The 57,080-nt window shown below is 63.3% G+C and carries 46 protein-coding genes, 1 tRNA gene and 1 pseudogene; 22 read left to right on the top strand and 26 right to left on the bottom strand.

The features are described 5' to 3' along the window. The first annotated feature begins 4 nt into the window (after nucleotides 1–4). Nucleotides 5–478, top strand: a complete 474-nt coding sequence (locus tag ACFFP0_RS19840; protein ID WP_377263929.1) for a BA14K family protein — start codon at nucleotides 5–7, stop codon at nucleotides 476–478. Between the two features lie 113 nt (nucleotides 479–591). Here the strand turns inward: ACFFP0_RS19840 and ACFFP0_RS19835 are convergent. The 7 genes from ACFFP0_RS19835 to ACFFP0_RS19805 form a co-directional block, all read right to left on the bottom strand. Next, a tRNA-Pro gene (locus ACFFP0_RS19835) sits at nucleotides 592–668 on the bottom strand. A 385-nt stretch (nucleotides 669–1,053) separates the two neighbouring features. Continuing rightward, nucleotides 1,054–1,242, bottom strand: a complete 189-nt coding sequence (locus ACFFP0_RS19830; protein ID WP_377263928.1) for a hypothetical protein — start codon at nucleotides 1,240–1,242, stop codon at nucleotides 1,054–1,056. Nucleotides 1,243–1,564: 322 nt separating this feature from the next. Next, complete coding sequence (locus ACFFP0_RS19825) at nucleotides 1,565–1,861, bottom strand: helix-turn-helix domain-containing protein (protein WP_377263927.1); 297 nt, start codon at nucleotides 1,859–1,861, stop codon at nucleotides 1,565–1,567. Between the two features lie 31 nt (nucleotides 1,862–1,892). Further along, nucleotides 1,893–3,158: an O-antigen ligase family protein gene (locus ACFFP0_RS19820; protein ID WP_377263926.1), complete on the bottom strand. Its 1,266-nt coding sequence runs from the start codon at nucleotides 3,156–3,158 to the stop codon at nucleotides 1,893–1,895. After that, nucleotides 3,155–4,708: an undecaprenyl-phosphate glucose phosphotransferase gene (locus ACFFP0_RS19815; RefSeq protein ID WP_377263925.1), complete on the bottom strand. Its 1,554-nt coding sequence runs from the start codon at nucleotides 4,706–4,708 to the stop codon at nucleotides 3,155–3,157. The genes ACFFP0_RS19820 and ACFFP0_RS19815 overlap by 4 nt, the downstream gene beginning before the upstream one ends. Nucleotides 4,709–4,788: 80 nt before the next feature. After that, nucleotides 4,789–5,949, bottom strand: coding sequence for a glycosyltransferase family 4 protein (locus tag ACFFP0_RS19810; RefSeq protein WP_377263924.1), 1,161 nt, complete (start codon nucleotides 5,947–5,949; stop codon nucleotides 4,789–4,791). Between the two features lie 7 nt (nucleotides 5,950–5,956). Next, nucleotides 5,957–6,532 (bottom strand): polysaccharide biosynthesis/export family protein, encoded by a 576-nt coding sequence (locus tag ACFFP0_RS19805; protein WP_377264337.1) that lies wholly within the window; start codon nucleotides 6,530–6,532, stop codon nucleotides 5,957–5,959. 185 nt (nucleotides 6,533–6,717) lie between these two features. On the opposite strand from ACFFP0_RS19805, the gene ACFFP0_RS19800 reads away from it, so the two are divergent. Next, nucleotides 6,718–8,958 carry a GumC family protein gene (locus tag ACFFP0_RS19800; RefSeq protein WP_377263923.1) on the top strand — a complete coding sequence of 747 codons (2,241 nt, stop codon included), beginning with the start codon at nucleotides 6,718–6,720 and terminating at the stop codon, nucleotides 8,956–8,958. Nucleotides 8,959–8,963: 5 nt separating this feature from the next. Here the strand turns inward: ACFFP0_RS19800 and ACFFP0_RS19795 are convergent, their stop codons facing one another. Together ACFFP0_RS19795 and ACFFP0_RS19790 are read right to left on the bottom strand one after the other, a co-directional pair. Then, entirely contained in the window at nucleotides 8,964–10,211 is a 1,248-nt protein-coding gene (locus ACFFP0_RS19795; RefSeq protein ID WP_377263922.1) for a GNAT family N-acetyltransferase, read from the bottom strand. Between the two features lie 124 nt (nucleotides 10,212–10,335). Further along, nucleotides 10,336–10,611: a DUF2842 domain-containing protein gene (locus ACFFP0_RS19790; RefSeq protein ID WP_377263921.1), complete on the bottom strand. Its 276-nt coding sequence runs from the start codon at nucleotides 10,609–10,611 to the stop codon at nucleotides 10,336–10,338. Nucleotides 10,612–10,718: 107 nt separating this feature from the next. On the opposite strand from ACFFP0_RS19790, the gene ACFFP0_RS19785 reads away from it, so the two are divergent. Beyond that, complete coding sequence (locus tag ACFFP0_RS19785; RefSeq protein WP_377263920.1) at nucleotides 10,719–11,822, top strand: COX15/CtaA family protein; 1,104 nt, start codon at nucleotides 10,719–10,721, stop codon at nucleotides 11,820–11,822. A gap of 10 nt (nucleotides 11,823–11,832) precedes the next feature. Here ACFFP0_RS19785 and ACFFP0_RS19780 read toward each other — a convergent pair whose 3' ends face one another. The 6 genes from ACFFP0_RS19780 to rplM all read right to left on the bottom strand — a co-directional run bounded on the left by ACFFP0_RS19780 (nucleotide 11,833) and on the right by rplM (nucleotide 16,654). Next, entirely contained in the window at nucleotides 11,833–12,660 is an 828-nt protein-coding gene (locus ACFFP0_RS19780) for a DODA-type extradiol aromatic ring-opening family dioxygenase (RefSeq protein WP_377263919.1), read from the bottom strand. 133 nt (nucleotides 12,661–12,793) lie between these two features. After that, the gene (locus tag ACFFP0_RS19775; protein ID WP_377263918.1) at nucleotides 12,794–13,633 is read right to left on the bottom strand and encodes an aminoglycoside phosphotransferase family protein; all 840 of its coding nucleotides are present in this window, start codon (nucleotides 13,631–13,633) and stop codon (nucleotides 12,794–12,796) included. After that, nucleotides 13,633–14,565 (bottom strand): N-acetyl-gamma-glutamyl-phosphate reductase, encoded by a 933-nt coding sequence (gene argC, locus ACFFP0_RS19770; RefSeq protein WP_377263917.1) that lies wholly within the window; start codon nucleotides 14,563–14,565, stop codon nucleotides 13,633–13,635. The genes ACFFP0_RS19775 and argC overlap by 1 nt, the downstream gene beginning before the upstream one ends. 73 nt (nucleotides 14,566–14,638) lie before the next feature. Next, nucleotides 14,639–15,589: an agmatinase gene (gene speB, locus ACFFP0_RS19765; protein WP_377263916.1), complete on the bottom strand. Its 951-nt coding sequence runs from the start codon at nucleotides 15,587–15,589 to the stop codon at nucleotides 14,639–14,641. Nucleotides 15,590–15,719: 130 nt separating this feature from the next. Next, complete coding sequence (gene rpsI, locus ACFFP0_RS19760; RefSeq protein ID WP_377263915.1) at nucleotides 15,720–16,187, bottom strand: 30S ribosomal protein S9; 468 nt, start codon at nucleotides 16,185–16,187, stop codon at nucleotides 15,720–15,722. A gap of 2 nt (nucleotides 16,188–16,189) precedes the next feature. After that, nucleotides 16,190–16,654, bottom strand: a complete 465-nt coding sequence (rplM, locus tag ACFFP0_RS19755; protein WP_377263914.1) for a 50S ribosomal protein L13 — start codon at nucleotides 16,652–16,654, stop codon at nucleotides 16,190–16,192. On the opposite strand from rplM, the gene ACFFP0_RS19750 reads away from it, so the two are divergent. Continuing rightward, complete coding sequence (locus ACFFP0_RS19750; RefSeq protein WP_377263913.1) at nucleotides 16,653–16,859, top strand: hypothetical protein; 207 nt, start codon at nucleotides 16,653–16,655, stop codon at nucleotides 16,857–16,859. The genes rplM and ACFFP0_RS19750 overlap by 2 nt on opposite strands. 25 nt (nucleotides 16,860–16,884) lie before the next feature. Here the strand turns inward: ACFFP0_RS19750 and ACFFP0_RS19745 are convergent, their stop codons facing one another. Beyond that, entirely contained in the window at nucleotides 16,885–17,310 is a 426-nt protein-coding gene (locus ACFFP0_RS19745) for a PaaI family thioesterase (RefSeq protein ID WP_377263912.1), read from the bottom strand. 422 nt (nucleotides 17,311–17,732) lie between these two features. Next, nucleotides 17,733–18,086 (bottom strand): hypothetical protein, encoded by a 354-nt coding sequence (locus ACFFP0_RS19740; protein ID WP_377263911.1) that lies wholly within the window; start codon nucleotides 18,084–18,086, stop codon nucleotides 17,733–17,735. Nucleotides 18,087–18,175: 89 nt separating this feature from the next. Here ACFFP0_RS19740 and ACFFP0_RS19735 point away from each other — a divergent pair, with 89 nt between their 5' ends. Continuing rightward, nucleotides 18,176–18,604 (top strand): CoA-binding protein, encoded by a 429-nt coding sequence (locus tag ACFFP0_RS19735; RefSeq protein ID WP_377263910.1) that lies wholly within the window; start codon nucleotides 18,176–18,178, stop codon nucleotides 18,602–18,604. A 6-nt stretch (nucleotides 18,605–18,610) separates the two neighbouring features. Here the strand turns inward: ACFFP0_RS19735 and ACFFP0_RS19730 are convergent, their stop codons facing one another. Next, a complete protein-coding gene (locus ACFFP0_RS19730) occupies nucleotides 18,611–19,039 on the bottom strand; it encodes a DUF6455 family protein (protein WP_377263909.1) in 429 nt (142 codons plus the stop codon). Nucleotides 19,040–19,161: 122 nt separating this feature from the next. On the opposite strand from ACFFP0_RS19730, the pseudogene ACFFP0_RS19725 reads away from it, so the two are divergent. Continuing rightward, a pseudogene (locus tag ACFFP0_RS19725) lies at nucleotides 19,162–20,445 on the top strand (O-acetylhomoserine aminocarboxypropyltransferase). A gap of 7 nt (nucleotides 20,446–20,452) precedes the next feature. After that, nucleotides 20,453–20,797 (top strand): cupin domain-containing protein, encoded by a 345-nt coding sequence (locus tag ACFFP0_RS19720; RefSeq protein WP_377263908.1) that lies wholly within the window; start codon nucleotides 20,453–20,455, stop codon nucleotides 20,795–20,797. Between the two features lie 3 nt (nucleotides 20,798–20,800). On the opposite strand, the gene ACFFP0_RS19715 is transcribed toward ACFFP0_RS19720, so the two are convergent. Next, a complete protein-coding gene (locus tag ACFFP0_RS19715; protein ID WP_377263907.1) occupies nucleotides 20,801–21,511 on the bottom strand; it encodes an LrgB family protein in 711 nt (236 codons plus the stop codon). After that, a complete protein-coding gene (locus ACFFP0_RS19710; protein WP_377263906.1) occupies nucleotides 21,498–21,911 on the bottom strand; it encodes a CidA/LrgA family protein in 414 nt (137 codons plus the stop codon). The genes ACFFP0_RS19715 and ACFFP0_RS19710 overlap by 14 nt, the downstream gene beginning before the upstream one ends. A 97-nt stretch (nucleotides 21,912–22,008) precedes the next feature. On the opposite strand from ACFFP0_RS19710, the gene ACFFP0_RS19705 reads away from it, so the two are divergent. Further along, nucleotides 22,009–22,878 carry a LysR family transcriptional regulator gene (locus tag ACFFP0_RS19705; protein ID WP_377263905.1) on the top strand — a complete coding sequence of 290 codons (870 nt, stop codon included), beginning with the start codon at nucleotides 22,009–22,011 and terminating at the stop codon, nucleotides 22,876–22,878. A gap of 7 nt (nucleotides 22,879–22,885) precedes the next feature. Here ACFFP0_RS19705 and ACFFP0_RS19700 read toward each other — a convergent pair whose 3' ends face one another. Then, nucleotides 22,886–23,371 (bottom strand): MarR family winged helix-turn-helix transcriptional regulator, encoded by a 486-nt coding sequence (locus ACFFP0_RS19700; RefSeq protein WP_377263904.1) that lies wholly within the window; start codon nucleotides 23,369–23,371, stop codon nucleotides 22,886–22,888. A 152-nt stretch (nucleotides 23,372–23,523) separates the two neighbouring features. On the opposite strand from ACFFP0_RS19700, the gene ACFFP0_RS19695 reads away from it, so the two are divergent. Further along, nucleotides 23,524–24,348, top strand: coding sequence for an SDR family NAD(P)-dependent oxidoreductase (locus tag ACFFP0_RS19695; RefSeq protein ID WP_377263903.1), 825 nt, complete (start codon nucleotides 23,524–23,526; stop codon nucleotides 24,346–24,348). A gap of 7 nt (nucleotides 24,349–24,355) precedes the next feature. On the opposite strand, the gene ACFFP0_RS19690 is transcribed toward ACFFP0_RS19695, so the two are convergent. After that, complete coding sequence (locus ACFFP0_RS19690) at nucleotides 24,356–25,600, bottom strand: cytochrome P450 (RefSeq protein ID WP_377264336.1); 1,245 nt, start codon at nucleotides 25,598–25,600, stop codon at nucleotides 24,356–24,358. 114 nt (nucleotides 25,601–25,714) lie between these two features. On the opposite strand from ACFFP0_RS19690, the gene ACFFP0_RS19685 reads away from it, so the two are divergent. After that, nucleotides 25,715–26,536 carry a hypothetical protein gene (locus ACFFP0_RS19685; RefSeq protein WP_377263902.1) on the top strand — a complete coding sequence of 274 codons (822 nt, stop codon included), beginning with the start codon at nucleotides 25,715–25,717 and terminating at the stop codon, nucleotides 26,534–26,536. Here the strand turns inward: ACFFP0_RS19685 and ggt are convergent, their stop codons facing one another. Both ggt and ACFFP0_RS19675 read right to left on the bottom strand, forming a co-directional pair. After that, a complete protein-coding gene (gene ggt / locus ACFFP0_RS19680; RefSeq protein ID WP_377263901.1) occupies nucleotides 26,537–28,294 on the bottom strand; it encodes a gamma-glutamyltransferase in 1,758 nt (585 codons plus the stop codon). A 66-nt stretch (nucleotides 28,295–28,360) separates the two neighbouring features. After that, nucleotides 28,361–29,611, bottom strand: coding sequence for a GGDEF domain-containing protein (locus tag ACFFP0_RS19675; protein WP_377263900.1), 1,251 nt, complete (start codon nucleotides 29,609–29,611; stop codon nucleotides 28,361–28,363). Between the two features lie 345 nt (nucleotides 29,612–29,956). Here ACFFP0_RS19675 and clpP point away from each other — a divergent pair, with 345 nt between their 5' ends. The 7 genes from clpP (at nucleotide 29,957) to ACFFP0_RS19640 (ending at nucleotide 42,736) form a co-directional block, all read left to right on the top strand. Then, the gene (clpP, locus tag ACFFP0_RS19670) at nucleotides 29,957–30,589 is read left to right on the top strand and encodes an ATP-dependent Clp endopeptidase proteolytic subunit ClpP (RefSeq protein WP_377263899.1); all 633 of its coding nucleotides are present in this window, start codon (nucleotides 29,957–29,959) and stop codon (nucleotides 30,587–30,589) included. Nucleotides 30,590–30,863: 274 nt separating this feature from the next. Further along, nucleotides 30,864–32,141 carry an ATP-dependent Clp protease ATP-binding subunit ClpX gene (clpX, locus tag ACFFP0_RS19665; RefSeq protein ID WP_377263898.1) on the top strand — a complete coding sequence of 426 codons (1,278 nt, stop codon included), beginning with the start codon at nucleotides 30,864–30,866 and terminating at the stop codon, nucleotides 32,139–32,141. Nucleotides 32,142–32,559: 418 nt separating this feature from the next. Beyond that, complete coding sequence (gene lon, locus ACFFP0_RS19660; protein WP_377263897.1) at nucleotides 32,560–34,980, top strand: endopeptidase La; 2,421 nt, start codon at nucleotides 32,560–32,562, stop codon at nucleotides 34,978–34,980. Nucleotides 34,981–35,191: 211 nt separating this feature from the next. Beyond that, a complete protein-coding gene (gene hupB / locus ACFFP0_RS19655) occupies nucleotides 35,192–35,467 on the top strand; it encodes a DNA-binding protein HupB (protein ID WP_377263896.1) in 276 nt (91 codons plus the stop codon). A 193-nt stretch (nucleotides 35,468–35,660) separates the two neighbouring features. Next, on the top strand, nucleotides 35,661–37,856 hold the full coding sequence (locus ACFFP0_RS19650; protein WP_377263895.1) for an esterase-like activity of phytase family protein: 2,196 nt from the start codon (nucleotides 35,661–35,663) through the stop codon (nucleotides 37,854–37,856). Between the two features lie 195 nt (nucleotides 37,857–38,051). Next, nucleotides 38,052–39,284 (top strand): metallophosphoesterase family protein, encoded by a 1,233-nt coding sequence (locus ACFFP0_RS19645; RefSeq protein WP_377263894.1) that lies wholly within the window; start codon nucleotides 38,052–38,054, stop codon nucleotides 39,282–39,284. After that, entirely contained in the window at nucleotides 39,284–42,736 is a 3,453-nt protein-coding gene (locus ACFFP0_RS19640) for an ATP-binding protein (RefSeq protein ID WP_377263893.1), read from the top strand. Before ACFFP0_RS19645 ends, ACFFP0_RS19640 begins: the two co-directional genes overlap by 1 nt. Here ACFFP0_RS19640 and ACFFP0_RS19635 read toward each other — a convergent pair. After that, nucleotides 42,714–43,574, bottom strand: coding sequence for a DUF6030 family protein (locus tag ACFFP0_RS19635; protein WP_377263892.1), 861 nt, complete (start codon nucleotides 43,572–43,574; stop codon nucleotides 42,714–42,716). The genes ACFFP0_RS19640 and ACFFP0_RS19635 overlap by 23 nt on opposite strands. A gap of 476 nt (nucleotides 43,575–44,050) precedes the next feature. Here ACFFP0_RS19635 and ACFFP0_RS19630 point away from each other — a divergent pair, with 476 nt between their 5' ends. From ACFFP0_RS19630 to ACFFP0_RS19615, 4 genes are all read left to right on the top strand, one after another. Then, a complete protein-coding gene (locus ACFFP0_RS19630) occupies nucleotides 44,051–45,217 on the top strand; it encodes a polysaccharide biosynthesis/export family protein (RefSeq protein WP_377264335.1) in 1,167 nt (388 codons plus the stop codon). 241 nt (nucleotides 45,218–45,458) lie between these two features. Next, a complete protein-coding gene (locus ACFFP0_RS19625) occupies nucleotides 45,459–52,910 on the top strand; it encodes a type I polyketide synthase (protein WP_377263891.1) in 7,452 nt (2,483 codons plus the stop codon). Beyond that, entirely contained in the window at nucleotides 52,910–54,340 is a 1,431-nt protein-coding gene (locus ACFFP0_RS19620) for an aminotransferase class I/II-fold pyridoxal phosphate-dependent enzyme (protein ID WP_377263890.1), read from the top strand. Before ACFFP0_RS19625 ends, ACFFP0_RS19620 begins: the two co-directional genes overlap by 1 nt. 32 nt (nucleotides 54,341–54,372) lie before the next feature. Further along, a complete protein-coding gene (locus ACFFP0_RS19615) occupies nucleotides 54,373–55,158 on the top strand; it encodes an SDR family oxidoreductase (RefSeq protein ID WP_377263889.1) in 786 nt (261 codons plus the stop codon). Nucleotides 55,159–55,176: 18 nt separating this feature from the next. On the opposite strand, the gene ACFFP0_RS19610 is transcribed toward ACFFP0_RS19615, so the two are convergent. After that, nucleotides 55,177–55,962 carry a metallophosphoesterase family protein gene (locus ACFFP0_RS19610; protein WP_377263888.1) on the bottom strand — a complete coding sequence of 262 codons (786 nt, stop codon included), beginning with the start codon at nucleotides 55,960–55,962 and terminating at the stop codon, nucleotides 55,177–55,179. Nucleotides 55,963–56,284: 322 nt separating this feature from the next. On the opposite strand from ACFFP0_RS19610, the gene ACFFP0_RS19605 reads away from it, so the two are divergent. Then, entirely contained in the window at nucleotides 56,285–56,590 is a 306-nt protein-coding gene (locus tag ACFFP0_RS19605; protein WP_377263887.1) for a hypothetical protein, read from the top strand. Nucleotides 56,591–57,080 lie beyond the last annotated feature (490 nt).

Below are 57,080 nucleotides of genomic sequence, written 5' to 3'. Positions count from 1 at the left end.
AATCATGAAAAAGCTCGCCGTCGTCGCCTTGTCCTTGGTCACGGCTTTCAGCGGCATCGCGCCGGCCCAGGCATTCCCGTCGGTCAGCGCGCCGAAGATCGAAGCGCCGCAGCAGGTTCAGCAGGTGCAGTACTGGCGTTATGGTGAACGGGGCGGGCGCTGGGATCGCCGCGATCGCTGGGATCGTTACGACCGCTGGGAGCGCCGCCGTTATGATCGTGATCGTTATTATCGCCGTCACCGCCATGGGCCGAATGTGGGTGCGATCATCGGGGGCTTTGCCGCCGGCGCCATCATCGGCGGTGCGCTGGCGCAGCCGCGTTATGTCAGGCCCCGCTACTATGCGCCGCAGCGGCGCTACGTGGGCGGCAACACCCATGTGAACTGGTGCTATTCCCGCTATCGGTCCTACAGGGCTTACGACAACACGTTCCAGCCCTATTACGGCCCGCGCCGCCAGTGCATTTCGCCCTATTGATCGAGGCTGCCCGATCCGATCGCTGTTCGTCCCGCCCCGGCGGGGCGGACAGGCCGTGTTCGCCGTGCCGTGATTGCGCGATTGGAACTGACTGAGATTTCAAGGGGATTAAATGGTCGGGGCGACTGGACTCGAACCAGCGACCCCTTGACCCCCAGTCAAGTGCGCTACCGGGCTGCGCTACGCCCCGACCAGCTTCATGCGAAGCAAGCTCTCCATACTGAGATGACACTCCCCGTGCAAGGAAAAAATCCCGAACCCGCCCCAGCTTTGTGAGGACAAGCGGTAAAAGGCTTCCGATCCGGCCAAGGGGCCGGAAGTATCCCGGACCCGCGGTATCGGACATCCCGGATCAGCGCGTGGCATTCGAAGGGAAAAGAAGCGCCCGGTCGTCCTTCGACCGATGGCAGCGGAAAGGCGGATTTTCCGGAGGGGTTCGTACGCGTGGCTCCCGCAGGGATCGGGTTCGGGAGAAATCAGCGTGGGAAGGGGAAGCGGGGAAGTCGAATTCGTCCACATTCGGGCTTCAGGCGGTGAGCCGGGTGGACCTGTTCTCCGTAATTGAGACGCGACGCCTAGCGGAAACGCGGAGCCCGGCTGGCGTTCATCAGAAGCTCCTGCTGCGAGGCAAACGGTCCGAGTAGCTTCAGGAGACGGGCTTCCTCCTCGCGATCCAGACGGTAACGCTTGGCGAATTCCACCACGCTCCAGACCTTCTTGGGATTCTTGTTCTCGATTTCGCCGATCTTGAGATGTGTCGTCATAAATTTCCCCTTTTCATTATTCGAACCCTAACGCGGATAGTGAATTTTCGTTCCTGTAACTCTGCGCTTTTATTATTAAAAAAATATATCCACAGTAACCGGCAGGTCTATTGGACTTTTATACCATTCTCGGACGATCCTGATCTGGACACCATCCGGCTTCGTTTCTTCCCGATAGATTCAGAAGCCGGCGGCTGCAATGATCAGGATCAAAGAGCCTGTAATAAAGTGGAGATTGTCGGCGTGCGTCACACGTAACTCCCTGCACGATTTCAAGCGGCGGGGAAAGCATGTCAGTCAAGGAGTTCCCGCAAAGACCCCATCAGTCGTCATTCGCTGCATTGAGGTTTTGCGGGCGTATGCCTTCGTCATGGAACTGCCGGCGCAGACGTACGCCCGGTCCCGCTCCGGGGTCGTCGCCTTCGCCGGCTCCGAGAAAGAGGATGCCTCTCGATTCGAAGATGGTGCGTAGCCGTTCCGTGACGTCGGCATTGGCAAAGACCTGCGCGGCTTCGGCTTCCTTGATCGCGGATCGGGAAAGGCCGGATGCGGCGGCAACTTCGTCCACCGTCATTCCCGCCATGGCGCGCGCGGCGCGCAGTTGAGACACCGTCAGCATGCCAGATAATCTGACGCGCCCCGGCCGGAAGTCAAGCCCGGACGGGGGCGGATGCGGGAGATGGAGAGCGGGCCCGGCCATGGCGATGTTCCAGCGCGGCGCAGCCCCAGACGATGCCGAGCAGCAGGTAGAAATGCCGCCAGTGGTCGGTGTCGATGACGTTCCCGATGATCGCATGGCCGAGGATCATCACCCACGCGATCATCAGATAGGGCTGCCATGGCCGCTCGCGCAGCATGTAGCGGAAACCGAGCCAGAGCGTCGACCAGATCATGATCTGATAGGTGACCGCGCCGAGCCATCCATAGGTGGTGAGCGTCTTCAGCCAGATATTGTGCTCGTCCTCGCCGAATATCTTGCCGAACGCCATGGGGCCGAGGCCGAGCGGCCGTTCCATGGCCATCAGGAAGCCGATCTTGTGGCGCTCGAACCGGCCGAGGCGGGCGCCGTCATATTCCTGCACCAGCCTCGCCCGGTTGGTGAAGAGGTCCGAGACCTGAGGGAACTGCAGGGCGATCGCCAGCGCCAGGACGAGGAAGACCGCGGCGCCAACGGCGATCGCCAGGATCTTGAACCGGAAGGCGGTCGTCCGCTCCTTGAGCAGCATGACGACGACCAGAGCGGCGCCTGCAAAGACGAGGAGGCCCCATGCGGCGCGCGAGAAGGACAGGAAGATGCCGAGCGCCAGGACCAGAATGCCGAGAATGAGGAGAGGCGCCCTTGTGAGCGGTCCCGTCAGCAGTCGGTAGAGAAGGTAGAGCAGCGGCGCGACGAGATAGGGACCGAAGACGTTCGGGTCCTGGAAGGCGCCCATCGCGCGATTGTAGCGGGTGAAGACATGCGCGCCGGGAAAGGCGTTGAAATATCCGAGAATGCCGAGCAGTGCGGTGATGATCGCCGCCGTCACCCAGGCCTTGAAGATCAGGTTCAGCCGCCGGTGGTCATTCTCGATGATCGCCGCGTAGAAGACCGAACTCAGCGCCAGAAAGGTCGAGACCGCAAAATATATCGGCGCCCCGCTCATGTCCTTCATGACGAACATGGAGGTGAGGCCGCTCAGGTTGAAGACCATGAGCAGGACGAGGAGGGGGGCCACGGTGCGCGATATCTTCAGGCCCAGGAGGAACCAGATGGCGATCTGGATGACCATCATCAGTTCATAGGGCGCGGGTTCCGAGATCACGAAGCCGGAGAGAAAGACGCTGAAGGCGATCATCCCGGAGCCGGCAAGCCTGAAGGCGGCCAGCCGGCCGTCGAAGTTTCCGGGATGATGGGGACCGTAGGCGACCGTGCTCAATAGGCGTTGTCCGTGTTGAGCAGCCGGACCGGCGTCAGGAACAGGATCTTCAGATCGAAGAGCAGCGACCAGTTCTCGATGTAGTCGAGGTCGTAGGCCGTGCGGGCGCGGATCTTCTCGTCGCTGTCGAGTTCACCGCGCAAGCCGTTGATCTGCGCCCAGCCGGTGACGCCGGGCTTGACGCGATGGCGCGCGAAATAGCTCTCCACCACGTCCACGTATTTGCGCGTCCCGGTCTGGGCGCTCACCGCGTGCGGGCGCGGACCGACCAGGGAGAGTTCGCCGCGCAGCACGTTGAAGAGCTGCGGCAGTTCGTCGATCGAGGACTTGCGCAGGAAGCGCCCGACGGGGGTTACGCGCGGATCGCTCTTGGTGACGGCCTTGATGGCGCTCTGGTCGCTCATGTTCGTGTACATGGAGCGGAACTTCAGGACCTCGATCACCTCGTTGTTGAAACCGTGGCGTTTCTGCCGGAAAAGGACCGGCCCCTTGGAATTGGCCTTCACGGCGATCGCGGCGGCGAGCATGACCGGCCAGAGAAGGGTGATCGCGACCAGCGAAAAGGCGATGTCGAAGATGCGTTTGGCAACCGAGTCCCAGTCGCGGATCGGTTTGTCGAAGATGTCGAACATCGGCACCGCGCCCACATGCGAATAGGAGCGGGGGCGGAAGCGCAGGCGGTTCGCATGGGCGGCCAGCCGGATGTCGACCGGCAGCACCCACAGCTTGCGCAGGAGCTGGAGGATGCGTTGCTCCGCGGATGCGGGCAGCGCGATGATCAGCATGTCGATGCGGGCGAGCCTTGCAAATTCCACCAGCTCCGCGAAGGTGCCGAGTTTCGGGTAGCCGGCGACCACGGTCGGCGAGCGTTCGCTGCCGCGGTCGTCGAAGATGCCGCAGATGCGGATGTCGTTGTCCGGCTGCTGTTCGAGCTCGCGCACGAGACGCTTGGCGGGCTCGCCGCCGCCGACGATGACCGCGCGGCGTTCCATCACGCCGTTGCGGGCCCAGTTGCGGATGGCAAAGGCGGTAAGTCGCCGTTCGAGGAACAGGAAGACGGCCCCGGTGAAGAACCAGACGGTAAGGGCGGAGAGGGAATAAGGGCGCGGTTCTGCAAGATAGAGGACGGCCGCCGTCGCCGCGAAACCGATCGTCCATGCGATGAGAACGCGCCGGGCCGTGCGGCTCGCACTGCGCAGCGAAGGGATCTGGTAGGTGTCGGCGAGCTGCAGCAGAAGAACGGTGAAAGTGACGCCGGATGCGATGAGGGCGAAACGGGCAAGGAAGTCGCCGGCTTCGATCGGAGCCATCAGGGCGCCGACGAGAAGGCTGATCGCGAGCAGTGCCGCCAGTTCGAACAGGCGGAACTGGCCGATCAGCATGGTCGGAGACGTGCTGTCGTTTCTGAACTGCTCGGCGATCTGGCGGGCGAGCGGATTGAGCTCGGGAGCGTTTGCCTCGACCTGCTTCCCGTCGCCGGTCCGGATTTCCGAAACCTTCCTGCGAAGGCTTTCCACGTCGAACTGTTCGGACTTGTTTGGCTGGTTCATCGCCTATCCCTTTGCCTTCCCCGTCCTGATGGAGCTGGAAGCAATGGGAACCCAGTAGCAGGAAGAGGTGAAGGAAGCCTTTAGCCGCGTCCCGCAACAGGCCCGGAGCCTAGCAGATTTTGATACAGCCCGAGCATCTCGCGGGCCATGACCGAGGCGGAAAAGACCGCCTTGAAAGCCTCCGGCCTGGGCATGATCTCCTCTCTCCAGCCGGGCGTGGTGATGGCCTGGCCCATGACGCGGGCAAGATCCTCTGCGTCGCCGGGGCTGGCAAGCGCCGCACTCGTTTCACCGAGAACCTCGGGAATGCCGCCGACCCGCGTGGCGATCACCGCCTTGCCGGCCGCCAGCGCTTCCAGCACGATATACGGCATGGCCTCGGCGCGGGAGGGGACGACGACGATCTTGGCCATGGCGAAGGCCTCGCGCGTCGGCATGGCGGGGCGCATCTGGATGCGGCGGCCGAGGCCGCGTTCGGCCATCATCGCCTCGTAGCGGTCGCGGTCCGGCCCGTCGCCGATCATGAGTGCGGAAAGCGGATGGCCGACGGCCCGTTCGGTGCGGGCGAAGGCGTCGATGAAGACGTCCGGTCCCTTGAGGTCGCGCAGCATGCCGATATAGAGGAAATGCGGCGCCGCATCGTCCGTGGTGATCCTTTCGAACTCGCTGTCCTTGATGCCGTTGTAGATCACCCGGGTGATCGTGCGCGGCTTTCCGACCTTGGCTTCGTAGGTGCGCCGTTCGTACTCGCAGACATAGACGATCGCGTCGCCGAGGCGCTCCTGGAAGCGTTCCAGCCGCAATACGGCCTGTCCGGAGAGAGTGGACGGGTCGAAATGCAGGCTGCCGCCATGCGGAGAATAGAGGCGGGCTACGCGATACCTGTTGACCCGCAGGGCTGAGCCGATCAGCCGGGCAAGGACGCCACCCTTGGCGCCGTGCCCGTGCAATATGTCCGGCCGCAAACTTTTGATGTGCTTGTAACTTTTGTAGATCGCGACGAGATCGGACGGTGCGATCGCGCGGCGCATGGGAATACGGTTGAGACCGAGCGAAAGCTGCGGCCTGATGCTGTCGAAAAGCCTGTCCTCGTGCGCTCCGCCGGTCGAGCTGTCGCACAGGATGCCGACCTCGTGGCCGGCCGCCCGATGCTCCTCGACGAGGTCGCGCACATGGCGGAAAATCCCGCCGACGGGCGATCTGAAGCAGTGGAGTATCCGCAGGGGAGCGCTCTCGGCCATGATCTGGTCAGAACAGCCTCTCGCGGACATAGATCGTATCGCCCGCCAGGACCGGCGCGGAGATCGTGGTGCGGCCGGTGATCACCTGGCCGTTGATCTTGCGGGTCACGTCGATGTCGCGCTGGTTGCCGCGGGACGTGAAGCCTCCGGCGATCGCGACCGCGTTCTGCGCGGTCATGCCCGGAACATAGGAATATTGTCCCGGCCGTCCCACTTCGCCCATCACGAAGACCGGCCTATAACGGTCGATCTCGATGGTGACGTCCGGATCGCGGAGATAGCCTTGCCGCAGTCGCGCGGCGATGGCGCCTTCCAGCGCCGGCAGCGTCTGGCCGCGGGCCGCCATCTGGCCGATCAGTGGAAACGCGATGTAGCCGGCCTGGTCGACCGTATAGGTGTTGGTGAGGCCCGGCTGCTCGAAGACGCTGACGCGTAACCGGTCGCCGCTGTCGAGGCGGTAGGGCTGGACCGTCGCTTCCTGAAAGCTTTTCGGCGCCGGCGCGTAGCTCGTGCAGCCGGCAAGCGCTGTCGCGGCGACGGCAAGGGCGAGCGCCAGCACATGTTGGGGACGAGCGAAGGACATTTCGCGTTCGGGGCTCCGGCTGTTCATGGCATTGAGCCCGTTATCGATCCGTTAGGGTTAATGCCCGGTAAAGAGAATGCGAGATTTGCGCTTTCTCAAGGCGGCCGACCCTTCGGGACGGTCATTAACCCTCGCGTTACCATGATCCTTTACCATTGATCGAAACCGATCAGTTGGAGCGTATCATGTCAGGCGTGAATGGCAGCAATCAGGACGTGGACATCGATCTCGGGCGGATCATCTCGGCGGTCTGGGAGCGCAAGGCCAGGATCATCGGGGCCACCATCGTCGCCGCCGCCGTCGCCCTGGTCGGGACCAGCTTGATGAAGCCGAGCTACAAGGGCGAGACGCGGCTTCTCATCGAATCCCGCTCGCCCAATCTTGCTGCCGGAGAGGGCGCTCCCCAGGCGAACGACCCGGTTCTCGATTCGCTCAATGTCACCAGCCAGGCCCAGCTCCTGCAATCGACCGACCTGATCAAGCGGGTCGTCCGTGACCTCAAGCTTTCCGATCTCAAGGAGTTCGATCCGGCCGCGCAGTCCTTGTTTCCCGATCCGCTCGTGCTGATCGGTCTCAAGCAGGACCCGATGCAGCTCGACCCGGAAGACCGCGTGATCCAGGAGTTCCGTGAGAAGCTGGAGGTCTATCCGGTCGAGAATTCACGCGTCATCGCCATCGAGTTCTCCTCGCGCGATCCGAGGCTCGCGGCCGACATCCCCAACAAGATGGCGGAGGTCTATCTCCAGATCCAGAGCAATGCCAAGCTCGACACCCATTCCGAAACGGCCAAGTGGCTGGAGCCGGAGATCGCCAACCTGACCCGGAAGGTCAAGGAGGCGGAGCGGCAGGTGGCGGACTACCGGTCTTCCAACGGCCTCTTCCAGACGACCGAAACCAACAGTTTCTCGAGCCAGCAGCTCAACGACATTTCCACCGAGCTCGCCCGCGTGCGGGCGGAACGCGCGAATGCCGAGGCGCGCGCAGAAAACGTCCGCGCCGCGCTCAAGGCCGGACGCGCATCCGATACGTTGGCGGACGTCGTCGGTTCGCAGGTCATCCAGCGTCTGAAGGAGGCGGAAGCCAACCTTCAGGCCCAGATATCCGATCAGTCCACGTCGCTGCTGGATGGCCATCCACGGCTGCGGGGCCTGCGCGCCCAGCTTTCCGGCATCCGCCAGCAGATCGACGCCGAGACGAAGAAAATCCTCGCAAGCCTCGACAACGAGGCGGAAGTGTCGCGGCTGCGCGAACGTCAGTTGATCGCGCAGCTCAACGGGCTGAAGGCGGATTCCGCCAGGGCCGGCGAAGAGGAAGTGGGCTTGCGCGCCCTCGAACGCGAGGCCACCGCACAGCGCCAGCTCCTCGAAACCTATCTTGCCCGCTATCGCGAGGCGAGCTCCCGCCTCGACAGCAATTCCAGCCCGGCCGACGCCCGCGTCGTTTCGCGTGCCGTCGAACCCTCCGAGCCCTATTTCCCGAAGATCATCCCGATCGTGATTGTCGTCTCTCTGGCGACCTTCATTCTGGGTTGCCTGATCGTCATGGTCATCGAGCTCTTCAGCGGCCGCGCGCTGCGCCCGTCGAATACTATCGAGCATGATATCGAAGACCAGCCGGCACCCCTACCGGCGCCTGCCGAAGTTCCCGCCGAGCCGGTCGCCGCTGCGCCGCTGCCGGTCCACCAGATGCAGGCCGAGGCCGCGCGTTTCGACCGGCCGGAACCGGTGCGCGAGGATGCGAAGGCGGCTGCCGCGAAAGCCCGCGCGAACGTCATCGAGGAGGTTCGGGAGCAAGAGGTTGAAGAAGAGGCCGGGGCGTCGGGAAGCGAGGAGCGGAGCTTCACGATCGGCTCCGTCGCATATTACCTGCAGCGCCACGATACTCCGGTGGCGATCGCCATTTCACCGGGCGGTGACGAGGGGTCGACCGCGACCGTGGCGCTGGCCCGCGAGATCGCCGAGCGCGGTCGCACCGTCGTTCTGGTCGATATGACCGGCTCCGCCTGCCCGACGCACCTGATGGCGGATAGTCCCAGGCTTCCCGGCATCACCGATCTTCTGTGCGGTGAAACCGCCTTCGGCGATGCGATCCATCGCGACCGGCGTTCCGATGCGCATATCATCCCGCATGGCGCTTCCGATCCGGCATTGGCCATGCGCGGCGCCGATCGTCTGGCGATGATCATCGATGCGCTGGCGGATGCCTATGACCTCGTGCTCATCGAATGCGGCCCGGCCGAGATTGCCGGCATTTCGCGCCTGACCCGCAATGAAATGGCCGAGATCGTCCTCTCCGTTCCGGGCTTCAGGGACGAGGACGTGGCAAAGCTGGTGGCGGAATTCGAAGAGGCCGGTTACCGCAACCTGCTGATCATCACCGAAGCGGGAGACCGGCGTTCGCCGCGCCGCGGCCGCCGCGCGGCCTGATCCGGTCAAGGAGCGTCGGACGCCGTGGCTTTCCCCGCCCTGGGGCATCGGCCCGCCCGCCAGCGCTGAAGCATCGAATAGAGGTACGGGTAACGTTTGACCGCGACCTTCGCCTTCGTGACTCCGAGGAGGAGCGGGCGCATGAGCGCTCCCCTCCAGGTCAACGGCAGCAGGATGTCGTGCTGCACCGTTTCCTGCGTGCACCAGTTGCGCTTGTAGGGCTGGTCGCCCAGGCCGAAATCGAAGACCGAGGCGCCTTCCCGGCAGGACCGCTCGATCATCAGCCAGAACAGGAGTTCGCCGGGGCTGGCCTCGGGGCAGATGCTTTCGTCGATCGAGCTGAACTGGCAGATCACATGGTCCCCCTTGCGAGACAGTGCGGCGATGGCCGCCACATGGCCGTCGTGTTCGCCATGCAGGCGGATCGCGTGCAGCAGAAGGGGTGTGTCGTAACCGTCGAGCGGCACGTCCAGCAGCCTGTGGAAGAAATCCCGGATGTCCGGCGCCTGGAAGACGTCCGGCAGGCCGAACATCGTCAGCCTCTCGCCCTTCTGCTGAAAGAAGAGGTCGAGCAGGGCGTGCCTTTCGCGGCTGTCGGTGGCGATGACGTGGTCGTAGCCGCCGATCGCCTCCAGCTTGCGGCTCGATGAGCGGAACTTCTTGCGGCGGCTCTTGGCGTTCAATTGCGCGATCGTCGCCTCGAAACTCGTCAGCAGCGGAAGCTGAAACGAGTGGTTCTGATTCTCGATCGTCGCCAGATCGGCCAACGGATATCGCACGCCGCGCCAGTCGAGCGGGATGTTGTCGAGGACGACGAGATCGGCCTTGTCCTTGAGCGCCAGCCGCAAGGCATAGACGAAGTTCTGGAGCTCCTCCGCATCCGGCATCGCGAGGTCGGCGTCGAACAGTCCGGTATTGATGTTGTTGAAGCGGTCGCCGGGAAAGCGCGCGATCCGACCGCCCTTTTCCTCGATGATTTCGAACGGCAGCACCAGGAGTGTTCGCCCGTTGACGACGCCTTGCACGATGACAAGCTCACGCCCGTGCGCCTGGCGCCATGCAAGGCACCATTCAAACCCCTGGTGAAGAGAGTTCGCCGGCAAGGCCGCGAGGCGGCGCCACTCCGCTTCGAGCGAGTGCGGGTCACTCGTCGAGACGAGGCGCAGTTCGGCAAAAAGCGCAGGCCCGCCGTGCTCCGGCTTGCCGGGTACCGTGCCGGTCTGTTCTCCGTACTGGATTTTCCGCTGCCCCATGGCTTCACCGCCTGCCATCTTTTGCCGGCAGGATAGGAAGGGGGCGCGAAAAATCGGTTTATGGTCGGCAAAACCGCCGTTTCTGGTTAACTCGCCGTAAACGGATCACGTTCAGGGCCTGAAGCTATGCATCGTGCTCCCCGAAAACCGATTTCGATTTTCGGACCGATGCTTTGGGCCCGGCCATCCATTTGATGATCAGCATGGCCGGCAGAATCCACAGAAGTCCGGAGAACAGGAAATAGAGGAAATGCACCCACCAGGGGGAGGTGGCAAGCAGAAGCGTCGCCACGGTCGTTGCCGCCAATGCGTATACGATCACGAGGATGATGATCAGGATGGTGCCGATGAAACTTCTCAAACGCGGGGCCAAAACGTAGTCTCCTATCCGCGACCGCATGCCGCAAAGCGCCGGGGCTTGTTTTGCATGGGGCGATGGGGCAAAGCAACGCGAAATGGTTATGGACGCGCGATCGCGTCCTGGCGTGAGCGACAGGAGCGTGCCCCATGTCGGCGACCGATGCAACTATCATCGATGTCCTGAAAGAAACGAAGCGCCGCGAGCGCAGCCGCAGGGCCGTGCGTATCTGGCTCGGCGTCGTCGTCTTCACGCTCTTCTGTCTGGTGCTGGTTGGCGGTGCGACACGATTGACCGATTCCGGCCTTTCGATCACCGAATGGAAGCCGATCCATGGTGTCATTCCGCCGCTTTCGGCCGGGGAATGGGACGAGGAATTCCGCCTTTACCAGCGCATTCCGCAATATCAGGAAATCAACAGGGACATGACGGTCGAGGAATTCAAGTCGATCTTCTGGTGGGAATGGGCGCACCGTTTCCTGGCCCGTTCGATCGGCGTGATCTTTGCCCTGCCGCTGCTGTTCTTCTGGCTGACCGGCCGCATCGAAAAGCGCCTGCGCTGGCCGCTGGCGAGCGTGCTTGCGCTGGGCGGCTTCCAGGGCTTCATCGGCTGGTGGATGGTTTCCTCCGGCCTGACCAAGCTCGTCAGCGTTTCGCAATACCGGCTCGCCGCGCATCTGGTGATCGCCTGTCTGATCTTCGCCGCCTGCGTGTGGATCATGCGCGGTCTGTCGCCCCACACGCATGACGCACCGCCGACGAGGAATTCCAGCCGGGCAGCGGCAGGCATCGCCTTCCTCGTCCTCTTCCAGATTTATCTCGGCGCACTCGTCGCGGGCCTCGATGCGGGGCTGAGCTACAATACATGGCCACTGATGGATGGAGCGCTCGTCCCGGCCGATCTCTTCCTTCGGCAACCATGGTGGATCAACCTCTTCGAAAACCCGAAGACGGTGCAGTTCGTGCATCGTTGCGGCGCTTACCTGCTATGGGCTGCGGTTCTGGCCCACATGATCGTGTCGCTTCGCTTCGGGCCGGGCTCGACGCATGCCCGGCGTTCCGTCGTGTTGTTCGGATTGGTGACGTTGCAGGCCGCAATCGGCATCGGGACGCTCCTCATGCAGGTGCCGCTCGATCTGGCACTCACCCATCAGGCCGTCGCCTTGATCATCCTCGGCTTTGCCATGGCGCACTGGCGCGGCTTCGTCGGGGAATATCCGGCATCCGAAGAACCCGCGCCGGGGCGCGCCTGAGGAGCCGGCCTCAGCCGAACCGGTATCCGGAATAGGGCTTGCCGAGATAATCCGTTCGGAAGATGCGCCGGCCCGCATCCGCGCCGGCGGCCCCGGCGGCGACGAACAGCGGCACGAGATGGTCGTGGTCCGGCACATGGCAGGCGAGCGCATCCGGATTGCTGTCCCAGGTCGATAGCCTGTCTGCGCGTGCCTTCGGATCGGGCTCTTCCACGGCTTCGCGCAGCCAGTCGTCGAAACGAACGGCCTCCGCGACATGATCCGGTTCAGCCGTCCGGAACTTGCGCATGTTGTGGTAGGTCATGCCGGAGGCGATGATCAGCACATCCTCGTCCCGCAGGGGTTCCAGGGCCTTGCCGATCGCCAGATGGCTTTCCGCGTCCAGCGTGTTCCTGAGCGAGATCATGGTGAGGGGAACGTCCGCCTGCGGATAGATCAGCATGAACGGAATGAAGACGCCATGGTCGAAACCGCGTGTCGCGTTTTCCGCCGAGTCCATGCCTGCGTCCGCCAGAAGCTGTCGGGCGCGTGCGGCGAGTTCCAGCGAATTCGGTGCGGGGTAGCTGAGTTCATAGGTATGCGGCGGAAAATTGTAATAGTCGAACAGCATGCCGGGATGGGGCGCGGTGCTGACCGTTGGGACGGGTTCGGTTTCCCAGTGCCCGGACACGACGAGCACGGCCTTGGGCTTGCGCCCGATCTCGCTGTCGAGGCCGCGGAGGAAGTCTGCGAGATCGTCCCACGGGCCTCTGCCGGCGTCGTTCTTCGGTAAGTCCATGAAAGGCCAGGGACCGCCGCCATGCGGAATGAAATAGACCGGAAAACGCTCAGTGCTCATGGAAACCGCCCGTGCAATTAGACCCGGACATATCTATACCGGTTTCTTCGTCCATACGATCCGCCGTGAAGACGACTGATCGTTCATGAAAATTGAACGACAGTAATTCCTTATCCCGTCGGACTTTCGTGTCTCAGCATTGCCGGAGCACGGCCCTTATCGCCGTAGCGACGGCCAGTTCGTCGTCCCGGTCCTTCCCGTTGCCGTCCTCGTCGTGCCAGGTGGCGGACAGGCAGCCATAGGCGAAGGCGTAGCGCAGGACGGTGCGGACGTCGCGGCCCAGCGTATCGGCGAAGATGCCGGCCATCGAGGCGATGCGCTCTTCGTTCCTGGTGAGGTCGAAGCGGTCGAGCGGATTGGAGAACATGTTGGCGATGTCGAGCGCCGCATCGCCGATCAGTCCGGCCGGATCGATGATCAGCCAGCCGCGCGGTCCCAGCATGATGTTCTCGTGATGCAGGTCGCCGTGCAGCGGCTTGATGTCCCGCTGGCCGGCGATCAGGATCTCGGCCATCCCGGCGGCCTCCACGAACGGACTCGCGGTCCCGTCGAGGCGGTCATCCTCGGCCTTCCTGAAGAGGCTGGCGAAATAGCGCGAAAGAGGCTGCAGGGTCGCCGGTGGAGACGTTTCGGACGGGCGGTGATATTCCTTCAGCACCTCGGCCGCGATCCTCGTCGCATCGAGATCGCCGTGGGAAACGAGGCGGTCGCGCAACGTCAGCTTGCCGGCATGCTCCATCAAGAGAATGTCGTCGGTGCGGGCGAGGAGCCGCACGCAGCCGATGCCATCCCGCCAGGCCATGAAGTCGGCCCCGCGAAGGCTGTCCTCCAGCGCCCGCGGTTTCAGCACCTTGGCGATATCGAGTTCGCCGCCGGCACGCGTCACTTCATAGACGGTGCCGACAACCGTATCGGCGATCCGGCGGGCGCTTTGTACCCGCCATTCCTTGGGGAAGGAGAAGCTCGCCGCCATCAGGCCGAAAGCATCAGGTCCATGTTCTGGACGGCGGCGCCCGAAGCGCCCTTGCCGAGATTGTCGAGCAGCGCCACGAGGTTGACATGCGCCCCGCCCGGCGTGCCGAATGCAAAGAGCTTCATCGTATCCTTGCCGACAAGCTCTTCCGCATCGACGCGCGGAAGCGCCCTGCTTTCCTCCGGCGGCACGACCGTGACGATGTCCTGGCCGGCATAATGCTCGACCAGCGCCTTGTGGATGCCCTCGATCGTGGCCCCATCCTTGAGATCTTCGAGGAAGAGCGGCACCTGAACGATCATGCCCTGCGCGAAACGGCCGACGGAGGGCGAGAAGAGCGGCGCGCGGTCGAGCTGGCCGTGGACCTTCATCTCCGGAACGTGCTTGTGCTTGAGCGTCAGGCCGTAGAGGAAGTTGTTGGCGCTGATCGCATCGTCCCTGGACTGGTCTTCCATCTGCGCGATGAGCTGCTTGCCGCCGCCCGTATAGCCGGAGATCGCGTTGACCGTCACCGGATAGCCGTCAGGCAGGATGCCTGCAGCGCGGAGCGGCCGGATGAGGGCGATCGCCCCGGTCGGATAGCAGCCCGGATTGGCGACGTAGCGGGCGGACCTGATCTTGCCGGTCTGGGCCTTGTCCATCTCCGCAAAGCCATAGGCCCAGGACGGGTCGATGCGATAGGCGGTCGAAGTGTCGATCACCCGCACCTTGTTGTTGCCGGCGAGCATGGAAACGGCTTCCTTCGAAGCGTCGTCCGGCAGGCAGAGGATGGCGATATCGGCGCTGTTCAGCAGGTCTTCCCGCATGGCGGCGTTGCGCCGCTCCGCTTCGGGGATCGACAGCAGCTCGACGTCGCGGCGGCCGGCCATGCGGGTGCGGATCTGCAGTCCCGTCGTACCGTGTTCGCCGTCGATGAAGATTTTCGCTGTCATTGTCTTTATCCTGTAGTTTCAGTGCCTTGGATTGAGAGCCGGATTCACTTTACCAGCCAGTTGATTCAGAAAATTAATGCGCGGCCCGTCGTTCCGCGTGAAGTCCGAGCATATACATGGCAACCGTCGCGCCCGCAATGGCGGTGATGTCCGCGTGGTCATAGGCAGGCGCCACCTCGACGACATCCGCGCCGCGGATATCGAGCTCCCCGAGCTGGCGCAGCACCGAGAGGATCTTCGCGCTCGACGGACCGCCGGCCACGGGCGTGCCGGTGCCGGGCGCAAAGGCGGGGTCGAGGCAGTCTATATCGAAGGTGAGATAGGCGGGTTTGCCGCCCGCATGATCGAGGATCAGCCCGGCGATCTCGCCGGCCGTCATCTCCTCGACGTCGTGGCCATGAAGAATGCGGATGCCGAAATCCTCCGGCGCGTGGGTGCGGATACCGATCTGGATCGAACGGGCGGGATCGATGAGGCCGTCGCGCACCGCCCGCGCCACGAAGGAGCCGTGATCGATCCGCCTGTTGTCGTCGAACCAGGTGTCCTGGTGGGCGTCGAACTGCACCAGCGCCAGCGGCCCGTGCCTGGCGACATGCGCCTTCAGGAGCGGCCATGTGACGAAATGGTCGCCGCCGAGCGTCAGCAGGAAGGCTCCGCTCGAAAGAATCCTGGCGGCTTCCTTCTCGATCGTCGCGGGCGTCTTCTGGTGGTTGCCGTAGTCGAGCAGGCAGTCGCCGTAGTCGATCACGGCCATGTCCGCGAAGAGATCGCGGGAAAACGGATATTGCGGATCGTTGTCGAAGATGGCAGAAGCCCGCCGGATCGCCTGCGGCCCGAAGCGAGCGCCCGGCCGGTTGGAGGTCGCCGCATCGAAGGGAATGCCCCAGACCACCGCATCGACCCCCTTCAGGCTCTTGGTGAACCGGCGACGCATGAAGGATAGCGCGCCCGCAAAGGTCGGATCGGTTGCGGCAGACGTCAGGCTTCTGGACGTGAATGCGTGGTCGATGGTCTTTGACGGCATGAATCCCTCCATATGCGGGCTTCAAGGTGCGGTGGCGATCGGCGAAAGGCAAGGTCGGAGAAGCTGCAGGCCCAAACGAAAAAAGCGGAGCCGAAGCCCCGCCTTTCGAAGTTCTTGCATCCAGCAGCGATCAGCGCTTGGAGAACTGGAAGGAGCGGCGGGCCTTGGCCTTGCCGTACTTCTTACGCTCGACCACGCGGCTGTCGCGGGTCAGGAAGCCACCCTTCTTGAGGACCGAGCGCAGGCCCGGCTCGAAATAGGTGAGGGCCTTGGAAAGGCCATGGCGCACGGCGCCGGCCTGGCCGGAGAGACCGCCGCCGGCAACGGTTGCGACGATGTCGAACTGGCCGCCGCGGTTAGCCGCGACGATCGGCTGCTGCAGGATCATCTGCAGGACCGGACGTGCGAAATAAGCGGAAAAGTCCCGGCCGTTGACCGTGATCTTGCCGGTGCCGGCCTTGACCCATACGCGGGCGACAGCGTTCTTGCGCTTGCCGGTCGCGTAGGAGCGGCCAAGGTTGTCGACCTTGCGAACGTGAACCGGAGCCTGGTTTTCGGCCGCCGGAGCGAGGTCCTTCAGAGAGGAGAGATCGGCCATGTTCAGGCGCTCCTTACATTCTTCTTGTTCAGCGAAGCCACGTCGAGGGCGACCGGCTGCTGGGCTTCATGGGGATGGTTGGAACCGGCGTAGACGCGCAGGTTCTTCAACTGGCGACGGCCGAGGGGGCCACGCGGGATCATCCGCTCGACGGCCTTCTCGATGACGCGTTCCGGGAAACGGCCTTCGATGATCTGGCGCGCGGTGCGCTCCTTGATGCCGCCGGGATAGCCGGTGTGCCAGTAATACTTCTTGTCGGAATACTTCTTGCCGGTGAAGGCGACCTTTTCCGCATTGATGACGATGACGTTGTCGCCGTCATCGACATGGGGGGTGTAGGTGGCCTTGTGCTTGCCGCGGAGCCGGTTTGCTACGATGGTGGCGAGGCGACCGACAACGAGGCCTTCGGCATCGATGATCACCCACTTCTTCTCCACCTCGGCGGGCTTCTGAACGAAGGTTGACATGCTTTTCTCTTTCATCTGGACCCAGGGCACCCGGAACCGGATGCAAGGGCGTTTCTTGTTGCTTGGATTGCCGGAATATCCGGCAAAAAGAATGCGGGTCATGAAGGCCTGCAATCTGCGGCGGCTTATACCGGTGCCCGCCTGGAGCGTCAAGGCGGTGCTTTCGGAGGCCGGAAAAATAAACGCAATGAAATCAATATGTTGAATATGTGGTTTTATGGTACCACAAATTACCTTGGCGGAATCAAGTAGGTCGCGGTCGCCTGCGCTATCGGTTCCTCCGCCCGATCCTGCGTCAGGAGGGTGTCGATGACGGCAAGACGCTTGCCGAGCTTGAGGATCTTGCAGTCGCAGAAAAGAGGCGCGAGGCCGGGCTTGCGGAGAAAATTGATGTTGAGGCTGGTGGTGACGGCGAGCGCCACCGGCCCGATATGGGCGAGGATGACGGCATAGGCCGCGACATCCGCGAGCATGACCATCGAAGGGCCGGAAAGCGTGTTTCCCGGGCGCAGGTGGCGGTCGTTCGGATCGAAGCGCATGGCAAGCCGTCCCGGCCCGATGTCGGTCACGGCAAGCACGCGTCCATCCATATGGATCTGCGGAAATTCGCGATCCAGGAAGGCATGGATCTGCTCGACCGTCATGAGAGGCTGCATTTCTCTCTCCCTTTGAAATTGCCCTTTGCCTTTTAACGGATACGCGCCGCCGATGGCCATCCGTCTTTGGGCGGAGGGCCCGGCGGGGAGGGAGGTTGCATGCAACTTATGGGAAAGTTGTGCCGGTCTCCATGCTCATGGTGCGCATATGGAAAGGGGACGACGGAAGAATGGCCGCCAGGGTTTGATCAAAGAATCTTGTGAGTTTTTCACAACTTCGGCGTCGTCGGTCTTCGGCGGGCAAAGTCTCCGGTGTGCGGTGAACAAAATCGGCATGGCTATGAAAAGTTACATATCATGAATAGTAGTTATGTCTAATTCAACTATGAGGTGTCGCTAATATGCTCCGGTACGAAAGCGGAAAATAACGGAAACATCTTGGGAACGGAGTGCGCGGCCACGTCGGCCGGCCTCTGCCGGCGTCAGAACCTCAGGCAGCCCGGCTGCAGCGGAAAACAGTCTTCCCGGTCCGGTCGCCTTTTGCAGGCGCGAACGGGACAGCGGGGCGTATCTGCGGCGGGCACCGTGACGCGATCGGCAAACTCATGGGCGTCGCAGAAGCCGCTGTCGGTGACGTAGCGGTCGTAGAGCGTCATGCCGCGCACGTTTCGGGAAGGATAACGAAGGATGACGGCGCCCTCGCGGCCGATCGCCCGCTGCACGGCGGCGCAGGACATGGTGGTCGAATTGTAGCGCGAGATGGCAAGGGCCGGGCCAGCGGGAAGAAGCGCAATGGCGCAGGCGAAGGCCGGGAAGCCTGCAAGGATTTTTTTCATCGCCTGCATCCCTTTTGCCGAGACGGGGACTTACATAGGGCGAAAGGGGCGTGCCGCCAGAGGTGCGCTCATCACGGGAGCCGCCTTTCATGAACCATGATCGCTACGACAATGCCTATATCGCCGACATCCTGAAGACAACCGGGACGATTGCGCTTCTGGGCGCGTCTCCCAACCCGGACCGGCCGAGCAACCGGGTCATGGGTTTCCTGCTCTCCAAGGGGTACACGGTCTTTCCGGTCAATCCCGGTCAGGCGGGCAAGCAGATCCTTGGCCAGACGGTCTACAAGGCGCTTGCGGACGTACCGCAGCCTGTCGACATGGTCGATGTCTTCCGCGCCGCCGAATATCTGGACGGCGTGGTGGACGAAGCACTCGCTCTCGATAACCCGCCCAAGGCGATCTGGGGTCAGCTCGGCGTGCGCGACGACAAGGCGGCGGCAAAGGCCGAGGCGGTCGGGATCAAGGTCGTCATGGACCGCTGTCCGGCCATCGAATATCCCCGTCTCGCCGTGTGACCGCCGTCAATCGGCGAGCAGTTCCGGCCGGGCGCGCATCTCGTTGAGCTGGTCGGCGTTGCCGCAGTAGCCCACGAAGTCGGTCGCGGCCGTGCCGTCGGCCAGTTCCCGGCGGCATCGGGCCTTCTCCGTGCATCGCGAACAGGTCATGTGCATTTCGCGGAACTGCGCGGGACTGGCGAGCTTCGCTTCTTCCGGATCGATATTCAGCAGACGCATCAGGGCGCCCATCTCGTCGGCGGCGTGGGGGCCGCGCCGGATCAGGGAAACCAGATCGTCCCGGGACAGCGCATTGTCATGCGCGATGATCTTGACGGTCTCGTCATCGAGGCTCGCGAGAGACCTTGCCTCCTCCACGGCCTCCCAGGTTGTGGAACACCAGCGGGCGACACGGGCGGCAAGGCTTTCATGTGTGGTGGCGATGGGATCGTTCATGGCATACTCCTCTTCTTTTTTGGAGAATACGCCCGGAAAAACGTGGATCGTTGACCAGGATCAACCAGCGCGCATTTCCCGGGCATGATAAGAAGCTGAAAAATTGTTGAGGGAGAGACACCATGCCGACGATCAATCCGGGCTTTTCGACGCTCGCAGTGCACGCAGGCGCCCAGCCGGACCCCACGACGGGGGCAAGGGCGACACCGATCTATCAGACGACATCCTTCGTCTTCAATGACGCCGATCATGCCGCTGCTCTCTTCGGGCTGCAGCAGTTCGGCAATATCTACACCCGCATCATGAACCCGACCCAGGCGGTACTGGAGGAGCGGGTCGCGGCGCTGGAAGGCGGATCGGCCGCGCTCGCGGTCGCCTCCGGCCATGCGGCGCAGTTGCTGGCCTTCCACACGATCATGCGGCCGGGCGACAATTTCGTCGCGGGGAGGAAGCTGTACGGCGGCTCGATCAACCAGTTCGGCCATGCCTTCAAGAATTTCGACTGGCAGGTCCGCTGGGCCGATACGGCCGATCCGGCGAGCTTCGACGCCCAGATCGACGGGCGCACGCGCGCCATCTTCATTGAAAGCCTCGCCAATCCGGGCGGCACCTTCGTGGATATGGCGGCGATCGCCGAAGTGGCGCAGCGGCACGGTGTTCCGCTGATCGTCGACAACACCATGGCGACCCCCTATCTCGTCCGGCCGCTGGAGCATGGCGCCGACATCGTCATCCATTCGCTGACGAAGTTCCTGGGAGGCCACGGCAATTCCATGGGCGGCATCGTCGTCGACGGCGGCACGTTCGACTGGTCGCGGTCCGGTAATTATCCGATGCTTTCGGAGCCGCGGCCGGAATATGCGGGGATCGTGCTGCACCAGGCCTTCGGCAATATCGCGTTCGCGATCGCGGCGCGCGTGCTGGGTCTGCGCGATCTCGGCCCGGCGATCTCGCCGTTCAATGCCTTCATGATCCAGACCGGCATAGAGACGCTTCCGTTGAGAATGCAGCGTCATTGCGACAATGCGCTCGCGGCGGCGAAGTGGCTGAAGAGCCATCCCAAGGTCGCGTGGGTCAGTTACGCCGGCCTCGAAGACGATCCGAACCATGCCCTCCAGCGGCAATATTCGCCGAAGGGCGCCGGCGCCGTCTTCACCTTCGGCATCAAGGGCGGTTAAGAAGCGGGCAAGGCCTTCGTCGAAGGCGTGCAGCTTTTCTCCCACCTCGCCAATATCGGCGACACGCGCTCGCTGGTCATCCATCCGGCCTCCACGACGCACCGCCAGTTGTCCGAGGAGCAGCAGATCGCCGCCGGCGCCGGCCCGGACGTCGTGCGCCTGTCGGTGGGTATCGAGGACGTTGCCGATATCATCGCCGACCTCGATCAGTCGCTCTCCAAGGTCTGAGGCGGCCATGGCATCCTGGATCGGGTTTGATATCGACGCGATCGAGCCGGAGGAGGGCGCTCCGGCGCCCGACAGGCTCTTGGCCGGAAATCCGGCCTTCCGCACCTGGAATATCGAGGAGGCGGAAGGCGGGCTCTATGCCGGCATATGGGAGGCGACGCCGGGCAAGTGGCGGATCGTTTATGACGAATGGGAGTATTTCCATATCCTCTCCGGCCATTCGATCGTGACGGAGGAGGGCGGAAGCCCCGTTCATCTGAAGGGCGGCGATAGCATGATCCTCAGGCCCGGCTTCAAGGGAACCTGGGAAGTGGTTGAAACGACTCGCAAGGACTATGTCATCCGCTTGTAGCGGTCAGCGCAGCAGCATGCCGACAAGGGGGGCCGCGAGCACGTTGACGAGGCCGACCAGGACCATGACGAGGCCAGCGATCGTGCCTTCCTGGTCGCCGATCTGGTTGGCCCTGGCGACGCCGGCGCCATGTGCGCCCATGCCGAACAGGGCGCCCCGCGCAAGCGGCGACTTCAGGGGCAGGAAACGCAGGATTGCCTCGCCCAGCATGACGCCGAAGACACCGGTGACGATGACGAAGACGGCGGTCAGGTCCGGCACGCCGCCGATATCGGCCGAGATCGTCATGGCGAAGGGCGTGCTGACGGAGCGGGGCAGCAGGCTGAGCCGCAGGTTGCCATCGAGGCTGAGCAGGCTCGCAAGCGCCCAGGCGGACGACATGGCGGCCGAACTGCCGGCCGCAACCCCGATCGCAAGCGCCGGCCAGTAGCGCCGGATCGTGTTCCTCTGTTCGTAGATCGGGACTGCGAACGCGACGGTCGCCGGCCCGAGAAGCATCACCAGCCAATGGGTCGAGCGGATATATTGCGCGTAGCTCTCGTGCATCGCGAGAGCGAGCGCGATCAGCACGACCGGCGTGAAGACGAGCGGCGACAGCCATAGATGCGGCCAGCGCCGGTGGGCGGCCTTGGAAACGGCGTAGAGCCCGATCGTCGTGGCCGACCAGAAGGCGGTCCAGGCAAGCGCGGGGATGGATGGATCAGGCTGGTTCATGACGCGCTTTCACCCTGATCGCCAACCGCAGGGACAGTTCTACGGCGAGCGCCGTCGTCAACATCACGATCAGCGTGCCGATGAGGATGACGGCGAGGATTTTCAGGCCGAGCAGGCCAAGGAATTCGCGGTGATCCAGAACGGCGAGCACGGCGGGAATGAAGAACAGCAGCATGTCGCCGATGTACCACTGCGCGCCGCGGCGCATGCTCGCTGTCCTGACGGCGCCGGTCGAAAACAGGGCCAGCACCAGGAAAAGGCCGACGACGCTGCCCGGCAGCGGCAGGCCGGAAGCGCGCACGATAGCCTCGCCCGCCAGCCAGAAAAGGCTGATCAGGACGGCCTGGAAAATCCGGCTTTCACGGATATGCGGCTGGGCGCGGCGGAGGACGGTGGACATGGTGAGCGATGTTCCTTTGCTGGCGGATGATATAAACGCCCGCAGCTCATGAACAAAATGAATTGAATGACTGGAAGTAATTCCGTATTGGAATACTATGGAGTTGCGAACGCTGAAAGTCTTCGTGGAGGTCGTGCGCCGGGGTGGGTTCTCCCATGCCGGCAAGGCGGTATTCCTGACGCAGTCGGCGGTCAGCAAGGCCGTCAGGCAGCTCGAAGACGAACTCGGCGTGATCCTGCTGGACCGCATCGGCCACCGCTCCACCCTGACGGCGGCAGGCGAGACCGTCTACCGGCGCGCTCTGCGCATTCTGTCCGAGCAGGAGGACCTGCTTGGCGAACTTTCCGAATTGCGCGGGCTCAAGAAGGGACGGCTGCGCCTGGGTCTGCCCCCGATCGGCAACGACGCGGTGTTCGCGCCGATCTTCGCCGTCTATCGCAATCGCTATCCCGGCATCGAGATCGAGTTGGTGGAGCAGGGAAGCAAGCGGCTGGAGGAGATGGTGCGCAGCGGCGAGGTCGATCTCGGTGCGTCGCTTCTGCCGGTCCCGCAAGAGTTCGAATGGCAGGAACTGCGCAATGAGCCCATGCATGTCCTGCTCCCGGCGCAGCACCCGCTCGCATCCGTCGGGGATATCGAACTGGCCGCCCTGCGGGATATGCCGTTCATCCTCTTCGAAGGTGGCTTCGCGCTCAATCCCATCATTCTGGATGCATGCCGCACCGCCGGCTTCACGCCCGCGATCGCTGCACGCAGCAGCCAGATCGCTTTTATCGTGGAACTGGTGGCGCTCGGTCTGGGCATCGGCTTCCTGCCCCGGCTGATCGCCGAGCAGCGCGTCAACGACCGCGTGCGCCATGTCGCCGTCACGGCGCCCGCGATGGCCTGGCATATGGCGTGGATCTGGCGGCGGGGCGCCTTTTTGCCCCACGCGGCGCGAGCATGGCTCGACCTGGCTGCGGAGTGATCCCGGTTCAGTCTCCGGAAACTGGTTTCGTATTGAACAGCGCCGCGAATTCCTGCGATGCGATGAATTCCATCGCCTTGCGGAGCGCGCGGGATTCCTCCTTGCCGAAAGCGGTATCGAAACGGCTCTGCGCGACCTGCCACCGGGCAGTCAGTTCCCGCTGCCTGGCAGCGCCCGTTTCCGTCAGGCGCACGCGTTTCACGCGCCGGTCCCCGTCGTCCGGCACCAGCTCCACCAATCCGTCGCGGATGAGCGGTTTCAGTGTGTGGCCGAGGGCGGAGAGGTCCATGACCAGGGCCTCCGCGAGGTTTTTCAGCGTCGGCTCCCCGGTGCGGGCGATCTGGGAAAGAAGCGAGAACTGCGTTCCCTTGAGGCCCGTGTCACCCATCGCATCCTCATAGAGCCGGCCGAGCTGCCGCGAGGCGCGGCGCACTGCGCTGTTGCTGCAATGAAGCCAGATTCCGTCTTCCCGTGCCTTCCCGTCGTCTGCCATGTCTCGTCCTGCTTTCCGCGGCGGAGAATGCCCGCTTTTGGCGATCCATTCCACTCCCGATAAAAATTTGATGTCTCCCCTTGCAGCATTTCGGCTTCCTTTTCATATATAGTGGTATATGCCAGTAAATTCCAGCCAAAGGAGACAGGACCATGACCACGCCATCCAAACCCGGAACCGCTCTCGTGACCGGCGCCTCGTCCGGCATCGGCGCCACTTATGCCGATCGGCTCGCGAGGCGCGGCTACGATCTCATTCTCGTTGCCCGTGATACGGACCGCCTGCAGGCGCTGGCCGGTCGGCTGAGCCGGGAAAATGGCGTGAACGCGGAGGTGCTGCGGGCCGACCTGACGCAGAGGGCCGACGTTCTCGCCGTCGAGAAACGCCTGCGTGAGGATGGCTCGATCAGGCTCTTCGTCAACAATGCCGGCATCGGCCCGCAGGGACCGCTGCTCAAGAGCGATCCGGATTATCTCGACCGGATGGTCGATCTCAACGTCACCGCCGCAAACCGCCTCGCCGTCGCCGCCGCCCAGACGTTCGCCGCGCGGGGTGAGGGTGCGATCATCAACACGGCTTCCGTCGTTGCCCTTTGGCCGCAGGCCTTCAGCGGCACCTATACCGCGAGCAAGGCATTCGTTCTGATCCTGACGGAAGCCTTGGCCGCCGAACTCGCGGGGACCGGCGTCCGCATCCAGGCGGTTCTGCCCGGGCTCACCCGCACGGAGATATTCGACCGGGTCGGCGGCTCTTTCGACAACATGGACCCGAACATGGTCATGGACGCCACCGACCTCGTCGATGCCGCGCTTGCCGGTTTCGACCAGGGCGAAGTCATCACCATTCCCTCGCTCTCCGACACGTCGCTGTATGACGCTTTAGAGAAAGCCCGTGGCGAGCTGCGGCCGCATCTGTCGCTGAGCCGGCCCGCTGCTCGCTACGGCGTCGGTGCTGTGGCACCGGCCGGGACCGTCTGAGCCGGCGTCACCAGGAAAGGCCCAGCCGCTCCAGCCCGTGGAAGTGATAGACGTCCTTGACGACGGGCGTCCCGGTGATCTTCATTCCCGGCAGGCGCCGGAAGAGGATCGGCAGCACGGTGTTGAGCTCCAGCCGGGCCAGCGGTGCGCCGATGCAGAAGTGGATGCCGGCGCCGAAGGAAAGGTTCGGCGCTTCCTGCCGGTCCGGCCTGAAGGCCAGCGGATCGGAGAATTTCTCCGGGTCCAGGTTGGCGGCCGCGAGGATGAGGCTGACCTTGTCTCCGCGTTTGAAGGAAAGGCCGTCGATATCGACATCTTCCAGCGCCCATCGCTGGAAGATGTGCACCGGAGCGCAGATGCGCAGCGTTTCCTCGACGGTCCGCTCCGTCGCCGCCTCGTCGCGGAAGAGCTGGCCGGGCGGCAGCCCGCTTTCCAGGATCACCCGCACCGAATTGCCGATCTGGTGCACGGTCGCCTCGTGGCCGGCGTTGAGCAGCACGATCGTCGTGGAAACCAGCTCGTCGTCGGTGAGGTACTGGCCCTTGTGCTCCGTGTGGATCATGTGGCTGAGGAGGTCCTCGCGCGGGCTCCGGCGGCGCTCCGCGATCAGGCCCTTCACATAGCCGGAAAATTCCTTTGCCGCGCGGTCGGCGGCGCGCTCGTCTTCTCTTGTCCGCTTGAACATGTACATTCCGACATAGGCATGCGACCAGACGAGAAGCTGCGGCCCCATCTCGTCGGGAATGCCGATCATCCGGGCGATCATCGTCACCGGGATGATGTCGGCGAAGGAGGCGAGCAGCTCCGTCCCGCCGTCCTTCTCGAAGCCGTCGATCAGTTTTTCCGCAAGGCCGGCAATCTCCGGGCGCAGCCTCTCGATATGGCGGGAGACGAAGGCGCGGTTGACGAGCGTCCTCAGCCGCGTGTGTTCCGGCGGTTCGAGTTCCAGCAGGGAATGGCGCTCGGCGAGATCGAAATTTGCAAGATATGGCGCGGGCTCGGCCAGGCCGAGTTCCTCGCGGCTGGCGATGTGCAGGATCTGCCGGCCGAACCGCCGGTCGCGAAGCAGGCTGTTCACATGGTCGTAGCCGGTGAAGAACCATTGTTTCTGTTCCTCCCAGTAGAAGGTCGGACAGCGGGCGTGCAGAAGCGCGTAGACGCGGTTCGGATCGCCATAAAAGACCGGATCGCGGCCGTCCAGCGAGACATGCCGGGTTTCGGGGTCGATGGAGAGAAAGGGCGGCGCGGTGATCATCTGCGAAGAGCTAGCGGATTTCGATCGGCCGCGAAAGTCCGGCTGTCTTGACGCAATTTAAAATTGCGCTCATGTTCCCTGCTCGCGGGCGTTCCATGGACGGGGGAGCCGATGAAATTATCGTCGCGCGAATACAAGCTCACATTGCATGAAGACAGGTTTGCCGGCAGCGAGGCGGCATGTCTGCCTCATGTCGCGGCCTTCTGGAAGGATACCGCGCAGCGGCTGGCGGGCATCTCGATCGAGGCGACGCGCAAGCTCGACCATGCCGAGCCGGAGAAACAGCGCGACATCGTCTTTCTCGATACGCGGGACAAGGCCCTCTATCGTCAGGCCGACCTTGTCTTTCGAATGCGCCGGAAGGTTCGTTCGAAGGAGGAGTGGGAGACGACGCTGAAGTTCCGCCACGGCGACCGGTTGCTCGCGGCGGCGCAGACCTTCCGTTCCGCAAAGGGCGAGAAGGAGAAATTCGAGGAGGACGTGAAAGTGGTCCCGCCGGCCGACACGCCGCGGTTCTGGGCTCTGTTCAGCCGGTCGTCGAAGGGCATGACGGACGGAGCAGGGCCTTCGACCGTGGGCGATTGCCTGGAGCTCTACGAGAATTTCGGCAAGATGTTCCTGCCTTCCCGCTCGGCCGGGGTCCTGGAAGTGGGGAAGCTGAGGATACGCGAGCACGTTTTCGAGGGAGGAAGGCTCGACCTCGGAGAGGGTGTCGAAGCGGAATGCGCCCTGATCCTCTGGTGGAAGAGGGAGAGGCTGGAAAATCCGATCGCCGCGGAATTCAGCTTCCGCTTCGAACTGGAGAACGGCGAGGCGGAAGCCGGAGCCGCGCGCAAAGCTTGGGCCGCCATGGTCGAGCTCTGCAGCTCGCCCTGGGTCGATCCGCAGGGCCAGACCAAGACGGCGCTCGTCTACGGTTCCGCCGAAGTCTGACTACTCCCCGGCCGCCACGCCTTCGCGGCGCGGATCGGCGCTGCCGGCAAGCCCGTCGGCGGTGATCTCGATGGCATGCAGGCCGGAGTTCATTTCGCCTGCCTTCACCTCGTATCCCAGTGCCTTCAGGGGCTCGGAGAACCTTTCGGCTTCGGTGCCGGCCTCGATCTCATAGGTGCCGAAGCGGTTGATGAAATGCGGCTGGGCGACGATCGCTTCGACCGGCATGTTCCAGTCGATATAGGCGATCAGCGCCTGCGCCACGTAACCGATGATCTGGCTGCCGCCGGGAGAGCCGATGGCGAGCAGCGGCTTGCCGTCCTTCATGACGATCGTCGGCGACATGGAGGAGCGCGGCCGTTTTCCCGGCTCCACCCGGTTGGCGACGGGCAGGCCGCCGTCATGGGTCTTGAAGGAGAAATCGGTGAGCTCGTTGTTCAGCAGAAAGCCGTTCGTCATCAGCCGCGAGCCGAAGCCGCTTTCGATCGTCGTGGTCATGGAGACGACGTTGCCCTCCCTGTCGACGATGACGAAATGGCTGGTGGAGGGCAGTTCGAGCGCCGCATCCCGGCCGAAAAGCAGGGCGTGGTCCCATTCCGGTTCGCCCGCTTTCACCTGGTCGGCGGCCAGCGCCTTGCCGCCGTCGAGCAGGGCGGCGCGCTTGCCGAGATAGTCCTTGCCGAGGAGGCCCTTGATCGGCAGGGCCACGAAATCCGTGTCGGCCAGATAGCGCTCGCGGTCGGCAAAGGCGAGACGCTGAGCGTCGCCGATGATCCGCCAGCTTTCGACGTTCCCGGGGCCGAGCCCCTTGATGTCGAAATTCTCGATCATCCCGAGCATCTGGCCGATGGCGACCGCACCGGAGGAAGGCGGGCCGATGCCGCAGACATCGAGCGCCCGGTATCCGAAGCACACCGGCTCGCGTTCCTTGACGCGGTAGTTGGCGAGATCGGCCAGCGAGAGCACGCCGGGATTGCCCGCGGCTTCGCGCACGGTCCTCACGATCGCCTCTGCGATCGGCCCCTTGTAGAAGGCGTCGGCACCGCCCGCGGCGATTGCCTTCAGCGTTTCCGCATAGGCGGGATTCCGGAGGATGGCGCCGGCTTTCAGGGCCGCGCCCGAGGCGTCGTAAAAGTAGCCGCGCGGGCCGTCGTATTTCTTCAGCCGGTCGCCTTCGGCCGCGATCAGCGATGCGAGGCGAGGGGAGACGGGAAACCCGTCCGCCGCAAGCTTTGCGGCGGGTTCGAGGAGGCTTGCCCATTCGGCCTTGCCAAACCGTTTGTGGACATCGTCCAGCAGCCGCACCGTGCCCGGCGTACCGACCGAGCGTCCGCCGACGACCGCGTCCATGAACTTGAGCGGCTGACCCTGCGCATCGAGGAAAAGCTTTGGCGTCGCGTCCATCGGCGCCGTCTCGCGGCCGTCGAAAGTGGTCAGCTTGCCGGAGGCGGCATCATAATAGACGAGGAAGGAGCCGCCTCCGAGGCCGGAACTCTGGGGCTCCACGAGACCGAGCATCGCCTGCACGGCGACGAGAGCATCGATCGCATTGCCGCCCCTGGCGATCGCGTCGCGGCCGGCTTCTGCCGCCAGCGGATTGGCGGCGGCCACCATGAAACTCTTCGTCTCGACGCGCCTGGCGGTCGCAAAGCCGGTGGCGCGTTCCGGCGCGACGGTATCGGAGGCCTGCTGCGCCGACGGCGCTCCGGCCGAAAGCATCAGGGAGAATGCCATTCCCGTGAAGAATTTCATCCGCATGCCGCACTCCCTCCGCCGCTTTACCCGAAGGATCAATGTGGGCTTCCGGCGCGGAAGGGCAAGACCTCAGCGTTTGCCGAGCGTGGCGAGCCGTTTAAGGGCTGCGACCTGCCGGTTGGCGCGCAGGTCTGCCGGCGCCTCGTCCTCGCCCTGCCGGTCGACGGCAGGGACGATGGAGGCTTCGACGCCGGTATCGATCGCCGTGCGGTCGCGGCCGCTCTCCTTGGCGCTGTAGAGCGCCTTGTCGGCAGCGCTGAGCAGGAGGTCGAGATTGGCGTCCTGCGCGACCGCGAGAGCGATGCCGGCGCTGACGGTGACCTTGATCCGGTGTTCGCCGGTGACGATGATCTGGCGCTTGAGCGTGAGGCGGATCGCCTCGGCGATGCTTGCGGCCTCGACCATGTCGGCGACGCGCAGGATGGATGCGAATTCCTCGCCGCCCATGCGGCCGAAGAACCCGCGGCCGCGCAGCGAGGTCTGGCCCACCTGCGAGAAGGCGATGAGAACCGCGTCGCCGGCCTGGTGGCCGCAGCGGTCGTTGATCTGCTTGAAACTGTCGAGGTCGAAATGGAGCAGCGCGATCAGCGGTTTTTCCGCCTTTTCGAGCTCGCGAAGGCCGTGGAATTCGTCGATCAGGCCGCGCCGGTTGAGCACGCCCGTCAGCGGATCGGTCACCGCGAGCGCCTTCAGCTTCTCCTCGGACCTTTCCGTGAGCAGTTTCGCGCCGCTCATGATGCCCGCGACGAAGCAGAAGGCGGCGGGAAAGAAGAGCAGGGCGGCATTCGGCGCGGTGGCGAAGGAGGTCGGCTGGTTCACGGTGGCCAGGATGGCGCTGGCGCCGTTGGCGATGAACTGGACGCTGATGAAGCCGGCCATGAACCGGCGCGTGACGCGTGACGGCCCGTTGTCCCTGACGAGGATGCCGATCATGATGGCGTAACCGGCCATGGCCGCGCAGTTGTAGAGCACCACCCGGTTCGCGAAGCTCTCCCGCACCGGGTCGAGGAACATGCCGGCGATCCAGATCAGCGCGGGAATGGCGACGAAGCCCTGGACGGGCTTGCGGTCGAACTGCAGCAGGCCGGCGATCCACAGGCCAACGGCGACGAACACGGTCGTGTTGGCGATCTGGATGGAGACGAAGTCGGGAATGCTTCCGCGCAATGCGAGCAGCGCCACGCCCATGCCGTGCAGCGCGAAGCCGCTGCCCCAGCTCAGATAGAAGTCTTCCCGCTCGTAAAACCAGCGCGACCACAGGAGGACGGCAAGCGTGGTCGCTTCCGCCGCCCAGATCATGAGGCCCGTCACAATGTCCACTCGAAACTCCCGCGCCCGACCTCGGGCCGGGTCAGCATGGCGGAGAGTCTTTAAAACGAGGTTGCCAGGATGAACGGAAACCGGCGCCCGATCCGGAAGCGTCTTCACGTCTGCTTTACCCTGATCCCACAAAAAACTGTGCGATTTGACCAAATCGGGTCACGGGCGGCTGCGATGTTCGGGAAAATCTCAATAGCGGTCAGCCTCGCGCATCGTTAGGGGATTAAGGATATCAGGTGCTCCGTCTTGAAGTACCGGGCGTTGACACTCTATGTAGGGATGACCCATTCGATTTGATTCCGGAGCGCCTGGCTGCCTTCGGCAAGTGCTTGACAAAGGACGGACATGAGAAATCCAGTTGATACCGCAATGGCCCTGGTGCCGATGGTCGTGGAACAGACCAATCGCGGTGAGCGCTCCTACGACATCTATTCGCGCCTCCTGAAGGAGCGCATCATCTTCCTGACGGGCCCGGTGGAAGACCATATGGCCTCGCTCGTCTGCGCCCAGCTTCTCTTCCTCGAGGCGGAAAATCCGAAGAAGGAAGTGGCGCTCTACATCAATTCGCCGGGCGGCGTGGTGACCGCCGGCATGGCGATCTACGATACGATGCAGTTCATCAAGCCTGCCGTATCGACGCTGTGCATCGGCCAGGCCGCCTCGATGGGCTCGCTTCTGCTGGCCGCCGGCGAGAAGGGCATGCGCTTCGCAACCCCGAATTCCCGCATCATGGTGCACCAGCCCTCCGGCGGGTTCCAGGGGCAGGCATCCGATATCGAGCGTCATGCCCGTGACATATTGAAGATGAAAAGACGTCTGAACGAGGTCTACGTGAAGCACACCGGCCGCACGTACGAGGAAGTTGAAAAGACGCTCGACCGGGACCACTTCATGGATGCGGACGAAGCTCAGGAGTGGGGCGTCATCGACAAGATCCTGACTTCGCGCCAGGAGATCGAGGGCGGCTCGGCGGATTGATGCGATGGCGTGAACCCGTGCGCCTCACCCCGTTGTGAGTAAAAAAGGGTTTCAAGTCGCACGGAAAGCGCTATTAGTACCTATTAATGCTGTGTTGAACTTTTATGACATAGCATGCGTTTCTTGAGGGTTTCGTTGCCACCGATCTGCATGAAGTGCCCGGATCGGTAGAGTACCCTGAGGGCAGGCAGGCACGAAGGGCCCGTGTCTGCGGGCTGTGGAATGGACCCGCGACCGTGTTGGCGTGAGCGCGGAGTGCTGGAAGGAAAGTGATATGAGCAAAGTCAGCGGCAGCAACGGCGGCGACTCGAAGAATACTCTGTATTGCTCTTTTTGCGGAAAGAGCCAGCACGAAGTCCGGAAGCTGATCGCCGGGCCGACCGTATTCATCTGCGATGAGTGCGTCGAGCTGTGCATGGACATCATCCGCGAAGAGAACAAGACCTCGATGGTCAAGTCCCGTGACGGCGTTCCGACGCCGCAGGACATCATCAAGGTTCTCGACGAATACGTCATCGGCCAGAAGCAGGCCAAGCGCATCCTCTCGGTGGCGGTGCACAACCACTACAAGCGCTTGGCGCATGCCTCCAAGGGCGGCGACGTGGAGCTTGCGAAGTCGAACATCATGCTGGTCGGCCCGACCGGCTGCGGCAAGACCTATCTTGCCCAGACGCTCGCCCGCATCATCGACGTTCCCTTCACCATGGCGGACGCCACGACGCTGACGGAGGCCGGCTACGTCGGCGAGGACGTCGAAAACATCATCCTGAAGCTGCTGCAGGCTGCCGACTACAATGTCGAGCGAGCCCAGCGCGGCATCGTCTACATCGACGAAGTGGACAAGATCTCCCGCAAGTCCGACAACCCGTCGATCACCCGCGACGTGTCGGGCGAGGGCGTGCAGCAGGCTCTGCTGAAGATCATGGAAGGCACGGTCGCCTCGGTGCCCCCGCAGGGCGGCCGCAAGCATCCGCAGCAGGAATTCCTGCAGGTCGACACGACGAACATCCTGTTCATCTGCGGCGGCGCTTTCGCAGGCCTCGACAAGATCATCTCCGCCCGTGGCGAAAAGACCTCGATCGGTTTTGCCGCGACGGTCCGCGCCCAGGACGAGCGCCGCGTCGGCGAAGTGCTGCGCGAGCTGGAGCCGGAAGACCTGGTCAAGTTCGGCCTTATCCCGGAATTCATCGGCCGCCTGCCGGTTCTGGCGACCCTTGAGGACCTCGACGAGGATGCGCTGATCCAGATCCTGTCCGAGCCGAAGAACGCTCTGGTCAAGCAGTACCAGCGGCTCTTCGAGATGGAGGACGTGGAACTGACCTTCCACGAGGACGCCCTGCGCGAGATCGCCAAGAAGGCGATCGTCCGCAAGACCGGTGCCCGCGGCCTGCGCTCGATCATGGAAAAGATCCTGCTCGACACGATGTTCGAGCTGCCGGCGCTCGAAGGCGTGCGCGAAGTGGTCATTTCCGAGGACGTGGTTCGCGGCACGGCGCGCCCGCTCTACATCTATGCCGACCGGCAGGAGGAAAAGGCAAACGTCTCGGCCTGATCCGGACCGTTTCCCATCTCGCATTGGAGAGGCCCCGGCGGGGCCTCTTTTTCGTCTCGGCCTGCTTATTGCCTTTTTGGATTATTCCACCATTTTTGCATCGCGAAGAGTTGCACCCGGCGCGTCTTGCATTAGAACCGACGCAGGAAGATCATTATCGTTCCGGCCGCTTTGCCTGCTCGTGATTGCAGTCTATGCTGCCGGTAGCACGTCCGGTATCCTTGGCGTCCTGTGTTGAGCGTTTGGAATGCGTGCGTTGTAACACCGCTGTCACAATCATGCTCGGCGGCGGCCTTGCAAGGCTTGAAATCAATTTTCAGAAACGCCACCTTGGGCGAGAGTGAAGTGCCTGGGTGATTTGCCACTAGGTCGACCTGGGCGACGTATCCCGGAAACGGGACGATGGAAAGGAAATGAAATGACGAATTCAACGTCTGCGGCATCTGGCGGCGAAACCTACCCGGTGCTGCCGCTGCGCGACATTGTGGTCTTTCCGCATATGATCGTGCCTCTGTTCGTCGGACGGGAGAAATCCATTCGTGCGCTCGAAGAAGTCATGGGTTCCGACAAGCAGATCATGCTCGTCACCCAGATCAACGCCGGCGACGATGATCCCGCACCCTCGGCAATCTACAAGGTTGGCACGGTTGCGAACGTGCTGCAGCTCCTGAAGCTTCCCGACGGCACCGTGAAGGTGCTGGTCGAAGGCCGTGCGCGTGCCAAGATCGACAGCTATACGGACCGCGAGGAATTCTACGAAGCCAAGGCGAATGTTCTCGGCGAACCCGAGGAGGACGCGGTCGAGGTCGAAGCCCTGTCCCGCTCGGTGGTTTCCGAATTCGAGAACTACGTGAAGCTGAACAAGAAGATCTCGCCGGAAGTCGTGGGAGCCGCAAGCCAGATCGAGGACTACTCGAAGCTGGCCGATACGGTCGCCTCGCACCTGTCGATCAAGATCACCGAGAAGCAGGAAATGCTGGAGACCGTCAGCGTCAAGCTGCGGCTCGAAAAGGCACTCGGCTTCATGGAAGGCGAAATCTCGGTTCTGCAGGTCGAGAAGCGAATACGCTCGCGCGTCAAGCGCCAGATGGAGAAGACCCAGCGCGAGTATTACCTCAACGAGCAGATGAAGGCGATCCAGAAGGAGCTCGGCGACGGCGAGGAAGGCCGCGACGAGATGGCCGAGCTGGAGGACCGCATCTCCAAGACGAAGCTCTCCAAGGAGGCCCGCGAAAAGGCGGACGCCGAGCTGAAGAAGCTGCGCCAGATGAGCCCGATGTCGGCGGAAGCGACCGTCGTGCGCAACTATCTCGACTGGCTGCTCGGCATTCCGTGGGGCAAGAAGTCGAAGATCAAGGCCGATCTCAACAATGCCGAGAAGATCCTCGAACAGGATCACTTCGGCCTCGACAAGGTCAAGGAGCGGATCATCGAGTATCTCGCGGTCCAGGCCCGCGCCACGAAGATCAAGGGCCCGATCCTGTGCCTCGTCGGTCCTCCGGGTGTCGGCAAGACCTCGCTCGCCCAGTCGATCGCCAAGGCGACCGGTCGTGAATATGTCCGCATGGCGCTCGGCGGCGTTCGTGACGAAGCCGAAATCCGCGGTCACCGCCGCACCTATATCGGCTCGATGCCCGGCAAGGTCATCCAGTCGATGAAGAAGGCGAAGAAGTCCAACCCGCTCTTCCTGCTCGACGAGATCGACAAGATGGGCATGGATTTCCGTGGCGATCCGTCCTCGGCCCTGCTGGAAGTACTGGACCCGGCGCAGAACTCGACGTTCATGGACCACTATCTGGAAGTCGAATACGACCTTTCGGACGTGATGTTCATCACCACGGCGAACACGCTGAACATTCCCGCGCCGCTGATGGACCGCATGGAGATCATCCGCATCGCCGGCTATACGGAAGACGAAAAGCGCGAGATCGCCAAGCGTCACCTTCTGCCGAAGGCGATCAAGGAACATGCGCTGCAGCCGAACGAGTTCTCCGTCGGTGATGACGCCCTGATGGCGATCATCCAGCAGTACACCCGCGAGGCAGGCGTCCGTAACTTCGAGCGCGAACTGATGAAGCTCGCCCGCAAGGCGGTCACCGAGATCATCAAGGGCAAGACGAAGTCAGTCGAGGTCACCGCCGCCAATGTCCACGACTATCTCGGCGTTCCGCGCTTCCGCCACGGCGAAGCCGAGCGTGAGGATCAGGTCGGTGTCGTCACCGGTCTCGCCTGGACGGAAGTCGGCGGCGAGCTTCTGACGATCGAAGGCGTCATGATGCCCGGCAAGGGCCGCATGACGGTAACCGGCAACCTGAAGGAAGTGATGAAGGAATCCATCTCCGCGGCGGCGTCCTATGTCCGTTCGCGCGCGGTCGATTTCGGCATCGAGCCTCCGCGCTTCGACAAGTCGGACATCCACGTCCACGTTCCCGAAGGGGCGACCCCGAAGGACGGTCCGTCGGCCGGTGTCGCCATGGCGACCGCGATCGTCTCGGTCATGACCGGCATTCCGGTCTCCAAGGATATCGCGATGACCGGCGAGATCACGCTGCGTGGCCGCGTGCTGCCGATCGGCGGTCTGAAGGAGAAGCTGCTGGCGGCCCTGCGCGGCGGCATCAAGAAGGTTCTGATCCCGGAAGAAAACGCCAAGGACCTGGCGGAGATTCCGGACAACGTGAAGAACAACATGGAGATCGTTCCGGTCTCGCGCATGGGTGAAGTCATCAGGCATGCGCTTGTCCGCCAGCCGGAACCGATCGAATGGGACGGCACGGTAGAGACGCCGGTGATCGCCACCGTCGAAGGTGTGGACGACGTCGGAGCCGCCGTCGCACACTGATTGACGGCTTGACGGGCCGCTGGTCCGGCCATGTCAAATTGAATATCCACCGAAAAAGCCGGCCAAAAGCCGGCTTTTTTTGTGAAAACCGCCGTATACCCCTTGTTTTTCAGGCGATTGCGGAGCTTTTGGGTTGCCAAGGCGTGACGCCAAACTATTGTCTGCGCCGAAATACATGAGTCGTTCCAAAACCGCTGAAAGGGGTGGAAACATGAACAAGAACGAATTGGTATCTGCAGTGGCCGAAAAAGCCGGTCTCTCCAAGGCTGATGCCGCATCTGCTGTTGATGCCGTTTTTGAGAGCGTACAGGCTGAGCTGAAGAAGGGCGGCGACGTTCGTCTCGCCGGCTTCGGCAGCTTCTCCGTTTCCCGTCGTGAAGCATCCAAGGGCCGCAACCCGTCGACCGGCGCCGAAGTCGACATTCCGGCACGCAACGTGCCGAAGTTCTCGGCCGGCAAGGGCCTGAAGGACGCAGTCAACGGCTGAGGCATCGCCCGTCGTAACCTGTAGCAGTCTCAATAACGGAAAGGCCTGGGTTTCCCGGGCCTTTTTTTGCATCCGGCGGTGGGTGCGATCCGCATGGTGAATGCCGCCGCATTCAACGGAAAATTGTCATCTGCCTGTCATGGACGTGGCCCACAAGCCATCTGTTCGTTTCAAGGACAGGAGGGGCTTTCCCATGACGTTTTCACTTCGCGCCGCCATGACTGCGGCGCTTCTGGCATCGGTTGCCGTACCGGCCAGTGCAGAGCAGGTTTTCAACCGCATCGCATCCTTCCCGGTTGCAAGCAATCTTCCCGCGGACAAGGACAAGAAGACGACCACGTCGGCCGAGATCGTCACGGCCAGCGAAGACGGCAATACGCTCATCTATTCCGACAGCCCGCTCGGGGCGATCGGCTTCATCGACATCACCGACCCCAAGGCGCCCAAGGCTCTCGGTGCGCTGACCTTCAAGGGTGAGCCGACTTCGGTCGCCGCTGCCGGCAAGAAGGTCCTCGCCGCCGTCAACACGAGCGAGAGCAAGGCCAAGCCCTCGGGCATGCTCGCCGTTGTCGACATCGCCTCGAAGAAGGTCGATCTCACCTGCGATCTCGGCGGTCAGCCCGACTCGGTCGCCGTTTCCAAGGACAGGACCTTTGCCGCGATCGCCATCGAGAACGAGCGCGACGAAGAGGTCAATGACGGCGCCATCCCGCAGATGCCGGCCGGCGACCTCGTCATCCTGTCGCTGAAGGACGGCGTCGCCGATTGCGCCTCGATCAAGCATGTCGCATTGACCGGCCTTGCGGAAATCGCGCCGGAAGATCCGGAGCCGGAATTCGTATCCATCAACGATGCCGGCGAGATCGCCGTCACGCTGCAGGAAAACAATCATATCGCCATCATCGACAGCAAGACGGCCAAGGTCGTGGCGCATTTCTCCGCCGGCAAGGCCGATCTGGAGGGAATCGACAACAAGACCGACGGCCAGCTTTCCTTCACCGGCAAGGCCGAAGGCGTGCTTCGCGAGCCCGACTCGGTCAAGTGGCTCGACAACAACCGTCTCGTCGTCGCCAATGAAGGCGACTGGAAGGGCGGTTCGCGCGGCTTCACCGTTTTCGACCGCACCGGCAAGGTCGTCTACGAGTCCGGCGCCTCCCTCGAACGCGAAGTCGCCCGTATCGGCCATTTCCCCGAACATCGCGCCAAGTCGAAGGGCATCGAGCCGGAGGGCCTGGAAGCGGCGACGTTCAACGGCCAGAAATACTTCTTCGTGCTTTCCGAGCGCGCCTCCGTCGCCGCGGTTTACAAGGACACCGGCGCCGAGCCGCAGCTCGTGCAGATCCTCCCGTCGGGCATATCTCCGGAAGGCGCTGTCGCCATTCCGGGCCGCAACCTGTTGGCGACCGCCAACGAAGCCGATCTCGGCGAGGACGGCCTCGCCCGTTCGCATGTGATGATCTATGCGCTTGGTGACGGCCCGGCAGCCTATCCGACGCTGGTCTCCAAGGATGTCGACGGCAAGGTCGTCGGCTGGGGCGCGCTGTCCGGCCTCGTCGGCGATGCCGAGAAGGACGGCATTGTCTACGCCGTCAGCGACTCCGTCTACGGCATGCAGCCGTCGATCTTCACCATCGACACGACAAAGAAGCCGGCCGAGATTGTCAACGTCGTCCGCGTGACCCGCAACGGCCAGCCGGCTCAGAAACTCGATATCGAGGGCATCGCGCTCGATGGCAAGGGTGGTTTCTGGCTCGCTTCCGAAGGCGATTCCGCCAAGCTCGTCGGCCATGGCCTCTACAACGTCAACGCCAAGGGCGAGATCAAGGCCGAGATCGGCCTGCCGGCGGACCTGCTCTCGGGCGAAACCCGCTTCGGCTTCGAGGGCGTGACGACTGTCGGCTCCGGTGACGACCTGACGCTCTGGATGGCCGTCCAGCGCGAATGGAAGGACGATCCGAAGGGCACGGTGAAGCTCGTCTCCTACAAGCCGAAGGGCAAGGAATGGGGCGCGGTCCGTTATCCGATCGAGAAGGCTGAAGCCGGCTGGGTCGGCCTGTCGGAAATCACCGCCCGTGGCGACTATGTCTACCTGATCGAGCGTGACAACCAGATCGGCGACAAGGCCAGGCTGAAGAAGCTCTATCGCGTCGCGGTCGCCGACCTGAAGCCCGCCAAGATCGGCGGCGAACTGCCGGTCGTGAAGAAGGAAGAGGTCCACGATTTCATTCCGGACCTGAAGTCGGCCACCAACGGCTATGTCGTCGACAAGCTGGAAGGCTTCACCTTCGACAAGTCGGGCAAGGCCTTCGCCGTCACCGACAACGACGGCGTCGACGACTCCTCCGGCGAGACCCTGTTCTTCGCGGTGGATATCAAGGGCACCAACTGAGGCTCATCGCAGCCGAAACGAAGAGGCCGGGCTTAGCCCGGCCTTTTTTGCTTTTTGCTTTGGAGAGCCTGACATAGGCCTCCTCATGCCTCCCGGACGACGGGCTATCCACAGGCCGTGCGCATCGAGCTTCCTTCATGCCTGGCAATTGCCTAAAACACCTGCTCCACATCGGCAATCAGAACAAGCGATTCCATGACCTCCTTCCGTTTCGTTCACGCCGCCGATCTGCATCTCGGCAGTCCTTTCCAGGGGCTGGCGATGAAGGATGCGGCGATGGCGGACCTCTTCATCGAAGCGAGCCGCAAGGCTTTCTCGGCGCTGGTCGACCAGGCGGTCGAACGCAAGGTGGATTTCTTCATCGTCGCCGGCGACGTCTATGACGGCGACTGGAAGGACAACAAGATCGGGCTGTTCTTCAATCGGGAAGTGGCGCGGCTGGAGCGCGCCGGCATTCCCGTCTTCCTGCTGAAGGGCAATCACGACGCCGAAAGCGTCATCACGAAGACCATCACGCTGCCGAAGAATGTCAGCGAGTTTCCGGTCGGCAAGCCCGGCACCTTCCGGCTGGATCACCTGAAGGTGGCACTGCACGGGCAGGGTTTCGCCGAGCGCTCCGCAACGGAAAATCTCGCTCTCGGCTATCCGAAGCCGGAGGCCGGCTGGTTCAATATCGGCGTGCTGCACACGTCGCTGACCGGCCGCGAGCCGCATGCGCCCTACGCGCCGTGCTCGGTCGAGGACCTCAGGTCGCGCGGCTATGATTACTGGGCGCTCGGCCATGTGCATGATTTCGAGATCGTCGCCGAGGACCCGCTGGTGGTGTTTCCGGGCAACCTGCAGGGCCGCTCGATCCGCGAGCAGGGGGCGAAGGGGGCGGTGCTGGTGAGCGTCGAGGATGGCCGCGTGACGCATGAGCGCATCATCGCCGACAGTGCCCGTTTCGCCGAACTGGCTGTTGCCGTGGAGCCGGAGGACGATATCCCGGCCGTTCTCCGACGGGTGGAAGGCGCGCTGGAGACGGTTACGGCAGGCATGGAGGGCCGGCCGCTGGCCCTGCGCATCCGGCTCCACGGCAAGAGCCGTTTCAGCCGCGAGTTCACGGCGCGCGCCGAGGATTTTCGAGACGAGGTGCAGGCCGCCTGCCATCGCTGTCACGAGGATATCTGGCTTGAAAAGCTGGAAGTGCGGGTGGAGCCGGAAACGGCGGGCGGTGGAGCCGCGGCGGATGCGCTCGGCCTGGAGGGACTGATTCCCATGGATGCGTTTCCGCCGGAATTGCTTGCCGATGCCGATGCCAGGATTGCCGAGATCGCCGCGCGCCTGCCGGGAGGAATCGGCGCGGGTGATCTGGCGCTCGGCGACGATGCCGAAGCCCTGCTGGCCGAGGCGCGTGATCTTCTTCTCTCCCGGGCGACGAGGACCTGATGCGTTTCAACCGCCTCGACATTCTCCGTTACGGCGCCTTGACCGACCGGACGCTGGCCTTCAGGCCGGACGCCAGGCTGCATGTGATCTACGGCCCGAACGAGGCAGGCAAGTCTTCGGCGCTTTCGGCGATTTCCGACCTGCTGTTCGGTTTTCCTGCCTCGGCGGAAATGAGCTTCCTGCACGATCCGACGTCGCTGCGGGTCGGGGCGGAGGTCGCGGCGCGCGATGGCCAGACGCTCGCCTTCCGTCGGCGGCGCGGTCGCAAGAACACGCTGCTGGCCGCAAACGAGGGCGAGGAGGCTCTGCCCGAGGATGCGCTGTCGCCATTCCTCGGCACGCTCGGCCGTGAGGTTTTCGAACGCGCCTTCGGTCTCGATTCCCTGTCCCTGCGGGCCGGCGGCGAGACGATGCTCAAAAGCGGCGGCGAGATCGGCAGCCTGTTGTTTTCCGCCGCGTCCGGCCTCACCGGGCTTTCCGGCTTGCGCAGGCAATTGGAGGCGGAGGCCGACGGCATCTATGCGCAGCGCCGCTCGAAGGACCGGCTCTTCTATCAGGTCCTCGACGCCCATGACGAGGCCCGCAAGGCCGAACGGGACAGCGAGCTGAAATCCGGTGACTGGAAGAAGCTCCTCGCCGAGCAGGCGGAGATCGAAGCGGCTCTTGCGTCCGTGCAGGCCGAACGGCAGGAGACCAAGCGTTCGCTCGATCGGCTGCGCAGGCTTCTCGCGCTGGAGCCGCTGCTGCGCGAGATCGACAGGGAGCAGCAGGCCCTGACGCAATATGCAGCGCTTGCGGCGCTGCCGTCCGGTTTCGAGGAGCGTCTTGCGCAGGCACTGGAGGCGGCCCACGGGAATGCCGGGGCGCATCATGCCGCGGCAGAGGAGGTGGCGCGGCTTAAAGGCGAGATCGCGGCCGTGCATGTGGATGAGGCGCTGATCGCGGCGGCTCCCAATATCCTCTCGGTGCATGCGGAAAAGGGCGCTTACCTGAAGGCGCGCGAAGACATCGCTCGCGTGCGCGGAGAGGTCGATGATTTCGACCAGCGTCTTTCACAGGCGGCGCGCCGGCTTGGTTTTCCCGGGCTGAAGGATCTCCAGAAGGCGCAGCCGGCCGATGCCGATCTCGTTCGCCTGCGGAAACTGGTGGAAGAGGGAAGCGAAATCGACCGGGGTTTGAAGCAGGTTCGCCAGCGCCTCGAGGAAGAGCGGGATACGCTGCGGCGGCTGGAGGCCGGCGGCGCGGATGGCCGTCTTGTCGATCCGAAGCCCTGGGCCGAGCAGCTTGCGGCTTTGAGGCCGGATATCAACAGGCTCGCGGAACTGGAGAACCTGCAGGTCAGGGCAGCCCGGGCCGAAGCCAGTTTCGGAGCCGCTGCGGCCCGTCTCGACCCGCCCGTCCGCGATGTCGAAAAGCTTCTGGCCGCTCCCTTGCCCGACCTCGCGACGCTTTCCAATCATCGCCGGCTGATCGAGGAGGCCAGGGCGGAAAACGTGCAGGCGCAACGGAGGCTCGCGACGCTTCGGGACGAGGCCGGGACCGTCGTCGGAGAACTCGCCGTGCTGGAGGAGAGGGGACGGATCGTTTCGCGCGGGGATATCACCGCCGCCCGCACCCGGCGTGACGATCTTCTCGCTGCATTGGGCGCGAAACCCTCTGCCGGCGATCTGGGAGAGCTGGGAGAGGCGATCGGCGAAGCCGACCGACTTGCGGATATGGCACTTGCCGATGCGGAGCGGGTTTCGCGTCATGGGCAACTGGCGCTCCGGCAACGGGAGCTGGAACAGAACATCGCATCCGCGGACGTGGCGGCGAAAGAGGCCGTGATCGCGACTTCCGATGCCGTTACCGAATTCGAGGACCTCTTCCATGCAGCGCCCGTTTCGCCGGCGGCGCCGGAGCGGATGATCGAATGGCGCCGCGCCGTGGATGGGCTGTCTCATCTGGCCGAAGCCTTGAACGAGGCCCGGGACGAGGTGGAAGCGCTGCGGCTGAGCGAGGAGAGCCTGAAGCCCGCGCTTCTGGCGCTTGCCGATGCCATCGGCCTTGCTTCTGCGGCTCTGCCGCCGCTTGCTCTCGCCCGGGCGCTCGATCGCCGGATCGGCGAGATTGCCGAGCGCTGGACAGAAAGCCGCTCCCTGGAGGGCAAGCGCCATGCGGCGGAGGAGGCGCTGGAGCGACTGGAGGAACACGAGACCGGGTTGCGGCGGGATGTGGAGCGCTGGCGCGCCGCTTTCTCCCACGCAGCCGTTCTGGCGGGCCTTTCCGAAGACGCGACGGTCGACATGGCGCTTGCGGCGCTGGATGCCTGGCGTATCGTGCCCGACCTGCTTTCCGAACGGGAAAACCGCGACCGCCGCGTGCGTGGCATGGCGCGGGACATGGAACAGTTTGAAGAGGAGGTCCGGGCACTCTGCGCCGGGGTTGCGCCGGACCTCGCCTCGGTTTCCGCCGATGTTGCCGCCGGATTGCTGAACGAACGGGCCGTTGCCGCAAGGACTGCCGAAAACCAGCGGGCGAGCCTGTCCGCCACGCTTGAGCGCGGCGAACTCGCCTTGGCGCGGCATGCAGCCGAAGCGGAGAAGCTTCGGTCGGAACTGATGGAGCTTGCCGGATCGGCTGCAAGGCCGGTTGCAGACCTCGACGCCATACTCGAGGACCTGCATCAGCGCCGCCGGACCGAGGCGGATCTCCGGCAGTGCCGTGCGCGGTTTGCCGAACAGGCCGATGGTGCGGATGAAGGAGAGGTTCGTGCGGCGATTGCCGATTTCGACCGGGTAGGCACCGGCCTGGAGATCGAAAGGCTGGAAGCCGAGGACAGCCGCCAGATCGACCGGCTCTCGGAACTGCGCACCGCCGAGGCGGACAATCTTCGCCGTCGCCGGGAACTCGAAACCGGCACAGGCGCGGAGCGCGCGGTGTTTCAGAAGCTTGCGGCCGAAGCCGAGGCGAAGGAACTCGCGCGGCGCTGGGTGGTGCTCAAGCTTGCGTCGAGCCTTCTGGCCAATTCGATGGAGGCTTATCGCGAGCGCCAGGCCGACCCTGTGATGAAACGGGCGGGGCAGGTCTTTTCCGATCTTACCGGCGGTCGGTTCTCGCGCCTCGTCCAGCTTTACGACGACCGGGACGAGCTTCAGCTTGCGGTGGAGCGCAATACCGGCGAACAGGTGAAACTCGACGGGCTGAGCGAAGGCACGGGCGACCAGCTCTATCTGGCGCTCAGGCTTGCCTTCCTGGAGGATTATTGCAGCCGCAACGAACCGGCGCCGCTGATCCTCGACGACATTTTCCAGACCTTCGACGATGAGCGCACCGCGGCCGGCATCCGGGCTCTGGCCAGGGCCGGCGAAACATTCCAGACGATCCTCTTCACCCACCAGACGAGCCTGATCGATGCAGCGCGTCGCGAGATCGGCGACCGGCTTGATCTCATCCTTCTGGAAAGAGGCTAGCAGGTCCCGACGGGGTTGGGCCAAGACTCAGGCAGCCGACCGGCATGCGATATGTCGAACGAGCGCCCTTGTCCGGCGGCGGTGAGACAGGTTCGCCGCATGCCATCGTCTGCGGACGGGGCAATATCAGGAGGTTGTATCGCCGCCTGTCCATGATCTCCTGGCTGAAACTCATCCGGTAGTTTTCCACGACCGATGTGAACTCGTCGCGCGCGGAGAGCCTTTCGATGAGATAGGCCGTGGTTTCCGGTGTCATCGGCAGGCCGAAGCGCCCCAGAGCGGCAACCGCCGCGCCGACCACTTCGGGCTCCACCGGAGGATCGGTGAGGCTAAGCTTCATCCGGAACGTGCGCATCGCATCCGGCAGGACGCCTCTCACATGCACGAAGAGCGAGGCGCGTTCTGCCGCTGACCCGTACTCTTCGAAAAAGAGGCATTCCCAGTCGTTGGCGCCAGTGGTGAATGTTGGTTCCGTGCCCTTCTCGCTTTTCAGGAGATTGCAGCTTTCCTCCGCGGAGAACGGGGCGGTTTTGTCGAGGAGCGCAACCCTTTCCAGGCCGGCTGCGAGGAGCCGGGGCGGGAAACGGTCCGATGGCGGCAATTGCCTCAGCCGGCCGACACGCAGGTCCGGCGGCGGGGGCGAGGGGAGGAGATAGCTTTCCAGTCCCAACTGCCGGACGAGACGTTTGTAGTTCCGGCCATTGTTGACGGCGAGCACCGTCGTCGCGAGCAATGTGAGCACGCCCGTGAGAAACAGGCTGAAGACCAGGATTGCGGCGCGCTGCCTTCGGCGCCGGTCGGCTGGTGTCAGGATGTCTGCCTTGTCCTCTTCCGGCATGGTCTCCATTTCCGATCGAGGAATATCCGGCGGTCTGTCTCGCGCATAACACATTCTTGGACGGCCGGGAACCACTCCGGACCGGTTCGCCCGGGCGGGGCGATGCCCCGAAGCCGGAAGGGGAATGGTGCCCGTGTCAGGACCGGATGGAGCGGGGCGATCCTGTGGAAAACGCAGGAGAATCTTGCGGCCGGGAGGCTTGCGGATTGCCGGTTCCGGTCGAGGCCCGTTAACCACGTTGGTTAGAAAGCATTTAACTCAACTTGTTTAGGTTCCCCCGCAGATATTAGGCTGCTGTGGACTATGGCCTTAAAAGCGCACAGGAATTTTATTTTCAGCGGCCCCATGCGATCCGGCTTGTTGTTGGAAGCCCGGTGTGCTTTTCAAATGCGGCTGGATTCACGCAAGATCCATGTTGCCGCCCGGGCGCATGGTCCCGACTTGGAGTATCGAATTTGGTTCGAGTGACTGCGATCATGATCTGTGCGGTTCTGGCCGGCTGCCAAGCTGTGCCCGGTGAAGGACCGCTGACGGCGGATATCAAGGCGGATGCAGGTCAATCCCCCGTCCAGATCGGCCGGATCGATGCGGCAGTATTCGACATCGTCAAGGTGGACAACCGGACGGCGAAGCTCGTGTCCGATTATGTCGTCACCGCCCTCAATCGCCGATTCGGGATCGGCGGAGGCGCCGGCCGCGCGGTCATCGGCGTGGGCGACCAGCTGAAGATCAGCATCTTCGAGGCAGGCGCCGACGGCCTGTTTTCCACAAGCGATTCGAAGCAGACCAATCTCGACGTCGTCGTGCAGCAGGACGGCACGGCAGCCATTCCCTATGTCGGCACCGTCCGCTTCGTGGGCAAGACGCTGGAGGAGGCCCGCCAAGCTATCCTGACTGCTCTCAAGAGCAGGGCGGTCGAGCCTGACGTCATCGTCACTAGCGTCAATACGGCATCGCGAAAAGTGACCGTTTCCGGGGCGGTCGGGAACTCCTCCCAGGTGCCGCTGGGCCTTGTCGGCGACAAGATCACGGATGTGATCGCCAATGCCGGCGGTCCGACGGGCCAGCCGTACGAGACCTATATCACGCTGGTTCGCGGCCGGAAGACGGGCACGGCGCTTCTGTCCTCCGTCATCGACCACCCGAACGAGAATATCTACGTCCAGCCGGGAGACCAGATTTTCGTCGCGCGCGATCCGCGAACCTTTACCCTGCTCGGTGCGGTCAAGGGGAATGCCCGCGTCAACTTCGGGGCCAGTGATCTCAACCTGCTCGAGGCCGTGGCGCTCGGCGGCGGCGGGAACGACGCGGCGATCGACGCCAAGGGGTATTTCCTGTTCCGGTACGAGGAGCCGGATGTCGTGATGAGCCTGCTCGGCACGCAGCGCTTCAACGAGTTGTTGGGCAAGGGAATGAAGCCGGACAGGGTAGGTCGCTATCCGATCGTCTACAGTTTCGATATGACCCATCCGGATAGCCTGCTCGTTGGGCAGACGTTTCCAGTCAAGAATCGCGACGTGATCTATGCGTCCCGCCACAAGGCCGTCGATCTTGGGAAGTTCCTGACGTTGATAGGCACTCCGCTCGGGATCGCCTCGCAAGGGGCGGGCGTCGCCTATAGTGTCGAGCGGATTGGCAATTAGCCTGGGTGCGAAGAACTTTTTTCGGATTTTTGCCCCAGTTGCATAAGCTTTTGGAGCTATCGGCATGTCGCGTGGTTTTTTGTTATCTGGGCGTTGCCGGATCGCAGCTTTACGGTTTTATTAAAAGGTCCGAATGCAAGCAGGTTTTTGGTGACAACCCTCGATAAGTATGTTGTTAGAGTCATCAGGCGAGATGGCATGATTGCCTTGCCGCGGCAGGCGTAATGAACACCGAGTGACCATGACGATCGAAATTATCGGCAGGGCCTGCGTTGCCCCGGGCGCAAATTCTGTACAGGAGTTACAGAAGGTTCTGAGCGAGGGGCGCTGTACAATCACTCGGATACCGGACGATCGCTGGGAGAGCGCTCGCTTCTGGCATCCGTCCCAGGGCGTGCCCGGAAAAACCTATACCTTCGCCGCCGGGGTTCTCGACGATATCTATGCCTTCGATCCTGCGGTCTTCGGCCTGTCGCAGCGCGAAGCCATGCAGATGGACCCGCAGCAGCGCGTGCTCCTCAATCTCGTATGGCAGGCGCTGGAAGATGCCAATCTGCCGTGGGGCAAGCTCGCGGACGAGCGGGTCGGTGTCTATATCGGCGCGTCCAGTCTGGAGGCTGGGAACCTGATTTCCGAAGACCCGGCAGCCGGCAGCCCGTATTTCATGACGGGCAATACGCTGTCGATCGTTTCCAACCGCATTTCCCATGTGTTCGGTCTCAAGGGGCCGAGCATGACGATCGACACGGCCTGTTCTTCCTCGCTGGTGGCCCTCGACCAGGCCGCCGCCGCGCTCGAAAAGGGGGAGATCGACACGGCGATCGTCGGCGGTGTCAATCTGCTCGTCCACCCGTTGTCCTTTGTCGGTTTTGCCCAGGCGCGCATGCTTTCGCCGGAAGGTCTCTGCCGGGCCTATGATACCAATGGCCACGGTTACGTACGGTCCGAGGGCGGGGTCGTGATCGTTCTGCGTCGCTCGGACAAGGTCCGGCGGGAGCTGGATCGCAGCTACGCGCGGCTGCATGCCGTCGCGGTCAATTCCTCCGGCCGCACGAATTTCATCAGCCTGCCGTCGCGCGAAGCTCAGGCCGCGCTCCTGCAGTCGATCTACCAGGACAGTGCGATCGACGTGAACCGCCTGGCCTTTATCGAAGGCCACGGGACAGGCACCCGCGTCGGTGATCCCGCCGAGGTCTGGGCGATCGGCACGGTGATCGGCAAGAAACGTCGTGCGCCGGTGCCGGTCGGGTCGATCAAGACCAATATCGGTCATACCGAACCGGCATCCGGCCTGTTCGGCCTGCTGAAGGCGATGATCGCGCTCGAAGACAACTTCCTGCCGGCCTCGCTCCATATCGAAAAGGTCAACGAGGACATCGATTTCGACGGACTGAACGTCCGCGTCAACACGTCCGCGGTGAAATTGCTGCCCGCCAAGGAGGCGCGCTTTGCAGGCGTCAACTCCTTCGGTTTCGGCGGAACCAACGCGCATGTGGTCATCGGCGATCCGGAACGGCTGTCGCCGCCCGACCCCGCGAAAGGGGAAGGGGCGCTGTTCGTCGCGAGCGCCCACACGGTTTCCGCGCTCTCGAAGCTTCTCGAAGACTACAGGAGCTGTCTTTCCGCCGCCAGGCCGGACAAGGCGCGCCGCATCATCGGCGCCGCCGCGGCCAACAGGGAAGTCCTGCGCCATCGCTTTGCCGTCGAAGCCAAGGACAGCGACGGCGTGCTGCAGGCGATCGAGGCGCATCTCGCAGGGGAGGCTTCGCAGGGCGAGCGCGGCGAGGCGCCTGCCCAGAGCGCCAAGATCGCCTTCGTCTTTTCCGGAAACGGTGCTCAATGGGCCGGCATGGGTGTCGAGGCCTATCAGGAAAACCGGCATTTCCGGCAGTGTTTCCAGTCCTTCAGCGCGCTTTTCGAATATCATCTCGGCGAGAAGCTTACGGACCTGCTCGTTTCTCCGGATCTCGCCCTCCGGCTTGGCGACACCAAGATCGGCCAGCCCTTGCTGTTTGCCGTCCAGGCTTCGCTGTCGGATTGCCTCGTCGCACTCGGGGTCCGGCCGGATGCGGTTTTCGGCCATTCGGTCGGGGAAATCGCCGCAGCCTATGCGGCAAAGGCCCTGACGGCCGCGGAGGCCGTCGCAATCGTCGCCAAGCGTTCCCGGTATCAGGATCTTTTCGCCGGTCACGGCAAGATGGCCGCCGTCGTCATGTACGAGGAAGCTGCGCTTGCCTTCGCAAGGTCGCACGGCCTTGACGATATCTGCATCGCGGCTGTCAACGCGCCGAATTCGGTGACGATTTCCGGTCCCTCGGAAGAGATACAGGCGTTTCGCGATGCTGCGCGCAAGGCGCAGATCGTGGCCCACGTCCTCGACATCAACTATCCGTTCCATCACCCGATCATCGACAGCGCCAGGGATGCTTTCCTCTCCGATCTGCCGCAGATCGAGCCGGAAACCGGCACCTGCACGTATATCTCGACCGTAACCGGCGTCGTTCAGGACGGTCGCGGCCTGGATGCCGAATATTGGTGGCACAATGTCCGGGAGCCGGTCCTGTTCAAGGCGGCCGCGCAAGCCGCGCTGGACATGGGCTGCAATCTCTTCATCGAGATATCGCCGCGACCGATCTTGTCGAACTATGTCAGCGAGATCGCCAAGCAGCACTCGGCCCAGGCTGTCGTCACCGCCACCCTGCAGCGCGAAGCGCCGGTGCCGGGCAGGGACCCTGTCGCGCAATCCTTTGCCCGTGCGGTCGCCTATGGCGCTTCGCCGCTCATGTCGCGCCACAGCGGCAAGCGCAACGCGTATGTCGACCTGCCGCGCCTGCCGTTCGAGCCGATCGAATTGAGGAACCCGCCGACCACCGACGAGATCGACGTCTTCGGTCGCAACGGCAGAAAGCCCTATACCTTGCTGGGCTGGCGGAGCGATCCGAACGCGGCGCATTGGAAGAACCATATCGACGCGCGGCTTTTCCCGGATATTGCCGAGCATGTGGTGGATTCGCGCGCCATTCTTCCGGGCAGCGGTTTCATCGAGATCGCGGTGAATGCCGCACAGCGCTATTACGGCACGGAAGAAGTCGAGGTTTCCAATCTGGAGATCGTCCGGCCGCTGGAACTGCGCCAGGACCGCATGGTTGAACTGTCGACCCTGCTGTCGCCGGAAACCGGCCATATCGAGATACGGTCGCGCGAACGGTTGAGCCACGACGACTGGACGGTACACGCGATAGCCCGCAGCCGGCGCCCGATCGACGGCGAAGACAGCCCGACCATCCTAAGGCCGGAAGGCGAGCAGGGCACGGTCGTGACGTCCGATGAGGCCTATGAGACGGCCGAACGCTTCGGCCTTCAATATGGTCCCCGGTTCCAGCTTCTCTCGACGGCGACGGCATTCCGCAACGTGGTCGAGGTGAACCTGAAGCCTCCGGAAGCGCCGGAACATCCCTTTGTCGAATACAATCTGAACCCGTTCTCGGTCGATGCGGCCTTCCACGGCCTTGTTGCGTTGTTCGATCAGCTTTCCGGCAACGAGGCGGGCGCGCCTTATATCCCTGTGCGGTTCGGTTCGATCCGCGTGGCCGGCAAGGGTGGACCGATCGCCAGGGCGATGATCGAGATCGAGCGGTTCAGCGGATATTCGATCAAGGTCCGCTTCCAGTTGTTCGATGCGGACGGGAATTCGGTCGCGGTCTTCGACGATTGCCGTTTCCGCCGAACCTCCTTGAGGCGCCATCACACGCTGGCCTCCGTCTCGTTCCACTACGAGACCGTGCCGGCGGCGCTGTTTGCCCCGAGGGAAGCGGCGCAGCTCCAGTTCGCAACCGTGTTCGGCGAAGGCCGCGCCAAGGCATCCGACAACGCCACGTTGCTCCTCGACGCCGCGATCTACCGGGCCTGTCATGAAATCGCGGCGATCCTCGCGGACAACAGAGGCATCGTCACCGCCCGCCGCCTGCCGGATGATGCGGAATTCCGCACCTTTCTGATCAATTGCCTGTTCATCCTGGAGGATGCGGGCATCGCGATCACGGACGATAGCGAATGGCATATTCCGCAGGAATTCACCCTGCCGCCGGTGAGCGAGATCCTGCAGGAGGTCTATCGCGAAGATGCCGGCCGCGTCGCCGAGGCGGTGCTCGTCAACAATGCCTATCGGGATGCGCTCGAACGCCTTTCGATCGCGTCGCTTCGCGGCGGTGACGAGAAGGCCGCGAGGGCCGATACGGCCAGCGAGGCGACACTCGACCATGTGCTCGTCCATTCGGCTCTCGCCGGAAGGCGCCTTGCTGCCGTGGCCGAGGCCGTCGAGGCGGCCTTTGCCGCCCGCAATGGCCAAATTCGCCGTGTCCTGAAGGCCGGGACGACGTCGGTGGCGCTGAGTCGCCGCCTGTCTGCGATCACGGCGGAGAACGGAGCGGCGCTGATTGTCGCCGAACCGCGTGAAAGCCTGCGCCGCATGTTCGAAATCGCCTTCGAACACGATGTCCATGTCGTCCTTCCCGAGATGGAAAAGCTGAATGGGCTGCCGGCTGCCGATCTGGTGATCGTCGCAGGCACGCAGAGCCAGAAGCTTTTGTCGGCCAATGAGGAAATTCGGACCGCGATCCGCTCGGCGGCGGCCAGTGGCGCGCTCTTGCTTTTCGTCGATCGTGCACCCTCCGCCTTCAACGACTTCGTGTTCGGCCAGTCGGAAGGCTGGTTCGAGAACAGCCAGTCGGCGGAATTCCCGATCAGCCAGCTCGGCACGCCGCGCCAGGTCGAGGATCTCATCGCCGCCCTCGGTTTCGAAAAGCCGCATGCGGAAGAGCGCAGCTACCCGGAAGGCGCCCTGATCCTCGCGACCGCGGCATCGCGGGCGTTCCCGCAGGAAAATGCGACGGGCGAGCCCGCCGGGACGATCCTGGTGTTTGCCGAAACGGCTGGCCGTGCCGCTGCCGTCGGTGGTGCCGAGGTGGAGACCGTCGATATCGAAGCGGGCGAGAGCGCGCTTGCCGAAGCCTTTGCCTGCATCGAAGGGCAGCCGCTTCATATGGTCTATGTTGCGGAACGCAGGGGAGAGCGTGACGCCTCCGTGCTCTCGCAGGATCGCTTGCGCCGGCTGGGTCTCGTGGCGGAAACGCTGTCGGCGCATCTGAGGGGTGTCGGAACGTCCGGCGTGAAGCCGAAGCTCGCGATTGTCGCGCCGGGTGGATCTCCCCTGGCCGGCGGGCGGACGGATGAGGCCAATGCCGGGCTCTGGACGTTCGCTCGCGTTCTGCAGAACGAATATGACGGCTTCGATATCCACCTGCTGGATGCGGAAACCGGCGACGTCGCCACGTCGTCCGTGCTTGCGCAGATATTCTCCAGGCCTGCCGCCAACCGGGAATGGATGGTCGTCGACGGCGCCGTTCGGGAAGTCCGCGCCGCATCCGGCCCGTTCCCGTCCGGCGATGTCGTGCGTTCCGATTATAGCGCGGCGACGATCCGTCAGTTCGTCAGCGGCCGCGTCGACAGCATCGCATGGGAAGCATGCGATCTTCCGGTGCCAGACAAGGATGAAGTCGTTATCGCAGTCGAGGCGACCGGTCTCAATTTCCGCGACGTCATGTGGGCCATGGGCCTGCTGCCCGAAGAAGCCCTGGAGGATGGCTTTGCCGGCGCCACGATCGGCATGGAGCTGGCGGGGCGCGTGGTGGAGGCCGGATCGGCGGTGAAGGATCTCGCCCCGGGCGACCGGGTCATGGGGATCGCGCCTGCCGCTTTCTCGACTCATGTCCGCGTTCGCGGCGACGGCGTCACGAAGTTTCCGGACAAGATGGGTTTCTCTGCCGCAGCGACCGTGCCGGTTGCCTTCCTGACGGCTTATTACGCCATGGTTCATCTCGGTCATATCGAGAAGGGCGAGACGATCCTGATCCACGGCGCGGCGGGTGGTGTTGGCCTTGCGGCCTTGCAGATCGCCAAGCTGAAGGGTGCGACAGTCATCGCCACGGCCGGAACGGTCGAAAAGCGCCGCTTCCTGGAAGCGCTGGGGGCCGATCACATCTTCGATTCCCGCTCGCTCGATTTCGTCGCCCGCGTGCGTGGCGTCACCAATGGCGAGGGCGTCGACCTCGTATTGAACTCGCTTTTCTCGGAAGCCATGGAGCGCAGCATCGAACTGGTGAAGCCGTTCGGCCGCTTCCTGGAGCTCGGCAAGCGCGACTACTACTCCGACCGCAAGATCGGGCTGAGGCCTTTCCGCCGCAATGTCAGCTATTTCGGCATCGACGCGGACCAGCTTCTCGTTAGCCTGCCGGCTGTCACCAGGAAGATATTTACCGAGATCGGACGCCTGTTCTCCGAGGGCAGGCTGACGCCGCTTCCCTATCGCGCATTCGGTCACGACGAGATCGGCAGCGCGTTCCGACTGATGCAGAATGCGGGTCACATCGGCAAGATCGTGGTCCGGCCTCCGGTTTCCGGCAGGGACAAGGTCCTGGTCGCCCCCGGCAAGCCGTTGCGGTTCTCGGAAGAAGGCGCCTTCTTGGTTGCGGGCGGCATCGGCGGCTTCGGCCTCGTTGCGGCGGAATGGCTGGTGGCCAGAGGCGCGCGTCGCATCGCGCTCTGCTCGCGCCGCGGGGTTGCGGATGACGATACCTCGACCGCGATTGCCGCATGGCAGAAGAAAGGCATCCGCGCGAGCGTGCATGCCTGCGATATCACCGATGAGGCGGCGACTGCCGCGCTGCTGGACCTCCTCCGGGCGGAAGGTCCCGTGAAGGGCGTGATCCATGCGGCCATGGTGCTCGATGATGCCCTGCTGTCGAACCTGACGCCGGAGCGCAACAGGCCGGTCGTGGATGTGAAGGTGAGGGGAGCGGAGGTTCTGCACCGCCTGACCGGGAAGGACGATCTCGAACTCTTCCTGCTCTTCTCGTCCGCCACGACGATGATCGGCAATCCGGGGCAGGCGAACTACGTCATCGCCAACGGCTATCTCGAAGGGCTTGCCCGGGCGCGCCGGGCCTCCGGCCTGCCCGCGCTGGCCGTCGGCTTCGGCGCGATCGCCGACACCGGCTTCCTTTCGCGCAATGCCGAAGTCAACGAGATGCTCGCCAAGCGCATCGGCAAGACCGCGATGAAGGCGCGCGAAGCGCTGGAACAGGTCGAGCGCTACATCGTCGCCGACACCGGCAGTGTCGATGCGGCGGCTGTGATGATCGCGGAAGTCGATTGGAGCGCCGTGCGCATGCTGCCGATCGCCAGGGGCGCGATCTTCGAGACGATCGTCCGGCAGGCCGGCAGCGGCAATGCGGTGGCCGATGGCGACACGATCGACCTGGAGGAGATGATCCACGGCAAGTCGTCGGAGGAGGCGCAGCAGATCCTCCACAAGCTGGTGGCCGCCGAGATCGCCGCGATCCTGCGCGTCAGCGAGGATACCGTAACCCCGGACAAGGTCCTGAAGGAGATCGGCCTCGACAGTCTGATGGCGATGGAGCTCGGTATGGGCTTCCAGCAGAAGACCGGATTCGATATTCCATTGAGCGGCGTCGGCGACGATACGACCGTCAGCGATGTCGTCACGCGCCTGCGTGAGCGCGTGTCGAAGCACAATGACGAGACCGAGGACGCGGCCCCGGCCCAGAGCGAGGTGGTGGACAGGCTCGTGAAGAGCCATTCGGTCTCCCGAGAGCAGAAAGCGGCGACGCAGTGATGAAAAAAGGTCCGGACGATGAAGTTTCCTCAGGGCTCGGCGCTGAGGGAAAGCGCGGCCTGCTGGACAAGATGCGTCAGGCAAGCGAATCGTCAGGGCGCAATCGGGCCGCACGTTTGAACCGGCAGCCTCAGCCACCGGCGCGTCCGGTCCTGCGCTTCGACGAACTGCCGGAATATCAGCGCGTTCAGCTTCAGCGCATGGCCGGGGACCTGACCGGCGTCGCCAATCCGTTCTACCGTTCGCATGACCGGGCGGCCGGGGCGACCACGACCATGGGCGGGCGGGAATTCATCAACTTCGCCTCTTATGACTATCTCGCCACCAATACCGATCCGCGCACGAAGGAAAGGGCGAAGGCGGCGATCGACCGGTTCGGCATATCGGCTTCGGCAAGCCGTCTTGTCGCGGGCGAGCGACCGGTCCATACGGAACTCGAAGGGGAATTAGCCTCGGTTTACGGTGTCGATGCCGCCGTCTGCTTTGTGAGCGGGTATCTGACCAACGTCGCGGCGATAAGCTGTCTCGTGGGACCGCAGGATCTCGTCGTCCATGACGAATTCATCCACAACAGCGCGCTTGCGGGCATCAAGCAGTCCGGGGCGACAAGGCGGCTGTTCCGGCACAACGACATCGAGAACCTGGAATCCGTGCTGCGGACGTTGTCTGCCGATTTCCGGCGGATCATGGTCATCGTCGAAGGCGTCTATTCCATGGACGGCGATATCGCCGATCTGCCGGCGCTTCTGGAGCTGCGGTCCCGCTACGGTTTCTGGCTGATGGTGGACGAGGCCCATGCGCTCGGCGTGCTGGGGGCGAGGGGGCGCGGAACGTTCGAGCATTTCGGCCTCGATGCGCGTGACGTCGACATCTGGATGGGAACGCTTTCCAAGACGACATCGAGCTGCGGTGGTTACATCGCCGGTTCGCAGGCTCTTGTCGATATCCTCAAGGCCGAGGCCGGCGGCTTCGTCTACAGTGTCGGTCTCGCGCCCGTTCTGGCGGCCGCGGCACGTTCGGGCCTCGATATCCTCAGCAGCGAGCCGGAGAGGACCGAAAGGCTGCATCGCAACGGCGCGCTTTTCCTCGAATGCGCCCGGGCGGCCGGCCTTGATACGGGGCTGAGCGTCGGTTTTTCGGTCGTGCCGGTCATCGTGGGGGATTCGCTGCGCGCCGTGCAGCTTTCCAACGATCTGCTGCAGGAAGGGATCAACGTCCTGCCGATCATCCATCCCGCGGTGCCGGAAGGCATGGCGAGGCTGCGCTTCTTCATCACGTGCGATCATACCGAGGAGCAGATCCGCCATTCGGTGGAGGTCACGGCCCGCAAGCTCAAAGATTTACAGGACCGCAATTTCGGCCTAGCGTCGCTCGACATGGACCAGATCATGCAGCTCGCGCCCTTGCTGCAGGCGGCCGGAAAATCCTGAATTCGGCTCAAACCCCAGGCGAGCGGGATCATATGCATGTCATCGTCACCGGCGGGTCGAGCGGAATCGGTCTGGAGGTCGCAAGGCTTTATGCGGCGCGCGGCGCGCGGCTGACGCTTGTCGCTCGCGGTCTTTCAAGGTTGGAGGCGGCGCGTCGCGAACTGCTCGCCATGGGACATGTTTCCGATGCGGCCATCCGCATCGCAGCCGTGGATGTCGGTTCCGATGCCGGCCTTTCCGTCGCCATGGCGGCGGCTGAGGCCGAGTTCGGCTCCTGCGATGTCCTGATCGCATCGGCGGGCGTCGTCGAACCTGGACTGTTCGAAACCCTTTCCGGCGAGGTCTTCGCGGAGCAGGTCGCCACCAATCTTCTTGGGGTAGCCAACGCCGTCCGGGCCGTTTATCCCGGCATGAAGGCGCGCGGGAGCGGCCGCGTCATGATCGTGTCCTCCGGTGCCGGGCTGATCGGCCTCTACGGCTACACCGCCTATTGCGCCTCCAAATCGGCGCTTTCAGGGTTCGCCGAGGCGCTTGCCATGGAGGCTGCCGGATCGGGCGTCGGTATCTCGATCTGCTTTCCCCCGGATACATACACCCCGCAGTTCGAACGCGAACTGGCAAAGCGCCCCCGGGAGGCGCAGGCCCTCATGGGCAAGGCCCGGCCCTGGACCGCGAAAGCCGTTGCCGCGCGTATCGTGCGCGCGGTCGATCGCGGGACGCCGAGGCTCTATTTCGGCTTTTCCATCGCGGCGCTCGGCCGCTTCGGTTCGCTGGTCAAGCCGGTCCTGTACTGGTGGTATCGGCGGAAACGGTCCTGAGATCCTGAGGCCATGGCCTCACAGAATGGTCACGCGCCCGGCGTCTATCTTCAGCACGGCCAGCGAGCCCGTGTAGTATGCGCCGGTGTCGATGCCGATCCGGCCCGGCCCGCGATCGGGTTGGGGCTTGGGCGTGTGGCCGTGGACGACGAGAAGGGGAAGCTGCGGCCCTTTTGCAAGAAACGGCTCGCGAATCCAGAGCAGATCCTCGTCCTTCTGGTCCTCGAGCGGTATGCCCGGCCTGATCCCTGCATGAACGAAGAAAAGGTCGCCCACCTTCAGGCAGACCGGCAGCTCGGCGAGGAATTGCGCGTGCGACGCCGGCACGGCTTCGGAAAGCAGTTCCACCAGCCGCGCGCCGCGGCTTTTCTGGCGGGCGCCCAGATGGTGCAGGTCGATGCCATAGGAGATGAGGGTCTGCTCGCCTCCCAGCCCCAGCCATTCGGAATAAAGGTCCGGTTCCTTGAGGAACTTGGAGAAGATGTCGTCGTGATTGCCGCAAAGCGGAATCCTCTTCAGACCAAGCTCGCTGGGCCTGATGAGATGTTCGAGGACCTGGCGCGAGCCAGGGCCTCGGTCGACATAGTCGCCAAGCAGGAGGACGAGACCGATGCGTCCCGTCGCCTCGATGTCCGCGGCGATCCGCGCCTCGGCGTCCTTCAGTTCGTTGATGCAGCCGTGAACGTCGCCGATGACATAGATCGGATAGCTGGGCGGGGACGAACCGAAATCGATCCTGCGGCGGCTGGGTGGGGGCGTCCTGGCCGGTCGGAGTCTGGAAAGCCAGTCCGTTAGTTTTCGCATGCTTGGTGATGTCCGTCGGAGGAGTCGTATGGACGTGCATTCTGTCCAGTGCAGCATTAACAAATAATCAAACCCCATGCACATCACGCAATTGAAATCGCATGATTGCGGACCGGCGATGCCGGTTTGGAGCCGCCTCGTGGATATCCGCCGTGCGGCCTGCGCGGATGAGAGGCAGGCGATGCGGCTCGTACCATATTTCTGCATGCCTTGCCTGAAAGACTTCAATGTGAATGTCTTCCCGGCTATACCCTGTCCGGCCGGCAGTTGACGGTGCCGGGATGACTGCTTAGCCTTGGGTTCTGACCTGTGGAGTTACTTGATGCGTGCTGTTTTGGCTTTTCTTTTTGCTGCGGCTGTTGCAACGGCGTCTTCTGCCGAGGATGCCGTGAAGATCCGGCCTGCTTCCGAGGCCGAGATCCGGCAGAATCTCAAAGGGGCCGGCGAACTGACGGACGGGAAGGACGGCTACCAGTACAGGAAGGGCAAGTCGACCGGATACAAGATTTCCGATGGCCGGATTTGCGTGCGCAAGCCCCGTACGCAGGTCGATTGCGTCGACGTCCTCTTCAACGGCAAGGAGCTTGAGATCGTCGACCGTCGCGGCAACCGTGAAACCCTGAAGTAAGGCCGGCGGCTCAGAACACGACGACGACGATCGCGATGATGATCGCCCACAGCGCGAGAGAGATCGCAAAAGCCATCAGATAATTTCGGAATCGCTTTGTCATGGGAGGGATCATGCATCCCTCACCGCATGGTTCACGATCAATCAACGGACATGGTTGATAGACCGACAATGTTCCTGCATGGTTTTCGTGTCATTGTGGGAATGTGGTCCGAAACGCGACAGGGATATTGTGGAAAAGCCGGCGCATGAGGTTTTTCATGGTGGTTTCGGGGTATCCGGCCGTCCGCCGTGTTTATGAATGCATGGCTGGAAGTCGATCGGGACGGGCTGTTGCCGGATCTCGCGGTAAACCATCATTTCCGCTAGATCGTGGTGACGATTTAGGGAATTGGGATTCCCAAAGTTGAGCAAATCGGATTCAACGTTGATTTTGGAGATCAGCGATGGATTGTGATGCACTTCGAGACGATCAGTGGGAACGGATCAA

This window comes from Neorhizobium puerariae (assembly GCF_042429745.1).
In the GTDB taxonomy this organism is placed as follows: Bacteria; Pseudomonadota; Alphaproteobacteria; order Rhizobiales; family Rhizobiaceae; genus Neorhizobium; species Neorhizobium puerariae.
This window is presented reverse-complemented; position numbering and strand designations above follow the sequence as displayed.

Coding starts and splice junctions, on each gene's coding strand:
- ACFFP0_RS19840 (WP_377263929.1), top strand. CDS start 5: ATGAAAAAGCTCGCCGTCGTCGCCTTGTCCTTGGTCACGGCTTTCAGC.
- ACFFP0_RS19830 (WP_377263928.1), bottom strand. CDS start 1,242: ATGACGACACATCTCAAGATCGGCGAAATCGAGAACAAGAATCCCAAG.
- ACFFP0_RS19825 (WP_377263927.1), bottom strand. CDS start 1,861: ATGCTGACGGTGTCTCAACTGCGCGCCGCGCGCGCCATGGCGGGAATG.
- ACFFP0_RS19815 (WP_377263925.1), bottom strand. CDS start 4,708: ATGAACCAGCCAAACAAGTCCGAACAGTTCGACGTGGAAAGCCTTCGC.
- ACFFP0_RS19810 (WP_377263924.1), bottom strand. CDS start 5,949: ATGGCCGAGAGCGCTCCCCTGCGGATACTCCACTGCTTCAGATCGCCC.
- ACFFP0_RS19805 (WP_377264337.1), bottom strand. CDS start 6,532: ATGTCCTTCGCTCGTCCCCAACATGTGCTGGCGCTCGCCCTTGCCGTC.
- ACFFP0_RS19800 (WP_377263923.1), top strand. CDS start 6,718: ATGTCAGGCGTGAATGGCAGCAATCAGGACGTGGACATCGATCTCGGG.
- ACFFP0_RS19795 (WP_377263922.1), bottom strand. CDS start 10,211: ATGGGGCAGCGGAAAATCCAGTACGGAGAACAGACCGGCACGGTACCC.
- ACFFP0_RS19790 (WP_377263921.1), bottom strand. CDS start 10,611: ATGCGGTCGCGGATAGGAGACTACGTTTTGGCCCCGCGTTTGAGAAGT.
- ACFFP0_RS19785 (WP_377263920.1), top strand. CDS start 10,719: ATGTCGGCGACCGATGCAACTATCATCGATGTCCTGAAAGAAACGAAG.
- ACFFP0_RS19780 (WP_377263919.1), bottom strand. CDS start 12,660: ATGAGCACTGAGCGTTTTCCGGTCTATTTCATTCCGCATGGCGGCGGT.
- ACFFP0_RS19775 (WP_377263918.1), bottom strand. CDS start 13,633: ATGGCGGCGAGCTTCTCCTTCCCCAAGGAATGGCGGGTACAAAGCGCC.
- argC (WP_377263917.1), bottom strand. CDS start 14,565: ATGACAGCGAAAATCTTCATCGACGGCGAACACGGTACGACGGGACTG.
- speB (WP_377263916.1), bottom strand. CDS start 15,589: ATGCCGTCAAAGACCATCGACCACGCATTCACGTCCAGAAGCCTGACG.
- rpsI (WP_377263915.1), bottom strand. CDS start 16,187: ATGGCCGATCTCTCCTCTCTGAAGGACCTCGCTCCGGCGGCCGAAAAC.
- ACFFP0_RS19750 (WP_377263913.1), top strand. CDS start 16,653: ATGCTTTTCTCTTTCATCTGGACCCAGGGCACCCGGAACCGGATGCAA.
- rplM (WP_377263914.1), bottom strand. CDS start 16,654: ATGTCAACCTTCGTTCAGAAGCCCGCCGAGGTGGAGAAGAAGTGGGTG.
- ACFFP0_RS19745 (WP_377263912.1), bottom strand. CDS start 17,310: ATGCAGCCTCTCATGACGGTCGAGCAGATCCATGCCTTCCTGGATCGC.
- ACFFP0_RS19740 (WP_377263911.1), bottom strand. CDS start 18,086: ATGAAAAAAATCCTTGCAGGCTTCCCGGCCTTCGCCTGCGCCATTGCG.
- ACFFP0_RS19735 (WP_377263910.1), top strand. CDS start 18,176: ATGAACCATGATCGCTACGACAATGCCTATATCGCCGACATCCTGAAG.
- ACFFP0_RS19730 (WP_377263909.1), bottom strand. CDS start 19,039: ATGAACGATCCCATCGCCACCACACATGAAAGCCTTGCCGCCCGTGTC.
- ACFFP0_RS19720 (WP_377263908.1), top strand. CDS start 20,453: ATGGCATCCTGGATCGGGTTTGATATCGACGCGATCGAGCCGGAGGAG.
- ACFFP0_RS19715 (WP_377263907.1), bottom strand. CDS start 21,511: ATGAACCAGCCTGATCCATCCATCCCCGCGCTTGCCTGGACCGCCTTC.
- ACFFP0_RS19710 (WP_377263906.1), bottom strand. CDS start 21,911: ATGTCCACCGTCCTCCGCCGCGCCCAGCCGCATATCCGTGAAAGCCGG.
- ACFFP0_RS19705 (WP_377263905.1), top strand. CDS start 22,009: ATGGAGTTGCGAACGCTGAAAGTCTTCGTGGAGGTCGTGCGCCGGGGT.
- ACFFP0_RS19700 (WP_377263904.1), bottom strand. CDS start 23,371: ATGGCAGACGACGGGAAGGCACGGGAAGACGGAATCTGGCTTCATTGC.
- ACFFP0_RS19695 (WP_377263903.1), top strand. CDS start 23,524: ATGACCACGCCATCCAAACCCGGAACCGCTCTCGTGACCGGCGCCTCG.
- ACFFP0_RS19685 (WP_377263902.1), top strand. CDS start 25,715: ATGAAATTATCGTCGCGCGAATACAAGCTCACATTGCATGAAGACAGG.
- ggt (WP_377263901.1), bottom strand. CDS start 28,294: ATGCGGATGAAATTCTTCACGGGAATGGCATTCTCCCTGATGCTTTCG.
- clpP (WP_377263899.1), top strand. CDS start 29,957: ATGAGAAATCCAGTTGATACCGCAATGGCCCTGGTGCCGATGGTCGTG.
- clpX (WP_377263898.1), top strand. CDS start 30,864: ATGAGCAAAGTCAGCGGCAGCAACGGCGGCGACTCGAAGAATACTCTG.
- lon (WP_377263897.1), top strand. CDS start 32,560: ATGACGAATTCAACGTCTGCGGCATCTGGCGGCGAAACCTACCCGGTG.
- hupB (WP_377263896.1), top strand. CDS start 35,192: ATGAACAAGAACGAATTGGTATCTGCAGTGGCCGAAAAAGCCGGTCTC.
- ACFFP0_RS19650 (WP_377263895.1), top strand. CDS start 35,661: ATGACGTTTTCACTTCGCGCCGCCATGACTGCGGCGCTTCTGGCATCG.
- ACFFP0_RS19645 (WP_377263894.1), top strand. CDS start 38,052: ATGACCTCCTTCCGTTTCGTTCACGCCGCCGATCTGCATCTCGGCAGT.
- ACFFP0_RS19640 (WP_377263893.1), top strand. CDS start 39,284: ATGCGTTTCAACCGCCTCGACATTCTCCGTTACGGCGCCTTGACCGAC.
- ACFFP0_RS19635 (WP_377263892.1), bottom strand. CDS start 43,574: ATGCCGGAAGAGGACAAGGCAGACATCCTGACACCAGCCGACCGGCGC.
- ACFFP0_RS19630 (WP_377264335.1), top strand. CDS start 44,051: ATGATCTGTGCGGTTCTGGCCGGCTGCCAAGCTGTGCCCGGTGAAGGA.
- ACFFP0_RS19625 (WP_377263891.1), top strand. CDS start 45,459: ATGACGATCGAAATTATCGGCAGGGCCTGCGTTGCCCCGGGCGCAAAT.
- ACFFP0_RS19620 (WP_377263890.1), top strand. CDS start 52,910: ATGAAAAAAGGTCCGGACGATGAAGTTTCCTCAGGGCTCGGCGCTGAG.
- ACFFP0_RS19615 (WP_377263889.1), top strand. CDS start 54,373: ATGCATGTCATCGTCACCGGCGGGTCGAGCGGAATCGGTCTGGAGGTC.
- ACFFP0_RS19610 (WP_377263888.1), bottom strand. CDS start 55,962: ATGCGAAAACTAACGGACTGGCTTTCCAGACTCCGACCGGCCAGGACG.
- ACFFP0_RS19605 (WP_377263887.1), top strand. CDS start 56,285: ATGCGTGCTGTTTTGGCTTTTCTTTTTGCTGCGGCTGTTGCAACGGCG.